This is a genomic window from Kitasatospora albolonga, from assembly GCF_039535905.1.
GTDB lineage: Bacteria > Actinomycetota > Actinomycetes > Streptomycetales > Streptomycetaceae > Kitasatospora > Kitasatospora albolonga.
In genome coordinates this window covers 1-54,563 of sequence record NZ_BAAAYB010000011.1, presented here as the reverse complement: position 1 = coordinate 54,563, position 54,563 = coordinate 1, and the positions used below count along the sequence as shown (strand labels likewise).

The 54,563-nt window shown below is 74.0% G+C and carries 57 protein-coding genes and 3 pseudogenes (1 of these 60 running past the window's edge); 20 read left to right on the top strand and 40 right to left on the bottom strand.

Annotated elements, in window-relative coordinates:
* From ABD946_RS03605 to ABD946_RS03580, 6 genes are all read right to left on the bottom strand, one after another.
* Positions 1-745 carry the 5' portion of an LLM class flavin-dependent oxidoreductase gene (locus ABD946_RS03605; RefSeq protein WP_345279967.1) on the bottom strand. Its footprint begins 329 nt before the window's first position, so the window shows 745 of its 1,074 coding nt (coding positions 1-745); the start codon lies at positions 743-745; its stop codon lies beyond the left edge, outside the window.
* A complete protein-coding gene (locus ABD946_RS03600; protein ID WP_345279965.1) occupies positions 745-1,605 on the bottom strand; it encodes an ABC transporter substrate-binding protein in 861 nt (286 codons plus the stop codon). Before ABD946_RS03600 ends, ABD946_RS03605 begins: the two co-directional genes overlap by 1 nt.
* Positions 1,606-2,355, bottom strand: a complete 750-nt coding sequence (locus ABD946_RS03595; RefSeq protein ID WP_345279963.1) for an ABC transporter ATP-binding protein — start codon at positions 2,353-2,355, stop codon at positions 1,606-1,608. It lies immediately after the preceding gene.
* Positions 2,352-3,074, bottom strand: a complete 723-nt coding sequence (locus ABD946_RS03590) for an ABC transporter permease (protein ID WP_425558508.1) — start codon at positions 3,072-3,074, stop codon at positions 2,352-2,354. Before ABD946_RS03590 ends, ABD946_RS03595 begins: the two co-directional genes overlap by 4 nt.
* A 91-nt stretch (positions 3,075-3,165) precedes the next feature.
* Positions 3,166-4,176: an NrtA/SsuA/CpmA family ABC transporter substrate-binding protein gene (locus ABD946_RS03585; RefSeq protein WP_345279961.1), complete on the bottom strand. Its 1,011-nt coding sequence runs from the start codon at positions 4,174-4,176 to the stop codon at positions 3,166-3,168.
* A 24-nt stretch (positions 4,177-4,200) separates the two neighbouring features.
* Positions 4,201-5,202 carry an ABC transporter substrate-binding protein gene (locus ABD946_RS03580; protein WP_345279960.1) on the bottom strand — a complete coding sequence of 334 codons (1,002 nt, stop codon included), beginning with the start codon at positions 5,200-5,202 and terminating at the stop codon, positions 4,201-4,203.
* 319 nt (positions 5,203-5,521) lie between these two features.
* Between ABD946_RS03580 and ABD946_RS03575 the strand changes: the two genes are divergently transcribed.
* Together ABD946_RS03575 and ABD946_RS03570 are read left to right on the top strand one after the other, a co-directional pair.
* Positions 5,522-6,304: an IclR family transcriptional regulator gene (locus tag ABD946_RS03575; RefSeq protein ID WP_345279958.1), complete on the top strand. Its 783-nt coding sequence runs from the start codon at positions 5,522-5,524 to the stop codon at positions 6,302-6,304.
* A 131-nt stretch (positions 6,305-6,435) separates the two neighbouring features.
* Positions 6,436-6,876 carry a hypothetical protein gene (locus tag ABD946_RS03570; protein ID WP_345279957.1) on the top strand — a complete coding sequence of 147 codons (441 nt, stop codon included), beginning with the start codon at positions 6,436-6,438 and terminating at the stop codon, positions 6,874-6,876.
* On the opposite strand, the gene ABD946_RS03565 is transcribed toward ABD946_RS03570, so the two are convergent.
* Both ABD946_RS03565 and ABD946_RS03560 read right to left on the bottom strand, forming a co-directional pair.
* Entirely contained in the window at positions 6,857-7,231 is a 375-nt protein-coding gene (locus tag ABD946_RS03565; protein ID WP_345279956.1) for a hypothetical protein, read from the bottom strand. The genes ABD946_RS03570 and ABD946_RS03565 overlap by 20 nt on opposite strands.
* 32 nt (positions 7,232-7,263) lie before the next feature.
* Positions 7,264-7,812 carry a hypothetical protein gene (locus ABD946_RS03560; protein ID WP_345279955.1) on the bottom strand — a complete coding sequence of 183 codons (549 nt, stop codon included), beginning with the start codon at positions 7,810-7,812 and terminating at the stop codon, positions 7,264-7,266.
* Positions 7,813-7,961: 149 nt separating this feature from the next.
* On the opposite strand from ABD946_RS03560, the gene ABD946_RS03555 reads away from it, so the two are divergent.
* A complete protein-coding gene (locus ABD946_RS03555; protein WP_345279954.1) occupies positions 7,962-8,216 on the top strand; it encodes a hypothetical protein in 255 nt (84 codons plus the stop codon).
* Here the strand turns inward: ABD946_RS03555 and ABD946_RS03550 are convergent.
* The gene (locus ABD946_RS03550) at positions 8,201-9,055 is read right to left on the bottom strand and encodes a LysR family transcriptional regulator (RefSeq protein WP_345279952.1); all 855 of its coding nucleotides are present in this window, start codon (positions 9,053-9,055) and stop codon (positions 8,201-8,203) included. The two genes, ABD946_RS03555 and ABD946_RS03550, sit on opposite strands and share 16 nt — an antisense overlap.
* Before the next feature lie 81 nt (positions 9,056-9,136).
* On the opposite strand from ABD946_RS03550, the gene ABD946_RS03545 reads away from it, so the two are divergent.
* Positions 9,137-10,033: an MBL fold metallo-hydrolase gene (locus ABD946_RS03545; protein ID WP_345279950.1), complete on the top strand. Its 897-nt coding sequence runs from the start codon at positions 9,137-9,139 to the stop codon at positions 10,031-10,033.
* A gap of 83 nt (positions 10,034-10,116) precedes the next feature.
* Here ABD946_RS03545 and ABD946_RS03540 read toward each other — a convergent pair whose 3' ends face one another.
* The 3 genes from ABD946_RS03540 to ABD946_RS03530 all read right to left on the bottom strand — a co-directional run bounded on the left by ABD946_RS03540 (position 10,117) and on the right by ABD946_RS03530 (position 13,313).
* Entirely contained in the window at positions 10,117-10,605 is a 489-nt protein-coding gene (locus ABD946_RS03540; protein WP_345279948.1) for a glutathione peroxidase, read from the bottom strand.
* 104 nt (positions 10,606-10,709) lie between these two features.
* Entirely contained in the window at positions 10,710-12,368 is a 1,659-nt protein-coding gene (locus tag ABD946_RS03535) for a sigma-70 family RNA polymerase sigma factor (protein ID WP_345279946.1), read from the bottom strand.
* Between the two features lie 408 nt (positions 12,369-12,776).
* Positions 12,777-13,313: an RBBP9/YdeN family alpha/beta hydrolase gene (locus ABD946_RS03530; RefSeq protein ID WP_345279944.1), complete on the bottom strand. Its 537-nt coding sequence runs from the start codon at positions 13,311-13,313 to the stop codon at positions 12,777-12,779.
* A gap of 134 nt (positions 13,314-13,447) precedes the next feature.
* Between ABD946_RS03530 and ABD946_RS03525 the strand changes: the two genes are divergently transcribed.
* On the top strand, positions 13,448-14,659 hold the full coding sequence (locus ABD946_RS03525) for an outer membrane protein assembly factor BamB family protein (protein WP_345279942.1): 1,212 nt from the start codon (positions 13,448-13,450) through the stop codon (positions 14,657-14,659).
* Positions 14,660-14,780: 121 nt separating this feature from the next.
* Positions 14,781-15,221 (top strand): DUF2690 domain-containing protein, encoded by a 441-nt coding sequence (locus ABD946_RS03520; RefSeq protein WP_345279940.1) that lies wholly within the window; start codon positions 14,781-14,783, stop codon positions 15,219-15,221.
* Between the two features lie 22 nt (positions 15,222-15,243).
* Here the strand turns inward: ABD946_RS03520 and ABD946_RS03515 are convergent, their stop codons facing one another.
* Together ABD946_RS03515 and ABD946_RS03510 are read right to left on the bottom strand one after the other, a co-directional pair.
* Positions 15,244-15,702, bottom strand: coding sequence for a (2Fe-2S)-binding protein (locus tag ABD946_RS03515; RefSeq protein ID WP_345279938.1), 459 nt, complete (start codon positions 15,700-15,702; stop codon positions 15,244-15,246).
* A gap of 32 nt (positions 15,703-15,734) precedes the next feature.
* On the bottom strand, positions 15,735-17,864 hold the full coding sequence (locus ABD946_RS03510) for a xanthine dehydrogenase family protein molybdopterin-binding subunit (RefSeq protein WP_345279936.1): 2,130 nt from the start codon (positions 17,862-17,864) through the stop codon (positions 15,735-15,737).
* A 297-nt stretch (positions 17,865-18,161) separates the two neighbouring features.
* Between ABD946_RS03510 and ABD946_RS03505 the strand changes: the two genes are divergently transcribed.
* The gene (locus ABD946_RS03505) at positions 18,162-18,323 is read left to right on the top strand and encodes a hypothetical protein (RefSeq protein WP_345279934.1); all 162 of its coding nucleotides are present in this window, start codon (positions 18,162-18,164) and stop codon (positions 18,321-18,323) included.
* Positions 18,323-18,616, top strand: coding sequence for a hypothetical protein (locus ABD946_RS03500; protein WP_345279932.1), 294 nt, complete (start codon positions 18,323-18,325; stop codon positions 18,614-18,616). The genes ABD946_RS03505 and ABD946_RS03500 overlap by 1 nt, the downstream gene beginning before the upstream one ends.
* A 180-nt stretch (positions 18,617-18,796) precedes the next feature.
* Here the strand turns inward: ABD946_RS03500 and ABD946_RS03495 are convergent, their stop codons facing one another.
* Complete coding sequence (locus tag ABD946_RS03495) at positions 18,797-19,447, bottom strand: response regulator transcription factor (RefSeq protein WP_345279930.1); 651 nt, start codon at positions 19,445-19,447, stop codon at positions 18,797-18,799.
* Positions 19,448-19,490: 43 nt separating this feature from the next.
* On the bottom strand, positions 19,491-21,146 hold the full coding sequence (locus ABD946_RS03490; protein ID WP_345279928.1) for a sensor histidine kinase: 1,656 nt from the start codon (positions 21,144-21,146) through the stop codon (positions 19,491-19,493).
* A 381-nt stretch (positions 21,147-21,527) separates the two neighbouring features.
* On the opposite strand from ABD946_RS03490, the gene ABD946_RS03485 reads away from it, so the two are divergent.
* Positions 21,528-22,457, top strand: a complete 930-nt coding sequence (locus ABD946_RS03485; RefSeq protein WP_345279926.1) for a polysaccharide deacetylase family protein — start codon at positions 21,528-21,530, stop codon at positions 22,455-22,457.
* Between the two features lie 463 nt (positions 22,458-22,920).
* Here ABD946_RS03485 and ABD946_RS03475 read toward each other — a convergent pair.
* The 4 genes and pseudogenes from ABD946_RS03475 to ABD946_RS03460 all read right to left on the bottom strand — a co-directional run.
* Positions 22,921-23,661 (bottom strand): annotated as a pseudogene (locus ABD946_RS03475) (2-dehydropantoate 2-reductase); the annotation flags it as partial.
* An 82-nt stretch (positions 23,662-23,743) separates the two neighbouring features.
* On the bottom strand, positions 23,744-23,869 hold the full coding sequence (locus ABD946_RS03470) for a hypothetical protein (RefSeq protein ID WP_345279925.1): 126 nt from the start codon (positions 23,867-23,869) through the stop codon (positions 23,744-23,746).
* A gap of 102 nt (positions 23,870-23,971) precedes the next feature.
* On the bottom strand, positions 23,972-24,739 hold the full coding sequence (locus ABD946_RS03465) for a hypothetical protein (protein WP_345279923.1): 768 nt from the start codon (positions 24,737-24,739) through the stop codon (positions 23,972-23,974).
* A gap of 171 nt (positions 24,740-24,910) precedes the next feature.
* Positions 24,911-25,597 carry an AAA family ATPase gene (locus tag ABD946_RS03460; RefSeq protein WP_380150023.1) on the bottom strand — a complete coding sequence of 229 codons (687 nt, stop codon included), beginning with the start codon at positions 25,595-25,597 and terminating at the stop codon, positions 24,911-24,913.
* A gap of 272 nt (positions 25,598-25,869) precedes the next feature.
* Between ABD946_RS03460 and ABD946_RS03455 the strand changes: the two genes are divergently transcribed.
* From ABD946_RS03455 to ABD946_RS03445, 3 genes are all read left to right on the top strand, one after another.
* Positions 25,870-26,730 (top strand): ATP-grasp domain-containing protein, encoded by an 861-nt coding sequence (locus ABD946_RS03455; protein ID WP_345279922.1) that lies wholly within the window; start codon positions 25,870-25,872, stop codon positions 26,728-26,730.
* Entirely contained in the window at positions 26,727-27,503 is a 777-nt protein-coding gene (locus ABD946_RS03450; protein ID WP_345279921.1) for an ATP-grasp domain-containing protein, read from the top strand. The genes ABD946_RS03455 and ABD946_RS03450 overlap by 4 nt, the downstream gene beginning before the upstream one ends.
* A gap of 140 nt (positions 27,504-27,643) precedes the next feature.
* A complete protein-coding gene (locus ABD946_RS03445) occupies positions 27,644-31,933 on the top strand; it encodes an nSTAND1 domain-containing NTPase (RefSeq protein WP_345279919.1) in 4,290 nt (1,429 codons plus the stop codon).
* A 19-nt stretch (positions 31,934-31,952) separates the two neighbouring features.
* Here the strand turns inward: ABD946_RS03445 and ABD946_RS03440 are convergent, their stop codons facing one another.
* From ABD946_RS03440 to ABD946_RS03425, 4 genes are all read right to left on the bottom strand, one after another.
* Complete coding sequence (locus tag ABD946_RS03440) at positions 31,953-32,378, bottom strand: TIGR03618 family F420-dependent PPOX class oxidoreductase (RefSeq protein WP_345279917.1); 426 nt, start codon at positions 32,376-32,378, stop codon at positions 31,953-31,955.
* Between the two features lie 57 nt (positions 32,379-32,435).
* Positions 32,436-32,675 carry a ferredoxin gene (locus tag ABD946_RS03435; RefSeq protein WP_345279915.1) on the bottom strand — a complete coding sequence of 80 codons (240 nt, stop codon included), beginning with the start codon at positions 32,673-32,675 and terminating at the stop codon, positions 32,436-32,438.
* On the bottom strand, positions 32,672-33,865 hold the full coding sequence (locus tag ABD946_RS03430) for a cytochrome P450 (protein WP_345279913.1): 1,194 nt from the start codon (positions 33,863-33,865) through the stop codon (positions 32,672-32,674). The genes ABD946_RS03435 and ABD946_RS03430 overlap by 4 nt, the downstream gene beginning before the upstream one ends.
* A 206-nt stretch (positions 33,866-34,071) precedes the next feature.
* Positions 34,072-35,508: a DUF2252 domain-containing protein gene (locus tag ABD946_RS03425; protein WP_380150022.1), complete on the bottom strand. Its 1,437-nt coding sequence runs from the start codon at positions 35,506-35,508 to the stop codon at positions 34,072-34,074.
* A gap of 140 nt (positions 35,509-35,648) precedes the next feature.
* Here ABD946_RS03425 and ABD946_RS03420 point away from each other — a divergent pair, with 140 nt between their 5' ends.
* Complete coding sequence (locus ABD946_RS03420) at positions 35,649-36,050, top strand: pyridoxamine 5'-phosphate oxidase family protein (protein WP_345279909.1); 402 nt, start codon at positions 35,649-35,651, stop codon at positions 36,048-36,050.
* A gap of 123 nt (positions 36,051-36,173) precedes the next feature.
* Entirely contained in the window at positions 36,174-36,347 is a 174-nt protein-coding gene (locus ABD946_RS03415) for a hypothetical protein (RefSeq protein WP_345279907.1), read from the top strand.
* On the opposite strand, the gene ABD946_RS03410 is transcribed toward ABD946_RS03415, so the two are convergent.
* From ABD946_RS03410 to ABD946_RS03350, 13 genes are all read right to left on the bottom strand, one after another.
* Positions 36,281-37,843, bottom strand: a complete 1,563-nt coding sequence (locus ABD946_RS03410) for a M4 family metallopeptidase (RefSeq protein WP_345279905.1) — start codon at positions 37,841-37,843, stop codon at positions 36,281-36,283. The genes ABD946_RS03415 and ABD946_RS03410 overlap by 67 nt on opposite strands.
* Positions 37,844-38,036: 193 nt before the next feature.
* Positions 38,037-38,840: a DUF3050 domain-containing protein gene (locus ABD946_RS03405; protein WP_345279903.1), complete on the bottom strand. Its 804-nt coding sequence runs from the start codon at positions 38,838-38,840 to the stop codon at positions 38,037-38,039.
* Between the two features lie 46 nt (positions 38,841-38,886).
* On the bottom strand, positions 38,887-39,855 hold the full coding sequence (locus tag ABD946_RS03400; protein WP_345279901.1) for an alpha-ketoacid dehydrogenase subunit beta: 969 nt from the start codon (positions 39,853-39,855) through the stop codon (positions 38,887-38,889).
* Complete coding sequence (locus ABD946_RS03395; protein WP_345279899.1) at positions 39,852-40,832, bottom strand: thiamine pyrophosphate-dependent dehydrogenase E1 component subunit alpha; 981 nt, start codon at positions 40,830-40,832, stop codon at positions 39,852-39,854. Before ABD946_RS03395 ends, ABD946_RS03400 begins: the two co-directional genes overlap by 4 nt.
* A complete protein-coding gene (locus ABD946_RS03390; RefSeq protein ID WP_345279897.1) occupies positions 40,829-41,749 on the bottom strand; it encodes a phytanoyl-CoA dioxygenase family protein in 921 nt (306 codons plus the stop codon). The genes ABD946_RS03395 and ABD946_RS03390 overlap by 4 nt, the downstream gene beginning before the upstream one ends.
* 15 nt (positions 41,750-41,764) lie before the next feature.
* On the bottom strand, positions 41,765-42,742 hold the full coding sequence (gene hppD, locus ABD946_RS03385; RefSeq protein ID WP_345279895.1) for a 4-hydroxyphenylpyruvate dioxygenase: 978 nt from the start codon (positions 42,740-42,742) through the stop codon (positions 41,765-41,767).
* Positions 42,739-44,013, bottom strand: a complete 1,275-nt coding sequence (locus ABD946_RS03380) for a beta-ketoacyl-[acyl-carrier-protein] synthase family protein (protein ID WP_345279893.1) — start codon at positions 44,011-44,013, stop codon at positions 42,739-42,741. The genes hppD and ABD946_RS03380 overlap by 4 nt, the downstream gene beginning before the upstream one ends.
* Entirely contained in the window at positions 44,010-45,650 is a 1,641-nt protein-coding gene (locus tag ABD946_RS03375; protein WP_345279891.1) for a class I adenylate-forming enzyme family protein, read from the bottom strand. Before ABD946_RS03375 ends, ABD946_RS03380 begins: the two co-directional genes overlap by 4 nt.
* Before the next feature lie 102 nt (positions 45,651-45,752).
* The gene (locus ABD946_RS03370) at positions 45,753-46,232 is read right to left on the bottom strand and encodes a beta-ketoacyl synthase chain length factor (protein WP_345279890.1); all 480 of its coding nucleotides are present in this window, start codon (positions 46,230-46,232) and stop codon (positions 45,753-45,755) included.
* Positions 46,229-47,299 carry a beta-ketoacyl-[acyl-carrier-protein] synthase family protein gene (locus ABD946_RS03365; RefSeq protein ID WP_345279888.1) on the bottom strand — a complete coding sequence of 357 codons (1,071 nt, stop codon included), beginning with the start codon at positions 47,297-47,299 and terminating at the stop codon, positions 46,229-46,231. Before ABD946_RS03365 ends, ABD946_RS03370 begins: the two co-directional genes overlap by 4 nt.
* A 2-nt stretch (positions 47,300-47,301) precedes the next feature.
* Positions 47,302-47,544 (bottom strand): acyl carrier protein, encoded by a 243-nt coding sequence (locus tag ABD946_RS03360; RefSeq protein WP_345279886.1) that lies wholly within the window; start codon positions 47,542-47,544, stop codon positions 47,302-47,304.
* On the bottom strand, positions 47,541-47,804 hold the full coding sequence (locus tag ABD946_RS03355; protein WP_345279884.1) for an acyl carrier protein: 264 nt from the start codon (positions 47,802-47,804) through the stop codon (positions 47,541-47,543). The genes ABD946_RS03360 and ABD946_RS03355 overlap by 4 nt, the downstream gene beginning before the upstream one ends.
* A gap of 119 nt (positions 47,805-47,923) precedes the next feature.
* A complete protein-coding gene (locus ABD946_RS03350; protein ID WP_345279882.1) occupies positions 47,924-49,222 on the bottom strand; it encodes a class I adenylate-forming enzyme family protein in 1,299 nt (432 codons plus the stop codon).
* 490 nt (positions 49,223-49,712) lie between these two features.
* Here ABD946_RS03350 and ABD946_RS03345 point away from each other — a divergent pair, with 490 nt between their 5' ends.
* The 5 genes and pseudogenes from ABD946_RS03345 (at position 49,713) to ABD946_RS03325 (ending at position 52,874) form a co-directional block, all read left to right on the top strand.
* Entirely contained in the window at positions 49,713-50,528 is an 816-nt protein-coding gene (locus ABD946_RS03345) for a class I SAM-dependent methyltransferase (protein ID WP_345279880.1), read from the top strand.
* An 81-nt stretch (positions 50,529-50,609) separates the two neighbouring features.
* Positions 50,610-51,542, top strand: a complete 933-nt coding sequence (locus ABD946_RS03340; RefSeq protein ID WP_345279878.1) for an alpha/beta hydrolase — start codon at positions 50,610-50,612, stop codon at positions 51,540-51,542.
* 183 nt (positions 51,543-51,725) lie between these two features.
* A pseudogene (locus tag ABD946_RS03335) lies at positions 51,726-52,004 on the top strand (aminotransferase class I/II-fold pyridoxal phosphate-dependent enzyme); the annotation flags it as partial.
* A gap of 130 nt (positions 52,005-52,134) precedes the next feature.
* On the top strand, positions 52,135-52,449 hold the full coding sequence (locus ABD946_RS03330; RefSeq protein ID WP_345279876.1) for a hypothetical protein: 315 nt from the start codon (positions 52,135-52,137) through the stop codon (positions 52,447-52,449).
* 5 nt (positions 52,450-52,454) lie between these two features.
* A complete protein-coding gene (locus ABD946_RS03325; protein ID WP_345279874.1) occupies positions 52,455-52,874 on the top strand; it encodes an aminotransferase class I/II-fold pyridoxal phosphate-dependent enzyme in 420 nt (139 codons plus the stop codon).
* Here the strand turns inward: ABD946_RS03325 and ABD946_RS03320 are convergent.
* From ABD946_RS03320 to ABD946_RS42405, 3 genes and pseudogenes are all read right to left on the bottom strand, one after another.
* On the bottom strand, positions 52,801-53,334 hold the full coding sequence (locus ABD946_RS03320) for an ABC transporter permease (protein ID WP_345279983.1): 534 nt from the start codon (positions 53,332-53,334) through the stop codon (positions 52,801-52,803). The genes ABD946_RS03325 and ABD946_RS03320 overlap by 74 nt on opposite strands.
* Positions 53,335-53,407: 73 nt before the next feature.
* Positions 53,408-53,620: pseudogene (locus ABD946_RS03315) on the bottom strand (ABC transporter permease); the annotation flags it as partial.
* A gap of 122 nt (positions 53,621-53,742) precedes the next feature.
* Positions 53,743-53,988: an ATP-binding protein DrrA1-3 family domain-containing protein gene (locus ABD946_RS42405; RefSeq protein ID WP_425558507.1), complete on the bottom strand. Its 246-nt coding sequence runs from the start codon at positions 53,986-53,988 to the stop codon at positions 53,743-53,745.
* 389 nt (positions 53,989-54,377) lie between these two features.
* Between ABD946_RS42405 and ABD946_RS42400 the strand changes: the two genes are divergently transcribed.
* Positions 54,378-54,563 (top strand): hypothetical protein (locus ABD946_RS42400; protein ID WP_425558506.1); only part of this gene is annotated, 186 nt, incomplete at its 3' end.

The window sequence follows — 54,563 nt, the reverse complement described above, 5'->3', positions numbered from 1 at the left end:
GGTGGTCGGCCGCGGCCCAGGCCTGCTCCTCGGTGTCCCGGACGATCAGGTGCAGGCGCAGGCCGAGCCGCAGCGTCCGGCCGTGGGCGGCGGCCCGCGCGCGGACCAGGTCGAGCTTCTGCCGGAGCTGCTCCAGGGGCTCGCCCCAGGTGAGGTAGACGTCGACGTGTTCGGCGGCCATCTCGATGCCGGGGGCGGAGGAGCCGCCGAACCAGAGCGGAGTGTGACGGCCGCCCTGGACGGGTGCGAGTTCGCGCAGCGAGCTGCCCGCGCCCGGCAGGTCGTAGAACCTGCCCTTGTGGTCGAAGACCTCACCGGCCGTCAGCCGCTTGACGATCGACCAGTACTCGGCGCTCAGCAGGTAGCGCTCGTCGTGCTCCAGGTGCAGACCGGACTGCCGGAGCTGCTCGGTGGAGCCGTTCACCACGTTGAAGCGGAGCCGGTCGGGGCCGAACAGCTGACTGAAGCTCAGTGCCATCTTGGCCAGCAGGGTCGGCGAGATCAGCCCGGGGTGCACGGCCAGCAGCGGCTTGAAGCTCGGGCGGGTCACGGCGGCCAGCGCACTGGCCAGCGGCCAGACGTCGTAGAGGTCGGTGGCGAACAGCGCGCCGTCGTAGCCCAGGCGGTCCGCGGCGACGCCGAGCTGCTGGAGGTAGGCCAGGTCGACGGAGCGGCGGCCCTCGGGCTCCCAGGGGAAGGCGCCTTCGCGCGGGATGACGTACCAGAGGATTTCGGGGGTGGGCATCAGCGGGCTCCGAGGACGGCGTCGGCGACGGTGATCGGGGTGGGCAGGAAACCGGCCGCGGTCAGGATGTCGGCGGCCTCCTGCTGCTCGGCCAGGAAGGCGGCGGAGACCGGCTCCAGGGTCCAGGGCAGGGCGGCGAGCGCCTCGCGCCAGTCGGCCGTGCTGCCGCCCTGGTCGGCGGCGGCGATCGCGGCTGCTTCGTCCAGGTGGCTCGCGGCCCAGGCGTCGGCCTCCGCGAGGGCGGTCACGATCACCGAGACCAGCTCGGGGCGGGTGGCCGCGAAGTCCCGGCGGGTGAAGAAGACGGACCGGTCGGTGATCACGTCCCCGGCCTCGGCGAGGGTGCGGACCGTACCGGCCCGCCGGGCGGCGGCCAGCTCCGCGCCCTGGGCCACCCAGGCGTCGATCCGGCCGGCCAGCAGGTCCTCGTACGAGTCGGCGTCGGAGCGCCGGGCGGTGATGTCGGTCCCGTAGCCGAGCCCGGCGCCGGCCAGCGCCTTGGCGGTGAAGTGGGTCTGCCAGGAGCCGATGGCCAACGCGACGGTCCGGCCGCCGAGTTCGGCGACGGTGCGGATCGGGCTGTCGGCCGCGACCAGCAGTGCGCCGTGGCCGGGGCGGGGTGCGGAGACGGCGGCGTACACCAGGTCGTGCCCGGCGGCCTGGGCGGAGAGCGGCGGGGTGGAGCCGGTGCCGCCGAAGTCGATGGTGCCGTCGGCCAGCGCGGCGGCGGTGTCCAGGCCCCCGACCTGGTGCCAGGCCACGGTCTCGCCGAGCGGGACGAGGGCGGCCTCCAGCAGGCCGAGGCGGGACAGGTGGTAGAGGGACGGGTTCGCGTTGTGCACGCCGATGTTGACGGTCATTCAGTGCGCTCCAGAGGCAGACGGGGTGACGAGGGGGGTGTGCACGCCGAGGTCGGCGAGCAGGCGGCGGCGGAGCTCGGCGAAGGCCGGGTCGGCGGGGTCGCGCGGGTGGTCGAACGGGATCCGCTCGTCGGTGACCAGCTTCCCGTCGCGCAGCACGGCCACCCGGTCGGCCAGCCGGACGGCCTCCTCGACGTCGTGGGTGACCAGCAGCACGGCCGGGCGGTGGGCCCGGCAGAGTTCGCCGACCAGGTCCTGCATCCGCAGCCGGGTCAGCGCGTCCAGCGCGGCGAACGGTTCGTCGAGCAGCAGCAGTTCGGGCTCCCGGACCAGGGCCCGGGCCAGCGCGACCCGCTGGGCCTCGCCGCCGGAGAGCGTCGCGGGCCAGGCCTCGGCGTGACGCTCCAGCCCGACCTCGGTCAGCGCGCGCAGGGCGGTCTCCCGGCCGGCCGCGCCCCGGGGCAGGCCGACCAGGACATTGGCCAGCACCTTCTTGGAGGGAACCAGCCGGGGCTCCTGGAAGACGATGGTGCGGGCCTCGGGCACCAGCACCGTGCCCGCGTCGTGGCGGTCCAGCGCGCCGAGGATCCGCAGCAGCGTGGTCTTGCCGGTGCCGCTGGCGCCGAGCAGCGCCAGGAACTCGCCGCGGGCCAGGTCCAGGTCCAGGCCGTCCAGCACGTGCCGGTCGCCGAAGGTCCGGCGCAGGCCGCGCAGGTGGACGGCGGTGCCGTCGGGAACGGTCGTGGTCATCGCTGTGCTCCTTGGGTGCGCCACGGCATGAGCAGGCGCTCCAGCAGGCGGACGAGCCCGTCCGCGATCAGCCCGATCAGGGCGTAGACCAGGATGCAGACGGTCAGGACGTCGGTGCGCGAGTACTCCTGCGCGGTGGACATCAAGTAACCGATCCCGGCAGTGGAGTTGATCTCCTCGGCGGCGATCAGCGCGATCACGCTGAGCGTCATGGAGAGCCGCAGGCCGGAGAGCAGCGCGGGCAGGGCGCCCGGCAGCACCACCTCGCGGACCAGGGCGGCCCGGCCCATCCCGAAGCTGCGCATCGCCTCGATCAGCTTGCGGTCGGTGTTGCGCACCCCGCCCGAGGCGGAGACGTACATCGGGAAGCTGGTGGCGACCGCGATCAGCACCACCCGGGCGGTCTCGCCGATGCCGAACCAGACCATGAACAGCGGGACCAGCGAGAGGAACGGGATCGTGCGCAGCAACTGGACGGTGGAGTCGACGAGTTCCTCGCCGATCCGGGAGAAGCCGGTCAGCACGCCGAGCGCGAGGCCGGTGCTCGCGCCGATCAGCAGACCGGTGCCGGCCCGGCCCAGGGACACGGTGAGCGCGTCGCCCAGCTGACCGGAGGACCAGAGCTCGCCCAGTGCCTGGAGCACGGCGCCGGGAGAGGCCAGCAGGTCGTCGGTGAGCAGACCGGTGGCCGAGGCGGCGTACCAGGCGAGCAGGACCACCAGGGGGCCGAGGGCGCGCAGGGCGAGGGCGGTGCCGGGCCGGCGCGGGCGGGCGGGGTGCGGGGGCGGGGGGTGACCAGCAGGCCGTTGCTCATCCGGCGCTCCCGGGAAGGGTGGTGACGTCGATCAGGTACGGCTTGACGTCGAAGAAGCCCTTGATGATCTGCTGGTCGGCGAAGAACTGCGCCACCGTGTGGAAGCGGTTCAGATCGGCCTCGGTGATCGGCTCGGCGACGCCCCGGGCCTTGTCGAACGGGATCTGGATCTCCCGCTGGGCGGCACTGACCGCCTCCGGCCCGGAGGCGGTCTTCACGTTCAGGTAGGCGCCCGGGTCGGCCTGCAGCTTGAGGCCGGACGCGTGCAGGTACTCGTACAGCGCCTTGACCACGGCGGGGTGGGCGTCGGCGAACTTGGTGCGCACCGTCCAGACCGCGTAGTTCTCCGAGCCGACCTGGCCTCCGTTGACCAGGAAACGGGCGTTGCGGTCGGCGAGTTGCGGGACGGAGTAGGTGCCCCAGGTGGACCAGGCGTGCACCTGGCCGGAGTTGAAGACCGGGGCGGCCTGGTTGGGCTGGAGGTAGACCCGCTCGACCTGGTCGGCCGGGATGTCGTTCTGCTTCAGCGCCTTCAGCAGCAGGTACTCGCTGGTGCCGCCGTGCCAGACCGCGACCTTCTTGCCGACCAGGTCCTTCACGGTGGTGATGCCGGAGTCGTTCTTGACCAGGATGCCCTCGCCGAGTGCGTCGGGGGCGACGGCGGCGAACAGCTTGAAGCCCGGGGAGGCGGCCAGTGCGGCGGTGGCGGAGGTGATCGAGCCCTGGGCGAAGTCCAGCGCACCGGCGTCGAGTTGCTGAGCGGCGGGGGCGAAGGCCCCGGCGGTGCCGGTCCAGACGACCTTGGCGTTCACCTCGGCCAGCGCCGCGTCCAGCGAGCCGTCCTTCTTGGCCAGCGCGAGCAGACCGGAGTTGCCGTCCTCGGGGATCCGGACCTCGATCAGGGCGGCCTTGTCGCCGGTCGCACCACCGCTGGTGGAGCTGCAGGCGGCCAGGCCGAGCAGGGCGGCGGTGAGGAGCGCGGCGGACGGGAGCCAGCGGGAGTTCATGAAGGTTCGCATTCTGGTAGCGGGTCAGTTGCCGTGGCGGGGGAGGGAGGAGCGGCGGGAGTCGAGCAGGGCGCGGGCCCGCGCCAGGGGGGCCGGGTCGACCCAGCTCCGGACGTCCACCGGGGCGGGCAGGAAGCCTTGGGCGGAGAGGAAGCGCTCCTGCTGCGCCAGCAGGTCCAACCGCTCGTCGGACAGGTCGATCTGCAGTGAGTGGCCGATCTCGGGGCGGTAGGCGCCGGCCACTCCGGAGGCCCCCGCGCCGGTCTCGGCGCTCAGGATACGGGCCAGTTCGGCCGGCCGGTCACGGGCCCACTCGGCGGACTCGATCAGGACGGCGAGGAAGCGGGCGACCAGGTCCGGGCGCTGTTCCAGCAGGCGTTGGTGCACGGTGATCGGGCGCGGGGTGCCGTTGTTGACCCGGTGCCGGCGGTCCGGCAGGGCGTCCAGGTCGATCGCCACCACGGCCCCGAAGCGCTCGGCCGCCTCGACCGCCAGCGCACCCTTCACGTAGACGGCGTCCACCCGGCCCTCCCGCAGGGCGGTCAGCTCGCCCTCCCACTGGCCGACCGGGGAGCCCGGAACCTCGGTCAACTCGGCGTCGGCCAGGGTGAGTCCGGCCGAGGCCAGCGCACCGGCGAAGCCGGCCAGTGCCATCGCCCGCCAGAAGTCGATCCCGACCGGATGCACGGGGACGGCCAGCCGCAGCCCGCGCAGCGCGGCCGGCCCGCTGAGGTCGCGACCGGCCCGGACCAGCACCGACTGCCGCTCCTCGATCCAGGTCAGCCCGATCAGCCTGGTCTGCTCGCCTCCCGAACGGGCCCACAGGGCAGGCACGTTGCCGCCCTCGCGGAACAGCCCGTCCAGGGCGTGGGTGAAGTGGTGGTCGGCGGCCTCGGCGGCGGAGGCCTCCTGCAGCGACCGGACGGTGATGCCGTCCGGGGCGAACTCCTCGGCCAGTCGGCCTCGGTCGGCGGCGATGCCGGTGGCGGTCGGCACCGGGCAGCGGGTGAACCAGAGTCGGTCCATGGACGGAACTCCCAGAGTGTGGTGACGCGTTGGCGCACGGGGTTCTCACCACGCGGCAAGGCGGAGGGGCGGAGCGGTCGCGGGAGGGTCAGCGACAACAGCGGGAGAGGGCCGGGCGCAGCGGTCGAGCGATGGTCATCGTGCTGCTCCTTTCCGGTCCCGGCGGCCTGGTGACTGGAGGTTGGCACGGAGCGGGCGGCCGGGGCAAGGCTGCCACATGGTGGGAACCCATCTGTTGGCAGAGCCGTCAGGTGGTGCAACTCGCGTTCACACTGCGGCAATGGTTGCCAGATGGTGGCAGCGTTCGCATGCTGGGGACATGACGACGACGGACGCCCCCGCCGGGGCCCAGGCGGTCACCCGCGCGCTGGGACTGCTGCACTGCTTCCGGGACAACACGGGCGAACTCAGCGCCTCCGACCTGGCCCGGCAGATGGAGCTCTCCGTCTCCACCGCGCACCGGCTGGCCCGCACCCTGGTCGCGGCCGGGTTCCTGGAGCAGAGCGACCGCACCTCCCGCTACCGGCTCGGCCCGGCCGTCGCCGAGCTCGGCCAGCTCTCCCTGCACCAACGCGGACTGCACCGCGCCACACCGGAGTTGGCGGCCCTCTCGACCGCCACCGGCGCCGCGGCCGACCTGGCGATCCGGAGCGGCGACCACGCGGTGATCCTGGTCGGCGCCTCCATCCAGCCCAGCACCGGTCTCGGGCTGCGGCGTCCGCTGCACTCCACCGCGCTCGGCAAGGTCCTGCTGGCCTGGGCCGGCCCGGGCGAGGACGACCTCACCGCACTCCCGCCGCTGACCGCGCAGACCGACCGCACCATCGTCGACCGGGCCGCGCTGGCCGCGGAACTCGACCTGGTCCGGTCGGTCGGCTACGCCGTGAACGACGGTGAATCCGCCTACGGCGTCCGGACCTTGGGCGTCCCGGTCCTGGACTCGACGGGCCGGGCGCGGTTCGCCCTGGCGCTGCGGTCCACGCCGGACGTGCTCACCGATGCCCGGCTGCCCTCCTTCCTGGCGCGGGTGCGGGCCTGCGCGGAGGCGCTGGAGGTCCTGCTGCTGCCGCCGGACCGGCGCAGGGTGCGCGTCTTCGACTGACGGCGTCGCCGAGGTCCGCTCGGGTGTCAACGCGGCATGAACACCTCGTGACGGCGGCGAGCCTGGCGCCGGCGCCACCAGGTGTCGTCCGGGGTGCGGCGGGGGCGGTGCGGTGTGGTTCGGTGACGGTCATGTTCAGCATCACCGTGTCACAGGAGCTCACCCCCGCCGAGGTGCGTGCCGTGTTCGAGGCGGCGGTCCTGCCGGGGCTGCGGATCGTGGTCGAACCGGACGACGGCGGACCGCCGGACCTCACCGGAGACGCCTGGGTGGGCCTGGTGGCCAACGAGGACCCCGCGTGGCCGCTCTCCCTGGACGTGCTGGCCGGGGACGACTGCGGGCTCGGCGCCCACCCCGACCTGCGGATCGCGTCACGTCTGGCGGAGCGGCACGGCGTGGACGTGCTGTGCGGCACCGACACCGCCTTCGTCGACGTCGACCCCCAGGACCCGTACTACCGCCTGGCGTTGGTCGGCGGCCACTGGTACCTGGCCAGCACGGCCGACACCCGGCTGGAGCTCCGCGCCCCGGTGCCGGCCCTCGACCGCGGCCCTACGGGGCCTTGCGGGTGATCCTCCGGCCGGCCTCGGTCTCGACCAGGGTCAGCGCACCGATCCAGTCGCCGTCGTCCGGGTACTCCCAGCTCGCCTCGTCCTGCAGGACCGTCTCCAGGTGATCGCGCGGCACCAGATCTCCGTGCCCGTAACCCATGCGGCCGTCTGGCGAGACCCACGGCACGATCCGTCGGACCTCGACCCATCCGCGGTCGACGAGGGCGAGCAGGACCGCGGCGATCTCGCCGACCGGCCGGTCTTGGTCGGCCTCGTCGAAATCACCCCGGGCTCCCGGGAGGATGTCGATCTCGAAGGCATTGATCATGAAGGCCTGCTCGATGCAGGGCAGGTCGTCCCACGGGTCCTCGCTCATGCGGTGATCATCGCAGATGCCGAGGATGCGGGTCAGCCGCCGTAGAGGGCGCGGCAGATGCGGGCCTGTTCGGAGCCGGGGGGCCACTGGCCGAGCTGTTCGGCCTGGGAGCAGATGCCGAGGGCGGCGAGCAGGGGCGGGCTGGGGGACGGTTTGGCGGAGGCGGGGGGCTTGGGGGAGGCGGAGGGCTTGGGGGAGCGGGGCTGACGGGGTTTCGGGGGTGGGGTGGAGCGGGTGGAGGAGGGGCTCGGGGTCGGGGACGGGAGAGGGGTGAGGGCGGGGAGCGATGGTGGGGGCGGCAGCGGGATCGGGGTGGGGGAGGTGACCGGGCTCGGTTCGGGGGAGTTGAGGACGGCGGCGGTGGGGGCCTGGTCGGAGGAGCAGGCCCCCGGGAGGAGGGCCAGCAGACTGACGACGCCGACCGCGCCGGCGGCCCAGGCGGCGCGGCGGCGGTTCCGGTGCGCCGGAGGGGGCGGGGGTACGGGGAACGGGGTGACCGGGGGTTGCCACGGGTGGGTGGGCGGAGGTGGGGGCTGGCGCTCCCACTCGTACTGCCACGGGGCCTGCCACTGCTCGTTCACCGCTGCACCTCCACCGCTGCGCCTCCCTGACGGTCCGCCAGATGGCGGCAACCGTGGTGCTCAACGACGGAGCGGGCCGGGCGGTGCGCTCCGCCGTACGGCGGTGGCCGGGGATGCGGTGCGGGTGGGCGCGGTCGATGGTGGGTGGTATGAGCGCACACGAGACCCCCACCGTCCTCGTCGAGGTGGCCGAGTTCCGCACCGACAGCCGCTACCGCCTGGTGCACTTCCGGGGGACGGGCTGGGAGCCGCTCGCCCCGGAGGAGTTCGAGCCGAGGGCGCTCCAGCTCTTCCCCGAGCTCGACCCCGCACGACCCGATCCGGGTGCACTGGGCGGACCGCCCGTGGGAGTGGCCCGCCTGGCACCCCGGCGAGGCCTGACGTCGGATCACCCGTTCCGGTAGGCGGTGGCCGCGATCCGGAGCAGGGAGCGGAGCAGTGGGTTCGGGTCGTCCTCGTTCCAGGCGACCACCACCGGGCTGGGCTCGACCTCGGGGAGCGGGACTGCGGTGAGGCCGGGCGGCAGGGCGTGGCCGAGCGGGGTCAGGCCGACCGTGCCGTTCCAGAGCACGGCCTGGCGGCACTCCTGCACGGCCCGGACCACCGGCCCGGACCGGGGCTCGCCGCCGCTCCAGTAGGCGGCCCACTGGGCGTCGGTGCCCTCCGGGAAGCGGAACCACGTGCGCCCGGCCAGCTCGGCCAGGGTGAGGTGGTCGCGGTGGGCGAGGGGGTCGTCGCTGCGGAGCACCGCGCCGACCGGGTCGGTGCGCAGTTGACGGACGGTCAGGCCGGTGGTGTCGAAGGGGCCGCGGGTGAGGGCGAGGTCGACCCGGCCGGTGCGCAGGCCGCAGGTGGGGTCGGTGAGGTCGGCCTCGCGGATCCGGATCTCGACGGCCGGGTGCCGTGCGCGGAAGGCGTCGGCGAGGCGGACGGCGCCCGGGTCGGTGCCGTCGCCGAGGAGTCCGACCGTGACCACGGCGGGGGCGGCCGCCGCGGCGACCCGGGTGCGGGCGAGCTCCGCCCGGTCCAGCACCTCGCGCGCCTCGGTCAGGAGGACCGCGCCCGCCGGTGTCGGGCTGACGCCCCGTGGGGAACGGTCCAGGAGGACGGCGCCGAGCTCGGCCTCCAGCTGTCGGACCGCCCGGCTGAGCGCGGGCTGGCTGAGGTGCAGCCGGGCGGCGGCCCGGCCGACGTGGCGTTCCTCGGCGACGGCGACGAAGTAGCGCAGGGTCCGCAGCTCCATGCTGCGACGATACCCGTGGGGCATCGGCCCGTGCGGAACGGGTCTTGGACGGCGGCGCCGCCCCGGCGGTGGAATCGGGGCATGGATCACGAACCGCTCCCCGACCCGGCCGTGCCGGTGGCCGACGCCCGCGAGATCGCCCCGGACCTGCTGGTGGTCCCGGACGGCGGCGTGCCGCTGGTCCCCAACATCGGCGTCATCGGCGGCACCGAAGCCGTCCTGGTGGTCGACACCGGCCTCGGCCCCGCCAACGCCGAACAGGTGCTGGCCCTCGCCGCCGAGGTGGCCGGGGGCCGCCGCCTCTACCTGACCACCACCCACTTCCACCCCGAACACGCCTTCGGCGCCTCGGTGTTCGCGGGCAGCGCCACCTACCTGGTGAACCGGACCCAGGCCGAGGAACTGCGCACCCGGGGGCCGGGGTACCTGGAGATGTTCCGGGGCCTGGGCGAGACGGTCGCCCGCCGCCTGGACGGCGTGGTGCTGCCGACGCCGGACCAGGTGTACGGGGACGACGGCCACGAGCTCGACCTCGGCGGGCGCAGCGTGCGGCTGCGCCCCACCGGCCGGGGGCACACGCGGGGCGATCAGGTGGTGGAGGTGCCGGACGCGGGCGTGCTGTTCACCGGGGACCTGGCCGAGAACGGGCAGTTCGCGATCTTCCCCTGGTTCCCGCCGCACGACACCGAGGTCTCGGGGGTCGGCTGGCTGGCGGTGCTGGAGCGGCTGGCCGCCGCCGGGCACCGGACGGTGGTCCCTGGGCACGGCGCGGTCGCCGGGCCGGAGCTGCTCGCCGAGGTCCGCGACTACCTGCGGGAACTGCGCGACGAGACCTGGCGGCGGTGCCGGGCCGGGCGGGGCGAGGCCGAGACGGTGGCCGAGGTGCGGGCCCTGCTGATCGGGCGTCACCCGGAGTGGACCGGGAGGGAGTGGATCGGGCCGGGCGTCGGCTGCCTGTGCGCGGAGCTGCCCGGCTGACGGGCACCGGCGGGCGGGCGGAGATACGCCGACGGCCTCCCGGGCGGGGGTGCGGGGAGGCCGTCGGGTGCGGTGAGGGCGGGTCAGGCGGGGAGCTGCGCCTCGATGGCGGTGGTGACCTCGGCGGACTCGGGCTCGGTGCGGGGGCGGATGCGGGCCGTCACGGCGCCGTCGGGGGAGATCACGAACTTCTCGAAGTTCCACTGGATCTCGCCGGCGATGCCCTCGGCGTCCGGGGTCTTGGTGAGCTCGGCGAAGAGGGGGTGCTGGTCCTCGCCGTTGACGTCGATCTTCTCGAAGAGCGGGAAGGAGACGCCGTAGGTGGTCGAGCAGAAGGTCTGGATCTCCTCGGCGGTGCCGGGCTCCTGGCCGAGGAACTGGTTGCAGGGGAAGCCGAGGACGGTGAAGCCCCGGTCGGCGTACCGCTGCTGGAGGCGCTCCAGGCCGGCGTACTGCGGGGTGAGGCCGCACTTGGAGGCGACGTTCACCAGCAGCAGGGCCTTGCCCTTGTGGTCGGCGAGGGAGGTCGGGGTGCCGTCGAGGGAGCGGAGCGGGATGTCGTAGAGGCTCACGGGGATCGGTCCTTCGGGTCGGGGGCGGCGGGGTGGCGGCCGGGAACGGGCTCAGCCGGTGAACCGGTCGTCGGCACACGGTATTCCGGGCCGGCGGGGGAGGGTCAGGCGGGGGCGCCGAAGACCTGGGTCCACCACGGGCCGCCGGAGCCGGTGTGGATGCCCACACCCATCTCGGTGAAGGAGCAGTTGAGGATGTTGGCGCGGTGGCCGGAGCTGTTCATCCAGGAGGACATCACGGAGTCGGCGTCCTTCTGGCCCTTGGCGATGTTCTCGCCCCAGGTGCTCCACTCGTAGCCGGCCGCCTCGATGCGGGGCTGCGGGCCCTTGCCGTCGGGGTTGGTGTGGCTGAAGAAGTTCCGCGCGGCCATGTCGTCGGAGTGGCCCTGGGCGGCTGCCTGGAGCTTGCCGTTGGCCTTGAGGGGGCCGCAGTTGTTCTTGGCACGCTCGGTGTTGACCAGGTCGAGCACCCGCTGCTCGGAGGAGGTGGCGCGGGTGGCCGTGGTGGGGGCGGCGGAGGCGGTCCGGCTCGGCGAGGTCGACGGTGACGGCGAGGGGGCCGGGCTGGACGGCTTCGGGGCCGAGGGCGAGGGGGACGGCGTGGGGCTCGCCGAGGTGGGTGCGGCCGAGCTCTGGGCCGGCGAGGGGGCCTGGGCGTCGGTGGAGGCCGACGGGGAGGGGAGGACGGGAGCGGAGGTGGCGTCGATGCGGGGGGCGGAGGCCTGGGCCGGGGCGGGCGGCTCCTGGTCGGCGCCGACCACGCCGACGGCGGCGACCGTGACCACGGCGGTGCCGATCACGGTGGTCAGCACGCGGCGGCGGGTGCGGGGCTTGGCCCGGCGGCCGTGGCGCCCGGCCGTGGTGCCCTGGCCGCCCCGGCCGGAGGCCGCGCGGCGCAGCTCCGCCCGGCCCGGGCGCGCGGCGGACAGCACGGTGGTGGCCGAGGTGCCGTCGGAGGGGAGGAGGGAGTGGCCCGCGAGGAGGGTGGCGGGGTCGACCGAGGGCGGCACGGGCACCAGGGCGAGGCCGGCCAGCAGGCCCTCGGCCGGGAAGAGGCCCTCCCACTGCCGGGAGCAGTACGCGCACTCCCGGGCGTGCCGGGCTATCCGCTTGCGCCAGAGCGCGGACGGGTCGCCGTCCCAGGTGGCGGTCAGTTCGGCCAGGGGCGGGCAGGCGGGCTGGGCGGCCAGCGCGCGGACCACGACCCGGGCGGTCTCCAGCTGGCCCTTCATCCGCTGCACCCGGACCGCCGCGTGCGCGGCGGGCAGCTCCATCGCGGCGGCCAGTTCGGTGCGGCTGAGCTCCCCGGCGGCCTCCAGCCACCAGAGGGAGAGCAGCTCGCGGTCGCCCTCGTCGAGCCAGCGGGTGGCCTCGGCGACCTCTCGGCGCTGCCCGGACAGGCCGAGCCGGACGATGGTGAGGTCGACGAAGTCGGCGCCCGGATCGGCCGAGTCCCAGGAGGGGTCGATCGGCAGCTGGCCCTGCTGGAGCACCTGGTGGCGGCGGCGTATCTGGTTCATGGCGATGGCCACCAGCCAGGACCGGAAACTGCTCGGCTCCCGGAGGGCGGGGAGCTGGTCGACGGCGCGGAGCATGGTCTCCTGCACGACGTCGTCGGTGTCGGGGTGGCCGCCGAGGGCGCGGCCGACGATGTTGTAGACGAGTGGCAGGTGGGTGCCGATGAGCTCGTCCGTGGCCCGCTGGTCACCCGCCTGTGCCTGAAGCACCGTCTGACCGGTCTGTTCGGCGTGCTGCCTGTCCATCCGCCTGGTTCACCTTCTCCGTCGGCCCGTCCGTACTGCCCTGTCGTGATGGGAGATCGGGGGGCCGCGCTCCGATAACGGAAATCGCCCGGGGACCTGTGGGACCCCTGTGCTTCCGGGGAGCGTAGTGGACGCCGGAAGGCCCTTCGGCAGGGGGCCGGGCCAACGCGCAGGTCACGGCCGTGGCCGCGAACACCCGCGCTGTGAAAGGAGGATGAGGACCTGGTGCCGGTTGTGGGTGCGGGGTGTCCGAGGGGCGGCGCCGTGGTGATCGTGTGTCACGGCTCACACGGGGAGAAGTGTGGTGCGGGTCACCGTCGGGGGCTCCCGGCGGCTGCGAACGCCCGGGTGGTCGGCGGGGGCCGGGCCGGCCGGACCGGGCCCGGGTCCCCACCGTCCGAGCGGACGTCAGGCCGTGAGGCCGTCCAGCAGGGCGCGGCCGAACGGCCAGTCGCCGAGGCCGGAGGAGGCGTTGAGGTGGCCGTGGTCGCCGGCCTCGACCAGGCGCGAGCCCCAGGCCTCGGCGTACCGGCGGGCCTGCTCCGCGGTGCACCAGGGGTCGTCACCGCTGGCGACCAGGGTGCTCGGGAAGGGCAGCGGGCGCAGCGGCACCGGGCGGAAGTTGACCAGCTCGGGGACCTCGGCGGTGTCGATGTCCGGCGGGGCGACCAGCAACGCGCCGACCACCTTGCCGTCCGGGTTGGCGGCCCAGTGGGCCACGGTGGTGCAGCCGAGGCTGTGGGCGACCAGCACCACGGGGCCCTCGGCCTCCCGTACCGCGCGGTCGAGGGTGGCGACCCAGTCGCCGACCTTCGGCTGGTCCCAGTCGGCCTGCTGGACGCGCCGGAACCGGGCCGGGTCGGTGCGCTCCCAGACGCTCTGCCAGTGGTCGTGGTCGGAGTTCTGGAAGCCGGGCAGGACGAGGTACGTGGGCTCGGGGCTCATGGTGCGGGCGGGCCTCTCTGTGGAACGGTGCCGGACGCGAGACGAGCATCGTCGGCCGTCCCCTCGGTCCGACCCTATCGGGTGCGGGTTATCCTCCAGGTCTGGACCGGTCGCGGACGGACGAGGGGGCTGCGGTGACCGCTGGCGAGCAGGTCGGCTCGATCGTCTTCGACGAGCCCGAGGGGGACGGATCCGGCGTCGGGGCCGAGGAGTTGGCGGCGGAGCCGCGGTCCTCCCGCCCGTCGCGGCGTCAACTGCTGTTCGGTGGAGCCGGGTTGGCGGCCGCCGGAGCGGCCGCCTGGTGGTGGGGCCGTGCCGGGGACGAGCCGGAGCGGTCGTCGGCGGTCGAGGGGCCTGTGCCGATCTGGACCTTCCGCGCCCCCGAGGCGCAGGCCCCGGAGCGGGTGACCGGGCGGACGGTGCTCCCGATGGTGGCCACCGGCGAGGAGCTCTTCCTGCTGACCGCGGAGACCGGTGCGGTGGCGAAGCGCATGGCGATGCCCGGAGGCCCGGACGACACCCTGCTGGCGGCCGGCGACCTGCTGTACCAGACCAGGATCGGCCGGTTCTCCGCGCACGGCTACGGCATCTCCCTGGAGGTGGCCAACCCGCCTGCACTGAACCCGAGTTGGGAACTCCTCGCGGTCGAGGGGGAGTTCCTGTACGGGCGGACCCGTGACCTGTCCGACGAGAAGCTGTTCGCCCTCTCGACGACCTCGGGCGCGATGGTGTGGAGCCGGCCGGGCACCGGCGAGGACGGCGGCTTCCTGATGGACTTCCAGTCGGTCGCCGGTACCCGGACCCTGCTCGCGCGCAGCACCCGGGACGAAGTGGTGGCCCTGAACGGCTTCACCGGGGAGCGGCTCTGGTCGGCCCCGGCCGACCAGGGGCTGACCTGGCGGGAGGCCGGTTTCGAGCACGCCTACGTGGCCCACCGTGCCACCGGGATACGGTCGTTGTCGGTGCGGGACGGAAGCGTCGAGTGGATCGTGGAGGAGCAGGGCGACACCCGGCTGCTGCGGCCGTACGCCACCGGAGGTGAGGTCTACCTGCTGCGCGACAACGGCGTGGTGAGCCGCAACGAGCTGACGGACGGCCGGGAGCTCTGGTCCTGCCAACTCCCGTTCCGGCTCGACGCGCGCTGCCGGCCGGTCGCGGTGGCCGGCTCGCTCTTCGTACCGGGCCCCGTGGGCGGCGGGGTGTGCGCGCTGAACGAGCGCACCGGCGAGGTCCGGTGGACCTTCCGGGACGTCGAACCGGGCGTCCAGTACTGGCGGGTGGCCACCGACGGCCGGCACCTCTTCATCGGGCACGACAAGGTGCTGTACGGGCTGGCCCCGGCCTGACGGGCCGCCCGGCCTGACCGGCCGTCACCCGAACTGCTGAAACGCCAGGTGGCGGGGCATGCGGGCACCACCCCAACGGGTAGTCCGGATACGGACCTTCACCCCGTGAACGGAGCACCACGTGTCCAAAGCCACCGCCCCCTCGCGCCTGCTCGCCGTCCTGACGGCCTCGCTCGCGCTGCTCGCCACCGGCATCGCCGTCGCCCCCGCCCAGCCCGCCGCCGCGGCCGCCTGCACCGGCGCGGGCTGCAACGGCAAGGACCCGGACACCACCGGCTGCGCCTCGGACGGCAAGCTGCTGGAGACCAAGGCGCTCGACGGGTCCGTGAAGGTGCAGCTGTTCGGCAGCGCCGCGTGCAAGGCCAAGTGGGCCCGCAGCGTGGACGCGCCGAACGGCGGTGAGGTGCTGGTGGCCAACCGCGACTACTCGGTGAAGTACACCAAGAAGACCGACGGTGCCCGGAAGTACGTCTGGACCGCGATGGTCAACGGGAACAACCCCGCGCGGGCCTGTCTCGGCCCGCAGAACAGCGATGCGCTCACCTGCACCGGCCTGCACTGACGGGAGGCGTCCCGACCCGCCGTCAGGGCATCTTGGCGGCGGCCTTCTTCACCGCCTCGCGGATGCGGGCGTAGGTGCCGCAGCGGCAGACGTTCTCGATCCGGTCGATGTCGGCGTCGCTGGGGCACTTGTTGGTCCTCAGCAGGGCGGCCGCGGTCATGATCTGGCCGGGCTGGCAGAAACCGCACTGGGCGACGTCGCACTCCAGCCAGGCCTCCTGCACCGGGTGCAGCCGGTCGCCGTCGGCCAGGCCCTCGATGGTGGTGACGGTGTGTCCGGCGCAGTCGGCCACCGGCACCACGCAGGGCTGCACCTCGGCGCCGTCCAGGTGGCTGGTGCAGGCCCGGCAGACGCCGACCCCGCAGCCGTACTTGGGGCCGGTGACGCCGAGCTTGTCGCGCAGCACCCAGAGCAGCGGCATGTCGGCGGGTGCCTCGACCGTCACCGGACTGCCGTTGAGGACGAACTGGTAGCTGGGCACGTGGAGGTCCTTGAGGAGTGCGGAGAAGGGGTTCAGAAGGCGATCGGGAAGCTGCGCGGGCTGGTGCCGGTCGCGCGGGCGTAGGCGTTGGCCACGGCGGCGGCCGCGGCCGGGAAGCCCAGTTCGCCGGCACCGCCGGGCGGGCCGCTCGGCGGCAGGAAGTGTGCCTCGAAGGCGAGCGGGCTGTGGCGCTGCCTGGCGTACTTGAAGTCGGCGTAACTGCCTTCCCGGATGGCCCCGTCGTCCAGGTGGACACCGGCCCGCAGGGTGACCGAGATGCCGTCGGTGACGGCGCCCAGCAGCTGGGCCTCAAGGCCGCGCGGGTTGATCACCCGGCCGACGTCGGCGGCCATCACGGCCTTGGTGACCCGGGGGTTGGCCCGGTCGGAGGCGTCCAGCTCGATCAGGCAGGCGACCGCCGAGCGGTGCTCGGCGTGGTAGGCGACGCCCTGGGCGCAGCCGGGCGGCATCGGGCGGCCCCAACTCCCGGCCTGGGCCACCTTGTCGAGCACCGCGCGGCCGGTGGCACTGGTCAGCCGGGAGCGGCGGAAGGCCACCGGGTCCCGGCCCAGGGTGCGGGCCAGCTCGTCCAGCATCACCTCGTCGGCGACCCGGACCATGCCGGAGTAGACGGAGCGCCAGCTGCCGGTGGGGATCTCCAACGGCAGCTCGGAGAGCAGTTGGGTGGAGACCCCGAGGTCGTAGGGGACCTCCTGGGTGAGGTCGAAGAAGGTCTGCGAGAAGAGCGCGTCGCCGACCGGCAGGCTGGCTCCGGCGGCGGTGAGCAGCTCGCCCAGGCCGTGCCCGAAGTCGGTCCGCACGGTGGCCACCCGGTGCTCGTAGGTGAGCACCTGGCCGAGCGCGTGGGTGGCCCGCACCCGGTGGTGGCTGGCGGGGCGGACCCGGCCGTGGCGGATGTCGTCGTTGCGGGTCCACATCAGCTTGACGGGCCGTCCCGCCGCCTTGGAGACCTTGGCCGCCTCCAGCGCCGCGTCGTGGAACAGCCGTCGCCCGAAGGAGCCGCCGGCCCGCACCACGTGGACCGTCACCGCCGGGACGGGCAGGCCGAGTTCGACCGCGATCTGCTCCTGGGCGGCGATCGGGGACTGCGCGGCGAACCAGATCTCGGCCCGGTCCGGGCGGACGTCCGCGACGGCGGTGAGCACCTCCATCGGCGCGTGGCTGACGAAGGCGAAGTCGAACTCGGCGTCCAGACTGAGGGTCAGCAGCGGGGGGACCAGGAAGGGCTTGTTGACGGCCCGCAGCCCGGCCCGGACCTGGGCGTCGGAGACCCCCGCGAGCGGGCCCGGACGCCAGTCCACCCGCAGCGCGGCCTTGGCCTTGAGGGCCTGGTCGAAGGTCTCGGCGAGGACGGCGACGCCGGTGGGGATCCGCACCACGTCCAGCACCCCGGGCATCGCGCGGGCGGCGGTGTCGTCCAGCGAGCGGACGGTGCCGCCGATGGTCGGCGGGCGGTGCACGACGGTCGGCACGGCGCCCGGCACGTCGAGGTCGCCGGCGTACTTGGCCCGGCCGGTGACGATGTCCCGGGCGTCGATCCGGCCGGTCGGGGTGCCGACCAGCCGCTGCTGCCCCTCCGCCTTGGGCGCGGTGGAGACGGCCGGGACGACCACCGCGGCGGCGGCGAGGGCGAGTTCGCCGTAGCCGGCCGAGCGGCCGTCCGGTGCGGTGACCCGGCCGTCGGCGGTGCGCAGGGTGCCGGCCGGCAGCTGCCAGCGGTTCGCCGCCGCCGTGACCAGGCGGGCCCGGGCGGCCGCGGCGGCGGCGCGAACCGGCTCGTAGAGGGAGCGCACCGAGTTGGACGCGCCGGTGAGTTGGGCGAAGAGCAGCTCGGGACGGGCGGGCGAGAGCGGCACCTCGACGTCGGCGAGGCGGGCGTCGAGCTCCTCGGCGACCAGCATCGCCATCGCGGTGGTGAGGCCCTGGCCGACCTCCAGGCGCGGGAGTTGGAGCACCACCTTGCCCGCCTCGGTCACCTCCAGCACCAGCAGGTGCGCGGTCGGCAGCCCGGCCAGGATCAGCACGTCCCCGAGGTCGGCCAGCGCGGGCAGGCCGGGGATGCCGCCGACCTGCACCAGCGCCTCGGCCGGCTCGGCGTCCAGCGCCAGCTGGGCGCCGACCGCGAGGGCGGGGGCGGCCACCAGGTAGGTGAGGAAACGGCGGCGGCTGGTCGGCCGGGGGGCGGTGGTGTCCCGCTCCTGCGCTGCGCTGCTGATCGGAGGTGCCTTTCCCGGAGGTGGAACGTGTTCTCGGAAGGGCCGCAGCATAGGGACGACGGCGGGAACCGGTCAACATGCGCATGGCGGGGGACGGGGCGGGGAAGGTCGTGGTGGAGTGGAATATGACAGCGGATCAGTCCGCCGGTCCGTGGAGCGGCAGCGATCAAGTCCGGGACACGGTACGGTCGGTACGTTCCGTGCACGGGAGGTGACGGTAAGGTGGCCGAGGCGCAGCTCTGCCCCGCCTGCGGGGGTGGCCGGGTGACCGAGAAGATCGAGCACACGGTGGAGACCGACGGCCGGGGCGACCAGGTCGCGCGCGAGCACCGGTACCTCTCGCCCTGTGGCCGGTGCGGTGGTACCGGGGAGGTGTGGGGCTGATGCGGCTGGTCTTCGTCTGCCAGGAGTGCGGGGTGCACTACCTGCCGCCGGAGGACCTGCGGTACGGGGACGGCAGTGCGGCGAGCCCGCTCTGGTGCGGCCCCTGCCAGGGTCGGATGGCCGAACTCGGCGTCGGCGAGCCCGCCTTGGCGGCGGCGTTCGCCCTGCGCGCCGCGCGGGCGGCCGCCCTGGCGTCAACGGCGACCTCGGAGGACGAGGGCGCGCGGCGTACGCGCGCGCGCCGTCCGGCCCGGGCGGGCTCCGGGCCGGGGACGCGGACGCGGCTGCGCTGAGCTGGCAGCGGAGTCGGGTCACACCAGGGGCGCGGGGAACTGCGCGAGTACGGAAGGCGGACCACCGCCAGATCGGGGCACGCGAGCCAGTTGCACGTCCTGCCGTTCCCCGGCGCGCAGTTCCCCGCGCCCCTGGTGTGACCACTTCCGCGGGCTACGTTCGCCCTGCTGCCCCGCGCGTCAGCCCTGGGCGTCGCGGGCGAGGAGGGCGGCCTGGACGCGGTTGTCGCAGTGGAGCTTGGCCAGGATCCGGCTGACGTAGGTCTTCACCGTGGCCTCGCTCATGTGGAGGCGGGCTCCGGCGTCGGCGTTGGAGAGGCCTTCGCCGAGCAGGTCGAGGACCTCGCGCTCGCGCGGGCCGAGGGTGGCGAGCCGGGCCCGGGCCGTGGTGGCGCGCGCGTCGGCGGCCGGGGCGGCGGCCAGGCTGTCGACGATGTGGCGGGTGGCGGCGGGGGAGAGGAAGGCGTGCCCGACGGCGGCCGCCCGGACGGCCTGGATCAGCTCGGCAGGGGCGGTGTCCTTGAGCAGGAACCCGGCACCGCCGGAGGTGACGGCCCGTAGGACGTTCTCGCGCTCGCCGAAGGTGGTCAGGATCAGGGCCCGGGCGGAGGGCGCGTAGCGGGGCAGCTCGGCGAGCGCGCCGAGCCCGTCCAGCACCGGCATCCGGATGTCCAGCAGCAGCACGTCCACCGCGTGCGCGCGGGCGAGCTCCAGCGCGGCACGGCCGTCGCCCGCCTCGGCCACCACCTCGATGTCGTCCTCGCTGGCCAGGATCATCCTGATCCCGGCGCGGATCAGCGGTTCGTCGTCGGCGACGAGGACTCGGATCACGGTGCTGCTCTTCCCTCCCGGAGCGCGGCGACGATCACCGCACTCATCCGTCCGCACGGTACTGCACCTTCTCCACCAGCACGCCGTCGCGGAAGCAGAGCCGGGAGACCTCGCTGGTGGAGATCCCGTCGGGCTGGTCCTCGGAGAGGAACCAGGAGCAGTCGGCCCCGGCCGGGACCGGCGGGCCCTGGCGCTGGAAGCCCTCGGTGAGGAAGCCGCTGCCGCGCGGGAGCTGCCGGCGGACCTCGGCCTCCGGTTGGCCGATCCGGAAGGAGGCGTAGGTGTCCTGCGGGAGGGTGGTGTTGTTCAGGGAGTCGACGAACTTGACGCCGCCCCAGACCAGCAGCCCCACCAGGACCAGCAGAACCGCGCCGGCCGCCACCGCGCAGCCGAGCGCCGGGCGGCGGCGCTTGAGCGGGGCGGCCCCGGCGGGCAGGGTCAGGCCGAGATCGGCCTCCAGGTCCTCCCCGGCCGGGCGGCCCGTGCCGTCGTACGGGAGCACGCCGGCCAGGCGGTAGCCGCCGTCCGGGGTCGGGCCGGTGTGCAGCATGCCGCCGAGCAGCCGGGCCCGTTCGCGCAGGCCGGTGAGGCCCTGGCCGCCGCTGACCGGGGCGTGGGCGGGGCCACCGGGAGCGGTGGGCGGGCAGGGGGAGTTGACCACCTCGACCAGCAGGGCGTCCGGCTCGAAGCGCAGGGCGACGGTGATCGGGGCGCCGGGCGCGTGCTTGTGGGCGTTGGTCAGGCCCTCCTGGACGATCCGGAACGCGGCGTGGCCGGTGGCGGTGGTGGCGCTGCGCGGGCCCTCGTGGTGGGCGAGGGTCACCTCGGCCCCGGCGGCCCGGGAGCTCTCCACCAGCCGGGGGATCTCGGCCAGGCCGCCGGTCAGCTCCTCCTGCGCCTGGTCGTCCTCGCGGAGCAGGCCGATCACGCCGCGCAGCTCCCGCATCGCGTCCACGGCGGCCTGCCGCAGCACGCCGACCGCCTCGCGCTGACGGTCGGTCAGCGTGCGGTCGACCTCCAGGGCGCCGGTGTGCACCGAGATCAGGGCCAGCTGGTGGCCGAGGCTGTCGTGCATGTCCTGGGCGATCCGGTGCCGCTCGCGCAGCCGGGCCTGACGGGCGATCATGACCCGCTCGCGGAGCAGCTGGGCGTTGCGCTCCTCCAGCGCGGTGAGCAGCGCGCGGCGCTGCTCCCGGTAGCGGCCGAAGACGGCGGGCAGCACGGCGAGTACCAGGAAGGCGCCGACGGTGACCCCGAGCAGGGCGGGAAGCGGCAGCTTGTCCCGGTCGGCGACCAGGTCGTAGACCAGCATCGCGAGGAAGGCCACCACCGAGGCGACCACCGCGTCCCGGGCCCGGGTGACGCGCTTGCCGAGCGACCAGCCGGCCGCGATCAAGGTCGGCAGCCAGGCGGCGACCGGCCCACAGCCGACCGAGGCCAGCACCAGGACGGTGCGGGGCATGCCGCGCCGCAGGAGGAAGAGCAGGGCCGCGCCGGTGGCGGCCAGCGCGGTGCGCAGCGGCGGGCCGGAGGCCGCCAGGTCGAGCAGGCCGGCCAGCGCTCCGGAGAGCACCGCCCCCGTGGTCTCCCGGGTGACGGTGCGTCGGTTCCAGGGGCCGGGCAGGACCACCCGCACCAGCCTTGCCCGCAGTGCTGCGGCCCGGCCTCCGCCGGAGTCTTCAGTGTTGCGCTCGCTCACCCACGCGAGGCTAGACGACGGGGCGGGTCCGGTGGCAGTCGCCGATGGTCGCGGCGCGGGTGCGACGAAAGTCGCGGGCGGGAGGGAGTGGGGAGGGCGGCCCGCGACCGGAGGGGGTGCGGGCCGCCCGGCACCGGCCGGGGCCCAGGGCTGAGGAAGTCGGGGCGGCCGGTGCCTTCGTCCGACGACGCTACGCCCCGGAGCGGGGGAGCGGACAGACTCACCGGTGCACGGGCGGGGCCGGTGGGATGTCACGAGTGCACGGTGGGGTGCCGGTGCCGGTGCCGGTGCCGGTGCCGGTGTGGGTGGCGGCGAGGCATTCGGTGGACCTGGTGGCGTGGCGAGGTGGCGGCGGGCCGCGCGTGCGGAAGATGTACTGGTATGGCTTTCGGATCAGCTCACCCACGGGCCCGCCTCCTGGCGGGCCTCTGTCTGGCCGTCACCGCCGCCGGCTGCGGCTCGCTGCCCACCGCGCCGGGGCGCGACACGGCCCCGCCGCCGGCCGTCGCGGCCCGCCCCGCCGAGCTGCCCGGCCGGGCCGAGCAGCAGGAGCGCCACGAGGTGGCCGTGCCCCGGGCCGTCCCGCTGCGCGGACCCGAACTGGCCGAGCTGGCCCGGGCCTGGGGGCTGGACGCGCCGCCGCTGCCCGCGCCCGCGCCGCCCGCCGTGAAGCCGGTGCTGCGCGAGGACGGCCCGCACGTCCGCCTGCAGGGGGACGGGCTGCCGCCGCTGGTGCGCCGGGTGCCGACCACGGACAAGGTGGTCTTCCTGACCATCGACGACGGACGGGAGAAGGACCGCCGCTTCAACCGGATGATGCGTGAACTCGGCGTCCCGTTCAGCGCGTTCGTCTCCGGCTACCTGGCCCGTGAGGACTACGGGTACTTCCGCGAGCTGAACGAGCAGGGAGTCCGGGTTAACAACCACACGCTCAACCACAAAGACCTGCGCCGGCTCGGGTACCAGCGCCAGCACGAGGAGATCTGCGGCCAAGAGGACGAGCTGGTAAGGGAGGTGGGCCCGCGCCCGGCTCTCTTCCGGCCCCCGTACGGGGAGTTCACCGCCGACACGCTGCGGGCGGCCGCCTCCTGCGGCGTCACGGCGATGCCGCTCTGGAACGAGGAGGCCTTCCCCGACCGGATGGAGTACCGCCACCTCGACCAGCGGCTCCACCCGGGCGACATCATCCTCACCCACTTCCGCGGCCCCGAGGAGTGGAAGGGCTCGATGACCGACCTGGCCCGCCTGGTGATCCGCACCGCCACCGAACAGGGCTTCGCCCTGGCCCGGCTGGACGACTACCTGGGCTGACCCTGCAAAGGGTCAGAGGTCCTCGCCGCCGGGGGCCGCGCCCCTCGTCGCCGTCGACCTTCTTCCCCATGGACATCACGAAGCCCATGATCACCGAGATGAGTGCGACGGCCCCGGTGAAGGCACGCCCCATGACCGGCAGCGCATCGCCGGAGAACAGCACGCTGAGGAACACCAGGGTGCCCACCACGATCATCGCGATGCCGGCCCCGCGGTCGTCGTCCATCCGTACCTCCCGCCGGATCTCTACCCCGTTCGGGACGCACCATCCGCCTGGATGCCTCAGTCGCAACGGAGTTGATGGACCCTCAGGTGGAGGGTCGCCACGTCGAGCAGGGGGGTCGGGACGCCGAGGGTGCGGGCGCGGGCGGTGAGGTCGCCGAGGAGGTGCTCGACCTCGGTGGGGGAGGCCGGCGGCGAGGTCGCGGGCCAGGGAGGCGGTGAGCGGGGAGCCGGGGGTGGTGACCATGGTTCGGGTGAAGGCGAGTTCGGGGGCGGGGACGGGGAATCCGGCGGACTCGGCGACGGCGGCGCACTCGGCGAGGACGGCCTCGGCGAAGGCGGTGCCGCCCGGTGCGGCGTTGACCTCGCCGACGGTGCCGCGCATCAGGGCGGTGACGGTGGCGAGGGTGGTGATGAAGACCCACTTGTGCCACATCGCGGCCACCGCGTCCGGGGTGGGATCGGTGGGGATGCCCGCCGTGGTGAGGGCGTCGCGGATGGCGGTGACGCGCCCGGAGAGCCGGCCGTCCTGCTCGCCGACGGTGAGGTCGACGGGCGGGGCGAGTTGGACGATCTCGCCCTCGGGGCCGAGAGTGGTGACCACCTTGGCCACGCCGCCGAGCACGGCGGGCGGGCCGAAGCGGGCGTTCAGCGCGTCGAGGTGGGCCAGGCCGTTGAGCAGCGGGACGATCGCGGTCCCGGGGCCGACGGCCGGGGCGAGGTCGTCCAGGGCGGTCTGGAGCGCGGTGGCCTTCACCGAGAGCAGGACCAGCTGGTAGCCGTCCTCCTTGAGCTCGCCGGCGGTGACCAACTGCGGCTCGGGCAGGTGGAGTTCGGTCAGGCCGGTGATCCGCAGGCCGTGCTCGCGCAGCCGGGCGGCGCGGGCGGGCCGGACCAGGAAGGTCACGTCGTGCCCGGCCCGGGCGAGCCGGGCACCGAAGAATCCGCCGGTGGCACCGGCGCCGACGACCAGGGTCTTCATCAGGTACTGCCCTTCCTGTCCTGGGGAATCCGCCAGGGACAGCGAACGGCGCGGTCCGGTGATTCCCGGTGGCCGGGAAGGGTCAGTGCATGGTGCCGCTGGTGCTGCCGAGGGCCCAGACCAGGAGGGCGACCAGGCCGGCCGACAGCACGAGGAGGGCCAGGCAGCCGGACAGGCCGCCGAGTCGGAGGTTCCGCTTCTCGCTCACGGGCCCATCCCAGCGGGGTGGTCAACGAACAGTCAAGAGTGATGGTGGAGTTGGGACGGGAAGTGTGAGGTCGGGTTCAGCAGCCGGTGGCGGCGGTCGGGCTCAGCGGTCGGGGGCGGCGGCGCGGCGGAGGGCGGCCTCGGCGTGGTCGAGGTGGGCGGTGAGCTCGGCGCGCAGCGTGGGCAGCAGGGCGAGGGCGGCCGTGGCCGCCTCGGGGGAGGGGGAGCGGTCGGTGTGCACGGCGGTGACGGCGGCGCGCAGCGGCATGGGGGCGAGGGTGGTCTCCCAGGCGGTGCGGTGCTCGCCGGTGGCGTAGCGCGAGGTGAGGTACTCCAGCGGGTCCAGGCCCAGGCCGTCGGTCTCGCCGGGGCGGGCGGGCTCGTGGGAGGGGAGCAGCCAGGCGACGCCGTCGCGGGCGATGAGTTCGAAGGCGCGGTGCTCGTCGGGGACGGCCCAGCGGCCGGTGCCGGTCGCGCCGGTGGTGGCGGCGGTGAGGAGGCGGTCGAGCATGGCCTCCTCGCGGGGGCCGGTGGTGCGCTCCGGGTAGGGGCGGTCACCGATCATCTGCTCCAGGTGGTAGCGCTGGCCCCAGCTGCCCACCCAGCGGCGCAGCGAGCCGGACCTGGTCTCCCGGATCGCGGCAAGCACCACCGCGCGCGGCGTCAGGTCCCGTCGGAGCAGCACCTGCTGGTGGTCGGCGCCCTCGTGCCGCAGCGCGGCGCGGACCTCGGCCATCGAGGGGCCGTCGTACCAGCGGAGCGTCCAACTGCGCCGCTCCGGGTCGTACAGCGGCTCGACCGGTGTCCGGTGCTCCGCGCCGAGGCGCTCGGCGAGCCGGCGCAGACGTGCCTCGCGCGCGGTGTCACTCATGGCAGTGTCCGTCATGACCGCACCCTAGCCAGCGGCGCCGCGCCCCACCGGCGACCCGCCGCCGGGCTCACCCGTCCTGCCGCACCTCGTCCTGCCGCACCCCGCCCACCGGTGCAGTCGGGACAGTACGGGCGCGGAGTTGACGGACGGTGAGCCGGAACGGGTGCCGTTTCAGCCGGTGAAGGTGATCCGCTCCAGGTCGAGCGCGCCCGGGCGGGAGAGGACGACGGTGCTGGCGCAGCCGGGCAGCGGGCCGCCGGAGAGCGCGGCGTGCAGGCGGCCGGTGGCCCGGCGGTGGCGGGTGAAGGCGTAGGCGGAGACCCGGCGGCCCCGGGCGAGCTGGCCCTGCCGGGCCTGCTGGGGGGTGGAGTCGAGCACCAGCAGGTGCAGCCTGCGGCCCTGGGCGGCCGCGGTGCGGGAGAGCCAGGCGCGGACCCAGGGGAGGGTGCCGCAGTCGTGCACCACCAGCGGGCCGCCCGCCAGCAGGGCACGCCGCAGCCGGAGGTAGTGGTGGGCCCGGACCAGGGGACGGTAGAGCGCGTAGGGGAGGGCGGCGGGGAGCCGGGCGGCCCAGTGCTCGCGGCTGTGCTGGGAGTCGATCACGGGGGCCGTGGAACAGCGGCCCATCAGCGTGGACTTGCCGCTTCCGGGCAGGCCGGAGACCACCAGCAGGTCACCCGCGGGGTAGGCCAGGGTGCCGGGGACGGGCAGGGCGCGCAGGTCGTGCAGGTCGCGCGGGCGCAGGGTGGGGCGGGCCGCGGTGTGCCCGCAGCCTCCCCGGTGCTGCGTCGGTACTCGGTGCCCGGCCGGCCGGGCCTCCTCGGGCCTGACGTGGTCCGGGGTTACGGTGTCGCGCACTGCCCCTCCTCAACGGCCCTCCCCTCGCCCCGGCCGGCGGGCCGGTGCCCGGGTGGGCCTTTTCCCAAGAAAGGGTAATGGGAGAGGCGGACAGCCGTCCCTGACCTGCCCGTTCCGCGGCGGGCTCGGGACGAAGCCGTGACATCGGCCGTCGGACTGTGGCAGGTCTGTGGCCGATTCCTTACGGGGCGAATGATCTTGTGGTGCCCGATTCATGGCAAGCTGGGCGGTCTCTGACGACGAGACGGCTGGCGGGTAGGGGGCGAAGGCGGATGAGGATCTGCTTCCTGGTGGAGGAGCTGTACCGGAACGACGGCATCCCCCGGGACGTGGTCCGGCAGCTCGCGGACTGGGGGCACCGGGTGGACGTGCTGCGGCCCAGCGGCTCGCTGCTGGCCCTGGACGGGCTGGTGCGGGCGGGCAGCCACGACGTGTGGGTGCTGAAGACGGTCTCCGGCGGGCCGGGGCTCGGCCTGCTGGAGGCGGCCTCGGCGGCCGGCCTGACCACGGTGAACGACGCCCGCGCGATCCGGGTGGTGCGGGACAAGGTGTCGGCCGCCATCCGGGCCGCCGGGCAGGGCCTTCCGGTGCCGCCCACCTGGGCGGCGGCCCGGCCGTCCGACCTGGCCGGTATCCCCGGGGACTACTACCCGCTGGTGGTGAAGCCCGCCGAGGGCAGCCGGGGCCGGGCCGTCCGCCGGGTCGACTCGATCGACCAACTCGCCTCGCTGGAGGCGGAGTTCGCGGGAGAGGGGATGCTGATCGCGCAGCCCTGGGTGCGCAACTCCGGGATCGACCTCAAGGTCTACAGCGCGGACGGCGAGCTCTTCGCCACCGAGCGGACCTCCCCGCTGGTGGCGGGGGAGCGGACGGAGCGGGCGGTGCCGCTGGGCCGCGAGGTCGCCGACATCGTGCACCGGATCGGCGAGCTCTACGGGCTGGACCTGTTCGGCGTGGACGTGGTCTTCGGGCCCGACGGGCCGGTGGTGGTGGACGTCAACGACTTCCCGAGCTTCCGTCAGGTGCCGGACGCGGTGCCGCGGGTGGCGCGGGCGGTGCTCAACCTGGCCCGGCGCGGCTCCTCCGTGCCCGCACCGCGGTCGGTGGTCCCGGTGGCGGGGGCGGTCTGGTGAGGGTCGGGGTGATCTGCCGCGACCCGGGCCATCCGCTGCTGGTCGGTGCGGCGCGGGAGCTCGGTGCGGCCGGGCACCGGGTGGAGTGGGGCGAGCCGGACCCGGCCGACCCGGCCGACGTCTACCTGCTCAAGGCCCGTACCCCGGCGGCGCTCGGGCTGGCCCGGGCGCTGGAGCTGCGCGGCGCCGTGGTGGTGAACTCCCCCGGGGCGACCGGGAACTGCCAGGACCGCGCGTGGATGGCGGCCACCGTCCTGGCGGCCGGGCTGCCGTTCGTGGCGACCTCGGCCGGGCCCCAGGGCTTCCCGGCGGTGGTGAAGAGCCGCCACAGCCGGAAGGACGACCTGGTCGCCGGGGTCCGGGACGCGGCGGAGCTGGCGGAACTGACGGCCCGTTGGCCGGGGGAGCCGTTGGTGTACCAGCCGTTCCTGCCCGGGGACGGCTGGGACCACAAGCTCTGGGTGGTCGGCGAGCAGGTCTTCGGCGAACTGCGCCGCTCCGAACTCGCCGACGGGGACCGGCGGTCCGTCGACCACCGGCCGCGCTACCCGGAGTTGGCGCTGCGCTGCGGCGATGCCTTCGGCCTGACGGTGTACGGCGTCGACGTCCTCGAGGTGGCCGGCGAACCGGTCATCGTGGACGTCAACGCCTTCCCGGGCATCCGCGGCCAGGCCGGCGCCCCGCGGGCACTGGCGGAGCTGGTCGGAGCGGCGGGCCCGGCGGGCGGCTCCGTAGGCGGCTTCGGAAGTGGCTTCGGCGGCGTCCGGCCCTGATGGCGCCCCGTCAGGTGCCCGATCGATCCGCCGTGCCACAACCCCCCTCCGGTGACTGGATGGTTCGTACCGGGGAAGTCTTGTACGGGCCGTGCGCGGAACAGGCGACGGCGTGGCGGGGCGATTCCGAGGGGGAGACCATGGCGTTCCACGGAGAGCTGCCCGTCGGGGCGCCCGGACCGCACGCCCTGAACGCGGCGGTGCTGCGGATCCGGGACCTGCGGGGAGAGGCGGTGGGCCTGGGATTCCTGGTCTCCCCGCACCTGGCCCTGACGTGCGCGCACGTGGTGTCGGCGGTGCTCGGTACGCCGGACGACCAGGAGCCGGCGCCCGGCGCAGGGCTGCACGTCGACCTGCCGTTGTCGGCCGCCCCGGGACCGGACCGCCCGGCCGCGACCGCGAGCGTCGAAGCATGGCTGCCGCCGCTGGAGTCGGGCGGGGGCGACGTGGCCGTCCTGCGGCTGGACGCCGCACTGCCCGGGGCCGCCCCCGTGCGGCTGGTCGAGGACGACACGGTGTGGGGCCACCCCGTGCGGGCCTTCGGCTTCCCGGCCGGGCGCCCCGGTGGGGTGTGGCACGCGGGAGTCCTGCGGGCCGGGCAGAGCCAGGGGCTCGTGCAGGTCGACCTGACGGGCGAGGGGTATCCCGTCTCCCGGGGCTTCAGCGGGACTCCGGTGTGGGACGAACACCTCGGCGGAGTCGTCGGGATGATGGCGGTCGCCGAACCGGGGAAGCCGTCGGCCAGCTACCTGATCCCCGCCTCCCGGCTCCTGGCCTCGTCGCCCGGCCTGCGCGAGCTGGCACTGCCGCCGTCGCCGTTCCGCAGCCTGACGGCGTTCCAGGAGGCCGACGCCGCACTCTTCCACGGCCGACAGGAGGAGAGCGACGAGCTGGCGCGGGCCCTGGACCGCGACCAGTGGGTGACCCTGGTGGGCGGCTCCGGAGCCGGCAAGTCCTCCCTCGCGCTGGCCGGGGTCGTGCCGCGCCTCCGGGCGGAGGGCGCGGCGGCCGTGGTGGTCCGTCCGACGGCCGGGAGCAGTCCGCTGGCGGTCCTGGCGGCGGCGCTGCTGCCGCTGCTCGAGCCCGAACTGTCGGAGACGCAACGCCTGCTGCGGCTGGCCGAGTTGACGACCGTCCTGCGACAGGGGGGCCTGCCCGACCTGGTCCCCCGGCTGCTGGACGTGCAGGGCCGCCACCGGCTGGTGGTCGTGGTCGACCAGTTCGAGGAACTGCTCGCGCTGGCGCCGCGGGCGGCGGACGAGCTGGCCACCGTCCTCTTCACCGATGCCCTCCCGCCCACGGTCCGGGTCCTGACGACCCTTCGGGCGGACTTCCTGGAGGCCGCACTCGCCCATCCCGTTCTCGGGCCGGCCCTCAGCCGTCGGGTCCAGGCACTCGGACCGCTGAGTGCCGCGCGCCTGCGGGAGGTGGTGACCACTCCGGTCGACGCCGTTCCCGGTGTGCGGTACGAACCCGCCCTGGTCGACCGGATCCTCGCGGACGCCGGAGCCGAGCCGGGCACCCTTCCGCTGCTGGGGTTCACCCTGGACCTGCTCTGGCAGCGCCAGCGCGGCGGTCTGCTGAGCCACCAGGCGTACCGGGACCTCGGCGGAGTCACCGGCGCGCTGAGCGAGTACGCGGGGAAGGCCTGGGACGCCCACGTTCCGGAGGAGGATCTCGCCGCCGCGCGGAGGCTGTTCACCCAGCTCGTCCGGGTGCCGCTCGGCTCTCCGGCCGTGACCCGCCGCCCGGCCCTGCGCGGCGACCTGGGGGAGCGGGAGTGGCGGATCGCCCAACGCCTCGCGGGCACGCGACTGTTGGTGACGAGCCTCGACGTCGAAGGCGCCGAGACGGTCGAGCTCGCACACGAGGCCCTGATCACCGGCTGGGAGCGGTTGGCCGCATGGGCGGCGGAGGACCGGTCCTTCCTGGAGTGGCGCGAGACGCTGCGCCACGACATGGACCGTTGGGAACACGGCGGGCGATCGCCGGAGTTGTTGCCGACCACCGCGGCCCTGGAGACGGCCGGGGCGTGGCTGGCCGAGCACGAGGGTGACCTGACTCCGGCCGAACGCTCCTACCTGGCCACTGGGTCGGCGCACCGGCGCTCCCGGCGTCGTCGCGCGCGTGTGCTGCGGTCGGCGATTGCCTGCGTCGTGGTTGCGGTGGTCACCTTCGCCACGCTGTTCGCCTACGCGCGCCGACAGAGCGAGGAGCGCGACGCGCTCGCCACCTCGCGTGCCCTCACCCAGGCGTCCCAGGACGACACGTCCCTCGATCCTGCCCGTTCGGTGATGCTGGCCCTCGCGGCGTACCGGACCGCGCCGACCCAGGAGGCCCGCAGCCAGCTGCTGCGGACCTATCTGGCGCACTCCGAGAAGCAGCGCATGCTCTCCGGACTGCTGGGAACCGTCCAGGACTTCCAGACCAGCCGTGACGGGAACGTGGTGCTGGCCGTCTCGCGGCTCGGCAGGGCGACACTCTTCGTCCACGCGCTCACCGGAGACGTCCGCATCACCCAAGTCCCCTCCGTCGGCCAGGTGTTCTATCCGCTGGTCTCGGCCGACGGGAAACGGGCCGGCTACGTCCAGGAGGACGGGAAGGCCGCCTGGTTCCCCGTCGACCAGGACGCGAGCCGGCCGATGGGCGCCCTGCACAGGCTGCCGTCGGTACCGGGGATGTCCACCAAGGCGAACCACTACGTCCGCCCCTCGATGTCGCTCGACGGCCGGGTGATCGTCAGCAGGGTCAAGGACGAGCTGATTTGGTGGGACCTGGACCGCGACGCCATCGACCGCTCGACCCCCGCACCCGCGGACCGCGAGCAGGAGTCCTACAGCATCCAGATCGGCCCGGACAACCGGAGCCTGCTGGAGGTCCGCAACGGGCAGGGGACCAGGAACAACCAGTCCCTGCTCGCCTGGGACCCGACGAATGGCACGGCACGGACGGTCATCAGCGGGATGGACGCGATCACGCTCTCCGGTGACCGGACCGCGGCCGTGGTCTGCCACCGGCCCCAGCCCGCGCAAGCCGTGCTCCACCTCGTCCGGGTCTCCGACGGCGGGCAGGTCGGAGAGTCCCGCAGTGACCAGGACGACGGGACCGCTCCCTGCTCCAGCGGGGTCGTCACCGAGACCGGCACCACCGCCGGGATCGTGCACGGCAACGACCTCATCATGGTGGACCTCCTCCAGGGCAAGGAAATCTCACGGACTCCCATGGGGCGGAGCTTCTCCTGGGTCCGGCTGGTCTCCGCGAACGGACGACTGTTCCACGTCACCGATGAGGACTCCTACATCACCTTCGCCGACCTGTCGGACGGCGGCGTGCTCAACGTCGGCCAACAGGCGCTCACCAACGACGGGATGCGGACCGTCAGCATCCTCGCCGACGGATCCGCGATACAGCTGCGACCCGCGATCGGGGACAACAGCGTCCTGCTCGCCGAGGCCAAGCGCCGCGAGCCCTACTGGGAGCCGTCGGAGCAGACCGACCTGATGAAGTTCGACCGGACCGGGGCCCTGCTCGCCACCAGGGAGGGGCGGAACGTGATCGTGGTCCGCGATGCCTCGACCCTCGGCCAGGTGTCCGTCATCACGGCGGCCGAACCTCCCGCCCGGGCCCAGGACAAGCTGACGACCCTGGTCTGGGGTGTCGATCCGTCGGAAAAGTGGGACTTCAGCTACCACTTCGTCGGCACGAAGGTGACCACGATCTCGGGGACGCTGGTGCAGCAGTGGGACCCACGGACCGGCCGGGAACTCGTGCGCCTCGACGTGAAGAGCCTGCTACCCGGCGGAGGCCCTGAAGGGACGCCGGACATCGGGATCGGCCTCTACGACGAGAAGAAGGTGACCCTGGTCGTCTGGGGCGATCCCGAGGTCCGCATCGTCGACATCACCACCGGTACGGTCACCGAGACCGTGAAGACCACCGACGACGTCCTCGGCGTGCAGTTCGAACCCAGTGGCCGCTACTTGGGGTTGCTGCGCCGGGGGGCGATCGTCGAGCTGTGGCAGCGCCACCCCCTCCGTAGGGAGCTCGGACCGCTGCGCAGCATCACCGAGGGGTATCCGAGGAACGCGACCATCACGCGGTTCATCGACGACGAGGGCCGTTTCATGGTCGCGTCCAACAACTCCATACGGATCTACCGGGTGGGCAAGCAAGTACCCGAGGAGTCCTATGAGTTCGGCCCCAGGTCCGACTCCTTCCTCCGTCCCTACTACAGCTTCCCGGCCCTCTCGAGGGACGCCGGCACCGTGATCTACATCGGCCCGAAGGGGCACGTCGGCTCGCTCCGGCTCGACCCGGCGCTGTGGCAACGAGACCTGTGCAGGATCATCGGGAACCGCCAGTTCACCGACGAAGAACGCGCCAGCCTTCCGGCGCGGGTCCCGACCGAGCCCCTCTGCGCCGACCACTGACCGCGCCGGGCCGCTGCGGCTAGGGCCGGGCGCGGAAGGGTTCCACCCCGACGATGTGACGGACCTTCACGGGGCGGACGACGACGGCCACCCGGTGTTCGCCGGGGACCAGCCACTCGTAGCGCTCGGTGCCGAGGTACTTGCGGGCGAGGCGGTCCATCCGCTCGACGGCCTCGGGGCCCTCGACGAAGCGGCTCACCACCCCGCTGATCTGCACCCGGTCGTACGGGTCGGCAGGGTCCGCGTGGGAGAGGTAGACGCGCGGGTCGCGGCGGAGGTTCTCCTCCTTGACGCGGCCCACCGAGGAGTTGAACACGAGCTCGGCATCACCCTCCAGGTCCACCCACATCGGGCTCACCTGGGGCGATCCGTCGGCGTTGACGGTGCCGACGTACCAGAAGTTGGGGGCCAGCAGCCGGGCGCGGACGGCGTCTTCGAACGGCATGGTGCTCTCCAGGGCGGGGCCGCCCGCGCCGCCGGGCGGGACGGGCGGCCCCGGTGCTCAGTAGGACGGGGCGATCTGTTCGCCGGTGTCGGTGCGGTGGATGGTGAGGGCCTCGACGGGGCAGAGTTCGGCGGCCTCGGTGAGGAGGTCGAGGTCGCTGGGGGTGGTGCGCAGGGGGTGGGCGCGGCCGTCGGGGGTGAGGGTGAGGTCGTCGGGGGCGGTGGCGGCGCAGGCGCCGGTGCCGACGCAGCGGGTGCGGTCCACCCGGGTCTCGAGCGGGCCGGGGGCGGCGGTCACCAGGTGACCGGGAGGGTGTTGGGGCTGCGGGTGAGCAGGCCGGTGCGCCAGTCGATGGACTCGGCGGGGACGGCCAGCGAGAGCTCGGGGAAGCGGGCGGCGAGGCGGTTGAGGCCGTCCTCCAGCTCCATCCGGGCCAGCCAGGCGCCGAGGCAGTGGTGCGGGCCGGCACCGAAGGTGAGGCTCGGGGTGCCGAGGGGGGCGAAGAGGTCGCGCAACCCGCCTTCGGGGACGGGGGAGTAGACCTCGGGGTCGTTGTTGGCCGCGCCGGTGTCGGCGGCCACGATGGCCCCGGCCGGGATGGTCACGCCGCCGATCTCCAGCTCCTCGGTGGCCCGGCGGAGCAGCCCGGGGAAGGCCTCCCGGTCGCCCAGCGGGATGGTGCGCAGCACCTGCTCGGCCGCCGCGCCCGCGGCCTCCTTGCTCTCGGCGATCCGGGCCCAGGCGGCACGGTCCTCGCCGAGCAGGTAGACCAGCGCGTTGCCCAGCGTGGTCATGGTGGTCTCGTGGCCGGCCACCACCAGGCCGAGCACCAGCATGATGACCTGCTCGTCGGTGACGCCCTCGGTCTCGTCGGCGGCCTGCACCAGGCTGCTGACCAGGTCCTCGCCCGGGTTCTTGCGCCGGTCGACCACCAACTGGTGGCAGAAGCCCGCGAATTCGCCCATGGCGGTACCGATCTCCTCGGCCGTGTAGGCGGAGGTGGAGAGCGCGTGGTCGCTCCAGTGCCCGAGGCGGCTCATGTCCAGGCCGTCCAGGCCCATCAGCCGGCTGATCACCGCGACCGGCAGCGGGCGGGTGAAGGCGCCGATGACGTCCACCGGCCCTTCCTGGGCGGCGAGTTCGTCGAGCAGCTCCTCGATGACGGAGGAGACCCAGGGCCGCCAGCGCTCGATCGCCCGGGGCGTGAAGGCGCGCTGCACGGTGCGGCGCAGCCGCTGGTGCTCGGGGCCGTCCAGGTTGATCAGGGTGTCGGGCACGTCGAGGATGTTCGGCGTCAGGGTGACCGGCGGGGCGTCCTCGGCGTAGAGGGTGGCGCGGCCGAGACGGGGGTCGGTGAGTGCCTGGCGGACGTCCGCGTGCCGGGTGCAGAGCCAGACGGGGGTGCCGGTCGGCAGGGCGGCCTGGCGCGGCGGCCCCGGTTCGAGCTGGCGCAGGCAGTGCAGCGGGATGAGGGGGGCAGTGGTCATGGGGGGTGTACTCCCTGATACGGAGCGGGTCCGGGCCACCACTGACCGTAGGCCCCGCAGACCTTGTCAGGTAGGGGGCGAACCGGCCAAGCGCGCGCCGGGTTCAAGCCACCGTTCGAGCCGCCGCCCGAGCAACCGGGGCGCACCCTCGAACGGATGCGCCCCGGCGGTGAGCAGCAGGGGAGGAGAGGAGAGGGGACGGGTCGTCAGACTCCGGACTCGGCCGGGAGACGGCCGGAGCGGACGGCGGCCACCAGCTCCTGGTGGTCGGCCTCGGTCCGGTCGGCGTACGCCACCGCGAAGGCGGCCACCGCCTCGTCCAGCGCCTCGCTCTTGCCGCAGTAGCCCGAGGCCACCGCGGCGTCCAGGGTGTGCGCGTGCGCCCGGGCCAGCAGCGCGCCGGTCAGCCGGCCGTAGTCGTCCAGCTGGGCGGGCTGCAGCGCCGCCGGGTCCACGCTGCCCTTGCGGTTGCGGAACTGCCGCACCTGGTACGGGAGTCCGTCCACCGTGGTCCAGCCGATCAGCACGTCGGTGACCACCTGCATGCGCTTCTGGCCGAGCACCACCCGCTGGCCCTCGTGCGCCACGGGCGTGCTCACCGGGTAGCCGGCGCGGGCGAGTTGGGGCAGCAGCACGGAGGGGCGGGCCTCCTTCACCTGGAGCACCAGCGGCTCCGAGCGCTGGTCCAGCAGCAGCACCACGTAGGAGCGGGTGCCGACGCTGCCGGTGCCCACCACCCGGAAGGCCACGTCCTGCACGCTGTAGCGGGACAGCAGGGGGTGCAGCTCCACCGGGACGCTCTCGCGGTAGGCGGTGAGCGAGGCGGCCACCGCCTCGGCGGTGGAGTCCTGGACCGCCCGGAGCACCGGCGGCGCCGGGACGAAGCGCGAACGCCCGTCCGGCTCCTGGACGGTGGACTTCGAGGCGAAGCGCGCGCTGGTGTTGCGCAGCGCCTTCTCCGCCACCCCCTCGATGATCACCCGCAGGTCCTGCGCCTCGGCGAAGGTCACCAGGTGCTCGTCGGCCACCGCGTTCCAGGCGTCTATGGCCGGCAGCCCCGCCAGCAGGCGCATGGTGCGCCGGTAGGAGCCGGCGGCGTCGAAGGCGGCCCGGCGGCACGCGTCCTCGTCCGCGCCGGCCTGACGGCCCGCCAGCACCAGGCTGGCGGCCAGCCGCTTGAGGTCCCACTCCCAGGGGCCGGGCACCGTCTCGTCGAAGTCGTTGATGTCCATCACCAACCGGCCCCTGGCGTCGCCGTACAGGCCGAAGTTGGCCGCGTGCGCGTCGCCGCACAGCTGGGCGGTCAGACCGCTGGTCGGGGTGGTGACCAGGTCGGCCGCCATCAGCCCGGCGGAGCCGCGCAGGAAGGCGAACGGCGAGGCGGCCATCCGGCCGACCCGGATCGGCACCAGCGACTCCAGCCGGCCGGCGTTGGCCGACTCCACCGACTCCACCACCGAGGGCCGGTCCACCGGCGGCTCGAACCAGGCGTGCGCCTCGCGGGGCGTCTTCGCCCGCAGGTCCTTGCCGCGCCGCTTCGCCCCGCCCTGCGGCGGCCAGGCCGCGAACCCCTCGACCGCGAACTCCCGCACCGTGTCTCCTCCCCGTGGCGCTCCCGCGCCCGGCTCCCCGTGGCGCCGCACGGCGCCCGTGCCGCCCGCACCACGCGGGCGACGGAGCTGACGCTACCGCGCCGCGGGCCCGGGAAGCAGCTCTGAGCTGCCACGGAGCTGCCACAGGGGTGTCACGGCCTTGCCGCGTCCGGCCCCGTAGCATGCGGAGCATGTCTCACGATCTCGACGCGCTCGGCGACTCCTTCCTCTCCTTCTGGACCGAGCGGCACCTGGCCACCTTCACCACGCTGCGCCCCGACGGCACCCCGCACGTCGCACCGGTGGGCGTCACCTACGACCCGGCGACCCGCACGGCCCGGGTGATCAGCAGCGGTTCCAGCCGCAAGGTGCGCAACGTGCTGGCCGCCGGGCCCGAGGGCCTGCGGGTGGCGGTCTGCCAGGTGGACGGCGCGCGCTGGTGCACGCTGGAGGGCCGGGCCGTGGTGCGGGACGAGCCCGGGGCGGTGGCGGAGGCGGTGGCCCGCTACACCGCCCGCTACCGGGCGCCGCGGGAGAACCCGGCCCGGGTGGCGATCGAGATCGCGGTCGACCGGGTGCTCGGACGGTTCTGACGACCCGGCGCACGGGTTCGATCGGTTCCGGTTCGAACGGCGTGTCGTTTATCGGCTGTTGAGCCGTTCGGGAGAGCATCGCAGGGTCGAACGAACGAACCCTCAGGATTGCGGACCGATACCTTGAACGAGCAGGACACCGCCAACTTCCAGCGTCTGCTGGACCGCCTCACCGAGCACTTCGGCCCGGACCGTGAGCCGGTCCGGGCCGATCGGGTGCCGAGGCAGGGTCAGTTGACCGCGACCGCCGACCAGGCGGCGGCCACGGCCGCGTACTCGGTGCTGCCGGCCCCGTAGAGGTCGGTGGCGGCCTTGAGGGTGGCGGTGCGGGCGCCCGCGTAGTTGGTGCTGGAGGTCATGTAGGTGCTCAGGGCCCGGTACCAGACCTTGCCGAGCTTGTCCCGGCCGATGCCGTTGACGGTCGAGCCGTTGCAGGTCGGGCTGTCGTAGGAGACGCCGTTGACCACGCGCGCGCCGCTGCCCTCGGCGAGCAGGAAGGCGAAGTGGTTGGCCACGCCCGAGGAGTAGTGCACGTCCAGGTTGCCGACCGAGGAGCTCCAGCAGTCGGCCGACTTGGTGTCCTTGGAGGGCTTGTCCATGAAGCGCAGCGCGGCCTTGCCGAAGCCGGGCTTCACGATCTCCTCGCCGATCAGGTAGTCACCCGGGTCGTTGGGGTTGGCGGCGTAGAACTCCACCAGCGTGCCCATGATGTCGGAGGTGGCCTCGTTGAGGCCGCCCGACTCGCCGGAGTAGACCAGCTTGGCGGTGCGCGAGGTGACGCCGTGGGACATCTCGTGCCCGGCGACGTCCAGCGCGACCAGCGGGCCGAAGACGTTGCCGTCCCCGTCGCCGTAGGTCATGCAGAAGCAGCTGTCGTCCCAGAAGGCGTTGTTGTAGTTGCTGCCGTAGTGCACCCGGTTGTAGGCGCCCTTGCCGTCGCCGGCGATGCCGTTGCGGCTGTGGACGTTCTTGTAGTAGTCCCAGGTCACGTTGGTGCCGTACTGGGCGTCCACCGCGGCCGAGGCCCGGTCGGTGGTGGTGCCGTTGCCCCAGTGGTTGTCCGCGTCGGTGAACAGCGTCGCGGGCGCCCGGCTGAAACAGATGGAGCCGAAGCAGAGGTCGGTCTTGTTGGCCGCGTCGCCGGTGTAGGTGTTGCCCCGGGTCGGGTCCTTGAGCTGGTTGGTCGAGCCGGAGACGGTGGTCTCCAGCGGGACGGTGCCGCCGTAGAGGGACTGGCCGTCGCCGGAGGCGGTCTCGATCGCGTCCCAGGCGTCGATCTGCGCGCCGGTGCGGGCGTCCAGCAGGACGGTCCGGGAGACCGGGTTGCCCAGCGAGTCCTGGCCGGTGGCGGTGGTCTGCCAGGCGAGGCGGGGCGCCCCGTGCAGTGCGTCGATCACCAACTGCGGCTTGGCCTGGGCCCGTTGGACGGACTTGCCGTCGGCGCCGGCGGCGCGGGAGAGCTCCTGGACGGCCTGGGCGCCGGCACGCTCGCCGGAGACCTTCGGCGTGGTGGAGGCGACCGCGACCGGGCCGTCGGCCGCGCGGTCGGTGCCGCGCGGGGCGCCGCCCGGCGCCAGGTGCTCGATCAGGTCGCCGCCCAGCACCGGGAGTCCGGCGTAGGTGCGGTCGTAGCGGACGTGCCGGCTGCCGTCCTGGTCGGTGACCACGTCGCGGACGGTGCGGGCCCCGTTGCGGTCCGGGGCGGCGGCGGGCGCGGGCGCGGCGGCGGCCACCGTCCCCGCTGCCAGGGCGACCACGGTGGCGACGGCGGCGGTGCGCGTGCGGAAGTGCATGATGCTCCTCGGAGGGGCGGGGGCAGATGCGGCTTCGGCGGCGACCGGCGGTGCGGGGACACGGGCGGTACGAGGGCGCGCTGAACGTGTGAGGGCGAGAGGGGCGGACGCTGCCGGGACAGCTTTTGTACATGTACCCGTCAGTATCTGTCCAGAGTGCGGACGCGTCCGCCCCTCACCGTCCGTCAGGTCGTCAGACCGTCAGCGGCACCGCCGGGAAGGCCTCCTGAATGCCGGTCCAGAGCCGGACCCGGGCCGCCAGCGCCTGACGGACCGTCTCGGCGCAGGCGTCCCACTTGGCCTGGTCGTCGCCGTTGAGGTCGATCAGCATCTGCATCGCCATCGGGGTGTGCTGCTCGCCGTCCACCTCGATGTGGCGGGCCAGGTAGTCCTTGAAGGTGGTCAGCTTGCCGTCCGGGTCCTCGATCCTGATGACCTGCTCGAACATCTCCGGGATCAGGTCCTCGCGGCCGAAGGCGAAGGCGGCGGCCCGGCAGTGCACCGGCGCGTTCTCGATGATCTCCCAGGTGGTGGAGGTGAAGTCGACCGCGGCCCCGGGCACGCCGGCCAGCTTCAGCGCCTCCGGCACGGCGGTGCCCCGGCCCAGCTCGGCCAGGAAGGCCTCCACCGCGGTGGTGTCGGCGCCGGCCTGGACCATGCCCCCGAGGTAGAGCTCGAAGTGGCTGATGAAGCCCTCGCCCAGCTCGTCGCTCTCCTCCACCAGCACGATCTCGTTGATCAGGCGGCGGCTGGCGGTCGGGCCGGCGGGCACCCACGGGACGTCCACGCTGGTCAGCTCGCGCTGCAGGCTCTTCAGCAGGGACATGAAGTCCCAGACCGCGAAGACGTGGCGCTCCAGGAAGGCGGTGACCCGCTCGTGGCTGTTCAGCTCACCGTAGATGGTGTGGCCGACGACCTCGCGGCGCAGCGGGTCGATCGCCGCCTGCAGGCTGGTCAGACCGGGGTGCGAACGGTCCCAGTGGTAACGGTTGGACATGACTGCTCCTCAGGAAGTGGAAACGGGAGGGGGACAGTGATTGCGGTCAGTGCTTGGCCACGGTCCTCACGGCGTGGCGCAGTTGGTCCCGGCCCGGTTGCAGGGCGCGGTCCAAGTCTCGGGCGAACGGCAGGACGGTGCCGTCCGGGCGGGTGACGCGTCGGGGCGGGGCCACCAGGCGGAACTGCTCGGCCGCGGTGGCCAGCACCTCGCCGCCGATGCCGCAGCTGCGGTTGGAGTCGTCGACCACCACCAGGCGGCCGGTGCGCTCCAGCGAGGCGCCGAGCGCGTCCCAGTCGAAGGGGTACAGGGTGCGGGGGTCGAAGACCTCCACCGAGATCCCCTCCTCGGCCAACTCCTCGGCCACCGCCAGGGCTTCGTGCACCAGGTGGCCGACCGCCACCACCGTGACGTCGGTGCCCTCGCGGTGGATCCGGGCCCGGCCGAGCGGGATCGCCGGCAGCGGCGCCGTCACGTCGTCCCGGACGGCCAGCGCGGCGGCCGGGGCGAAGACCACCACCGGGTCCGGATCGGCGACGGCCGAGCGGAGCAGGCCGTAGGCGTCGGTCGGGGTGGCCGGCACCACGGTCTTCACGCCCATGTGGGCGAACAGGCTGTACGGGTGGTCCGAGTGCTGCCCGGCCCAGCCGTCCCGGGAGCCGGAGCCCGGCACCAGGCAGGTCAGCGGCACGGAGGCCTGGCCACCCGTCATCAGGGAGAACTTGTGCGCCTGGTTGGTCAGTTGCTCGAAGACCAGGAAGAGCAGCGCGGGGATCTGGAACTCCACCACCGGCCGCAGCCCGGCCAGTGCCGCGCCCACCGCCATGCCGGTGAAGCCCTGCTCGGAGAGCGGGGTGTCCACCACCCGCTCGGCACCGAAGCGCTTCTGCAGCCCGAGCGTCGGCCCGGCCAGCCCGGCGCCGATGTCCTCGCCGAGCAGCACCACCGATGGGTCCTCGGCCATCGCGTCGCCGAGCGCCCGGTTGAGCGCCTTGGTGTAGGAGAGCCAGCTCATCCCAGCGCCCCCGCCCGGGGCCGAAGGCCGCTCGCGTACAGGTGGTCGGCCGCGCCGGAGACCTCCGGCGCGGGGGAGTTCAGGGCGAACTCCCTTGCTGCCGAGAGGACTTCGGTGACCTCGCGGTCCAGGTCGGCGGTGTCCCCGACCAGCGCGGCGGCCTGCTGGAGCGGGTCCCGCAGCCGCCAGCCGTCCAGCTCCTGCTCGGTGCGGTAGGTCGGCCTGAGCCGGCGCTCCATGGTGTGGTGGCCCTCGAAGCGGTAGGTCACGCACTCCAGGAAGACCGGGCCCTCGCCGGAGCGGGCGTGCTCGACCGCCTCCAGCGCGGCCTCCCGGACCGCCTCGGTGTCCATGCCGTCCACCGACACCGCCCTGATGCCGAAGGCCTCGGCCCGGCCCAGCGCGCTGCCGGCCACCGCCACCGAGGCGGGCAGGGTGGTGGCGTAGCCGTTGTTCTCGCAGACGAAGACCACCGGCACCTGCCACATCGCGGCCAGGTTGAAGGCCTCCAGCACCACGCCCTGGTTGAGCGCGCCGTCGCCGAAGAAGCTGGCCACCACCCGCGGCTGCCCGGCCAGCCGGGCGGCCCAGGCCGCGCCGACCGCGATCGGGGCGCCCGCACCGACGATGCCGTTGGCGCCCAGGATGCCCAGCGAGAGGTCGGCGGCGTGCATCGAGCCGCCTCGTCCCTGGTTCAACCCCGTGGAACGGCCCGTGAGTTCGGCCAGCAGCCGGGCCGGGTCGGCGCCCTTGGCCAGCACGTGGCCGTGGCCCCGGTGGGTGGAGGTGAGCTGGTCGCCCGGGGCCAGCGCCGAGCAGACCCCGACCGCCACCGCCTCCTGGCCGATGTACGGGTGGGTGCCGCCGACGATGTCGCCGCTGCGGACCAGCTCCAGCGCCAGCTCCTCGAAGCCGCGGATCAGCCGGACCATCCGGTAGCGGTCCCGGACCGTGTCCAGGCCGTGGGGGGAGGTCATACCGCGCCCTGCCAGACGACCGGGCAGAAGTCCGGGTCGGCGTAGTCGGGGCGCCCGTCCGGGGTGCGGCGCACCAGCACGTCGTGGTTGTAGACCACCGGCGTGCCGTCGGCCTTCGCCCACGGGCGGTACTCGTTGGCGCCGTCCTGGAGGTGCAGCGAGACGGCCCGGCGCGGGGTGGCGGCCAGGTTCGGACCGCTGCCGTGGTAGGTCCGGCAGTGGTGGAAGGAGACGTGCCCGCGCGGGATCTCGACCGGGACCTTGACCACCTCGACGCCGTTGAACGCGGCGTTGGCGGCGAGCAGGTCGTCCAGCTCGGAGTTGTCGCGCTCGGCGAAGTGCCGGCTGGAGTCCTCGCCGGCGGGCAGCTCCCGCCAGCGGTGGCTGCCGTCCACCATGGTGATGGTGCCGTTCTCCACCCCGCAGTCGTGGAAGGGGATGAAGGCGGTCAGCATCCGGTCCGAGGTGCTGGTCTGCCAGTAGTGCTTGTCGAAGTGCCAGGGCACCAGGTTGCTCGGCTCGCCGGCCACCGGGGGCTTGTAGATCAGGGTGCCCTGGAAGACCCGGATCTCCTCGGTGCGGGCCAGCAGCGCCGCCACCGCGCCGAGCAGCGGCTTGCGCAGGATGCGCCCGGCCGCCTCGCTCTCGTAGTGGATGTAGTCGTTGTGCCGCTGGACGGGGCCGTCCGAGGGCTGCCAGGAGGCGAGCCGGGGCGGGCGGACCGGCAGGGTGCGGTCCCGGTGGCCCTCGTAGTACTTGTCGGTGGCGTCCTGGAGGAGGTCCAGCTCCTCGTCGGTGAACAGCTTCTTCGACAGGTACCAGCCGTGCTCGGCGTAGTGGTCCAGCTCCTGCCGGGTGGGGAGCAGGGCGCGCTCCGCCTCGGTCAGGCTGAACTCGTTCGCGATGGCGTCGGTCATGGGTTCCGGCTCCTCTCAGTTGGCCGCGGTGGTGGCGTGCTGGCGTTCGACGGCCTCGTAGAGGGCCTTGATGTTGGCGGAGCCGAAGGTCTCGGCACCCTGACGCTCGATCAGCTCCAGGAAGAAGGTGCGCCGCTCGTGCACCGAGCGGGTGAAGATCTGGAACAGCTGGCCGCCGTGGTCCTGGTCCACCAGCACCGCCAGCTCGCGCAGCGTCTCCACCGGCACGCTGGTCGGGCCGACCCGGGACGGCAGCAGCTCGTAGTAGGCGTCCGGGGTGGACAGGAAGTTCACCCCGCGCGCGGTGAACTCCCGCACCGCGGTGGCGATGTCGGCGGTGTGGAAGGCCAGGTGCTGGACGCCCGCGCCCTCGTGGTTGCGCAGGAAGGTGTCGATCTGGCCGGGCTCGCGGGCCGCGTCCGGCTCGATCAGGGTGAAGGTCACCCGGCCCGAGGGGCTCTGCACCACGCTGGAGTCCATCGCCTGGCGGCCGACCTCGATGTACTCCTCGTAGATCCGGCGGAAGCCCAGCGCCTCCTCGCAGAACCGCACCGCCGCGCCCAGCTCGCCGGCCGGCACGCACAGCGCCGCGTGGTCCAGGAAGCCCAGCAGGCCGTGCTGGTCGGCTGGTTGGTCGCTCTCCGGGACGAAGCGCAGGGCCACGTCGCCGAAGCCCGCGACCAGCCCGGGGGCGAGCGGACGGGCCCCGCCGCGCAGCGCCCGGTCCAGTGCGGCGGCCGGGTCGGCACAGGCCAGCGCGAAGACCGCGACCCCGTCGCCGTGCCGCTCCACGTACTGGGCGATCGGGTGGTCCGGCTGCTCGGCCGAGGCCAGCAGGAAGCGGATGGTGCCCTGGGTCAGCCAGATCCGGCGCACCCCCGGCTCGGCCGGGGCCGGGGTGACGGTGAAGTCGAAGGCGGTGGCCAGGTCGGCGGCGAAGCGGTCGGCGTCCGCGCAGTGGAACTCGACGTGGGCGATGCTCTGGACGGTCAACGGATCTCTCCAGGCTGGTGAGGCGCGCCGGTGGTGGACGGCTGGCCGAAGATCAGGCTGAGGTTGTGCCCGCCGAAGGCGAAGGAGTTGGAGAGCGCGGCCCGCACCGGGGTGTGGCGCGCCTGCCGGACGTGGTCCAGCGCGCAGGCCGGGTCCGGGTCCTCCAGGTTGACGGTGGGCGGCAGTTGGCCCCGCTGCACGGCGAGCACCGAGACGATCGCCTCCACCGCCCCGGCCGCGCCCAGCAGGTGGCCGGTGGCGCCCTTGGTGGAGCTGACGGCGGGCCCGTCCTCGCCGAACACGGCGTTCAGCGCCGAGGATTCGGCCGTGTCACCGAGCTTGGTGCCGGTGCCGTGGGCGTTCACGTAGCCGATGTCGGACGGGGCCAGGCCGGCGCTGCGCAGCGCGGCCCGCATCGAGTCGGCCGCCCCGGCGCCGTCCGGGCGGGGCATGGTCGGGTGGTGGGCGTCGGTGCTGCCGCCCCAGCCGAGCAGCTCGGCCCGGACGGTGGCGCCCCGTGCGGCCGCGTGCTCGGCCCGCTCCAGCACCAGCACCCCGGCGCCCTCGCCCAGCACGAAGCCGTTGCGGCGCCGGTCGAACGGGCGGCTGGCCTGCGCCGGGTCATCCCAACCCTGCGCCAGGGCGCGGGCGTTGGTGAAGGCGGCGGCGATGGTCGGGTGCAGCGAGGACTCGGTGCCGCCGCAGACCACCACGTCGGCCTCGCCGGCCCGAATCAGCCGCAGGCCCTCGGCGATCGCCTGGGCACCGGCCGCGCAGGCCGTGACCGGGGCCGAACTGTAGCCCCGCATCCCGTACTTGATGGCGATCCGGGCGGCCGCCATGTTGGAGAGCATGCCCGGCAGCAGGTACGGGCTGACGGCCGGGCGGCCGCGCTCCAGGCGGCGGTGCGACTGCTGCTCGAAGGTCTCCAGACCGCCGCCGCCGGTGCCGATCACCACGGCGACCCGCTCCGGATCCACGTCCCGGCCGACCACCAGGCCGGCCTCCGCGAGGGCGTCGTCGGCGGCGGCCAGGGCCAGCAGTACGAAGCGGTCCACGCAGCGGGTCTCGGTGGGCGGCAGCACCTCGGTGCCGTCGACGTGCGGGGCGATCCCGGCGAACGGCAGCCAGCCGTGCGCGGCGTGGCCCTCCGGCACCGAAGTGATCCCGGACCGGCCGGAGGTGAGCGCCTCGAACACCTCCTCCGCCTTGCGGCCGAGCGGGGTGACCAGGCCCACACCGGTGACGGCGGCGCCGAGCTGCGCGCTCACTCCGGGTTCCCGGCGAGGGCGGCGGCCGCGGACTCGGCGAGGTGCCGCTCGCGCAGCAGGATCTTGCGGACCTTGCCGGTCGGGCCGAGCGGGATGCGCTCGTCCGGCACCACCAGCACCCGGCGCACGGTGGCGGCCGTCCACTCGTCCAGCGCGGCCGTCACCTCCTTGCTGCGGTCGGCCAGTTGGTCGGCCTGCGGGGCCAGCTGGAGCAGCACGTCGGTGACCACGGCGCCGTTCTCACGGACCGCGACCACGGTGCAGTCCAGCACGTCCGGGCAGGCCGCCAGCACCCGCTCCTCGCTCATCGCGGTGAGCAGCCGGTGGCCGTTGCCGAGGTCCACCGAGTCCACCGCGCGGTCCACGTGGTAGTAGTAGCCCTCCTCGTCCCGGTACATCAGGTCGCCGGTGAGGAAGTAGCCGCGTACCCGGGTGCGGTAGGTGGTGACCGAGTCGTTCCAGTAACCGAGCGCCAGGGTGGGGGACTTGGTGCCCAGCTCGCCGATCTCGTGCGGGCCGAGCTCGGAGCCGTCGGGGGCCAGCACCGCGCAGTCCACGAAGGCGTGCGGGCGGCCGACGCAGCGGCCGTAGCGGTCGCTGCCCTGGCTGTGGCTGATGAAGAAGTGCGAGTGGCCCATCTCGGTGGAGCCCAGGCCGTCCACGAAGACCGAGCCGGGGGTGCGGACGCGGCCCTCGCGGGAGACGGACTCGCGCGAGCCGACCGCGATCAGGCGGCGGATGTGCGCCTCGTGCGCGCAGTCCCCGGTGTTCCACCACAGCGCCACCGACTGGAGCTGACGCTCGCTCAGGTCGTGCCGGGCCAGGTCGGCCCAGGTGGCGGCGAAGCCGATCACACCGCCCGGCTGCCAGCGCTCGATGGCGTCCAGCACCCCGGCGCCGGTCTGGCTGGAGAGCACCGCGAGCTGGGCGTGCTGGCTCATCACCAGGTTGGAGATGATCAGGGTGGCCGCGTGCGGGGCGGGCAGCGCGGAGAGCATCCGCTCGGAGCCCTGCGGGCGGGGCAGCGCGAGCCGGTAGCGGATCGCCGCGTAGAGGCTGTCGTGCGAGTGGACCACGGCCTTGGGCAGGCCGGTGGTGCCGGAGGAGTGGGTGATCGCCACCGGGTCGCCGCCCCAGTGCCGGTACGGCTCGGGCGCCTTGGCCGGGTCGCCGAGGCCCAGGGTGGCCACGTCCGGCAGCAGCGGGGCGCCGGGGTCGTAGCCGGCCAGCCGCTCGCGGTGCTCGGCGTCGGTCAGGATGCCGGTGGCGCGCAGGCGGTGGATGTAGAGCGCGGCCTTCTCGCCGTCCAGGTTGGGGTTGAGCAGGGCCGGGATGGCGCCGAGGCGGGCGGCGGCCAGGAAGGTCAGCACGTGGTCGGCGGCGGCGGTCGACCAGACCACCACCGGATCGCGGCGGCCGATCCCCAGCTCGTGCAGGGCGGCGGCCCGGGAGCGGACCGCCAGGTCCAGCTCGCGCAGGGTGAAGGGCTGCCAGGCGGCGTGGTCGTCCACCGGGGTGTCGAAGGTGAGCAGCGGCTCGTCGAGACCCTCGCCGAGGGCGATCCGGGTGGTGAGCACGTTCCCGGCGCCGAGGGCCGGATCGGCGGCCAGCCGGGCACGGATGCTGCGAATGCTCACGGGTAGGGGTTCCCTTCTGGAGGCCGCACCGGGGCGCACGGGGAGAGCACGGGGCGCGGCGCCGCCCGCTCGGGCGGCGTCGGATGGGGGTCGGGAGGTGGGTCAGGGGGCGAGCAGGACGGCCACCGCGCGGCCGGGGTCGCTCGGGTGCGCCTGTTCGGCGGCGATCACCAGGACTTCGTCGGCGTCGCCGTCGAGCAGCAGCAGGTCGGCCAACTCGTAGGCGTCCTGCGGTACTTCACCGGGTGTGGCGCTCGACGGGCTGACCGCCATCACCGGGCCGGTGAGGCCCCAGCGGGCGGCCAGGTGGCCGAGCACCGCGTTGGGGTTGGACTGGAAGAAGAGCAGCGGGGGTACCCGTCGCTCTCCCGCCGCCGCGCGGGCGATCGCCTCGGCGGTGCCCAGGTCCCCGCTGTGGCTGACGAGGAGCAGGGCGGTCAGGGGTGCCGCTCGGTGCTGCTGGAGGCAGCGGTCGGCGGCGGCCACCACCAGGGGGTTGAACGGGGAGTCGGCGAAGCCGGGCAGACGGGGGAGTGCCTCGTCCTGCGGCTCGGGCCAGCGCCCCTCGGCGAGCTGCTTCACGCGGCGGCCACCAGGAGTGCGGTGTTGGCGCCGCCGAAGGCGGAGTTGAGGGTGAGCGCGTGGGCGGGCGCCGCCCGCGGGGTGTCCTCGGTGACCAGGTCCAGCGCGCACTCCGGGTCGGGCCCGAGCAGGCCCGCGTTGACCGGGAGCACGCCTGCCCGCAACGCGCCGATGGTGACGGCGAGTTCGAGCAGCGCGGAGGCCTCCAGCGCGTGGCCGTGCACCGACTTGCTGGAGCTGACGGGCGGCCCGCCGGTGCCGAAGACGCTCTCCAGCGCCCGGGCCTCGGCCTGGTCCGCCAGCGGCGAGCCGGTGGCGTTGGCGTTGACGTAGCCGACCTGGTCGGGCGTCAGCCCGGCCCGGCCGAGCGCGGACCGCACGGCCCGGGCCAGGCCCGAACCGTCCGGCGCCGGACGGCAGACGTGGTACGCGTCGCCCGCCCGGCCCCAGCCCGCGATCCGGGCCAGCACCTCGGCGCCGCGGTGCTCCGCCGCGGCGGCCGACTCCAGCACCACCGCGACCACGCCGTCGCCGAGCAGCAGTCCGCTGCGCCCGGCGCTGAACGGCCGCGCCACGCCGTCGCGGGCCAGGGCCCGGCCGGCGTCGAAGACCGCGAAGGTGTCCGGCTCGACCAGGTACCCGGCCGCGACCAGGACCCGTTCGGCTCGGCCGGAGGAGATCAGTGCGGCGGCGTCCGCCACCGCCGAGCCGGCGGCCGTGCAGGCCCCGGTGTAGACCCGGCCGTCGCCCCAGCGCTCGTGCACCGGACGGCAGGCCTCGGCCGTCACGGGGTCGCCGTGACGGGCCAGCAGCAGCGGGCCGGCCTCGTCGGGGTCGACGCCCGCCTGGGTGACGGCCTCGTGCAGGACGGCCGGGAGCGCTTCGCCGAGGACGGGGGTTCCCGGCGCCAGCGCGGCCCGGCGGGCCTGGCGGTGCGTCACGTCGAAGCGACCGACGGGTCCGAAGGCCGACAGGCCCCGGGTGGCGGCGGCGACCAGCGGGTCGAGACCGGACCCGAAGGCGGAGCGGACACCGATGCCGGTGACCGCCACGTCGGTGGTGGTCACGGTCACGCGCCCGTCGCCGGTACGACGGCCGTCCGCAGCAGCTCCACCGCGTCGGTCACCGTGCGGACCTGGTCCAGTGCCTCGTCGGAGTAGCTCAGCTCACCGTGGCGCTGCTCGAACTCGGCTAGCAACCACGTGAGTTCGAGCGATCCGAGCTCCTCCTCCACCGCCTCGGGGGCGCGCCGGCCGAACTCGGCCAGCACGGCCAGCACCTCCGCCCGGCCGGGCGGCGGCGCGGCACTCACGCCGGGGTGCCGGCGGTGGCGAGGCGCTTGGCCACGTCGGCGGTGAACTCGTCGAGGGTCATCAGCGCGGTGCCCTCCATGTCGTCCAGCTCGAAGCGGACGCCGTACTCCTCCTCGACCTGGACGGCCAGGTCGGCCAGCGCGAGGGACTCCAGGTCCAGGCCGGCCGGGCCCAGGTCGGTGTCGCCGGTGACCTCGGAGACGTCGTAGTTCATCGCGGTGAGGGTGGCGAGCACGAACTCGCGGATGGTGTCCTGCATCGGGGGGCTCCGTAACGGGTCGGAGGGACGGGGGGATTCGCAGACGGGGAGAACTCACAGGAAGTGCCCAGGCTCTGCCCAGCCACTGCCCAGCCTCGGCGGGAAGGGCGGTGACGGGGTCAGAGCGCTGCGGCGGCGGCGCGCAGCCCCGCGGGGTCGCGCAGCAGCTTGCCGGTGGCGGTGCGGGGAAGGGCCGGCAGCAGCGCCAGCCTGCGCGGGCGCTTGTATCCGGCGAGCCTCTGCTCCAGGCCCGCGCGGATCTGTTCGGCCCCGGCCCCCTCGGAGGGGACCAGGTAGGCCTCGACCGCGCCGTGCTCGAACACCACGACCGCCTCCCGGACTTCGGGCAGTGCGGCCAGCGTGTGCTCGACCTCGGTGAGGTCGACCTTGAGCCCGCCGATCGAGACCTGGGAGTCGCGGCGGCCGTGCACGGTGAGCAGGCCGCTCGTCGTGTCGTACGCCGCGGCGTCCCGGGTGTGCAGCCAGCCGTCGGACCAGCGGCTCGGATCGGTGAGCCCGAGATAGGGGGAGTCGGGGCGGCGGATGTGCAGTTCGCCGCCTTCGGTGCGCAGCTCCAGTCCGGGGACCGGGCGGACGGCGGGCGCCAGGGTGCCGTCCAGGTCGGTGGCGATGACGCCGAGTTCGGTCATCCCGTACATGGTGCCGAGCGGTACGCCGTACCGGTCGCGGACCGCCCCGGCCACTCCGGGCCGGGTCAGCTCGCCCGCGACCACGATCGCGGTCAGGTGCGGCAGCGGCCGGGGTGCGCGCACTCCGGCCAGCAGCTCGGCGTGGAACGGGACACCGATCACGGTGGTCGGCAGGTCCTCCTCCGCGACGGCGGCCAGGATGCCGGCCGCCGTCATCCGCTCGGGGACGGTGAGTTGGACCCGGGCGTGCAGGGCGTGCAGCAGCCCTCCGACCAGGCCCAGCACGTGGACCACGGAGGAGAGCAGCACGGTGCGGCCGCCCGCGGCCGGGAAGCCCGGCAGCGCGCGGTAGACGGCGAGTTCGCGCAGCAGGTCGCCGGCGGTCCGGGCGATCACCTTGGAGGGCCCGGTCGAGCCGGAGCTCAACTGGACCAGCGCGTGCGGTGACCGCGCGGGCAGGCCGTCCGGTCGCGTGGTGACGACCGGCTCGACCTCGCTGAACCCGCGCAGTCCCGCCGGCGGCGGCCGGTCCGCCTCGACCAGCACCTGGGGAGCCAGGCGCTCCAGCGCCGCCGCCGTCTCGTGGTCCGTCAGCCGGTGGTCCAGCAGGGCCACTTGGGCGCCCAGCTGCCAGGCGGCGAGCAGGGCGGCGACGTACCCGAGCGAGGGCGGCAGCCGCAGGGCCACCGTGCCGCCGTCCGTGAGCCCGGCGGCGGCGAGGCTTGCCCGCCGCGCGTCCACCAGGGAACGCAGGGCGGAGCGGGTCACCGGCCTTTCGAACCGGAGACAGACTTCTTGACCGGGACCGGCCAAAAGGAAGTGATCGACCCAGCCTTCCGGGGCTTCGGAATGCGGGGGCGCATCGGTGGGGAAACCGGGCAACGCCACTCCATGAATCGGGGCGACAGAGATTGGCAGCGGTTCACTTTCGGCGGATGGAATTCCGCGTTCCCAGACCCTGGCACAGGACGATTGACCGGGTCAAGGTCTATACCAATGCCGCTTGCGGCCCCTACGCTGCCGAGCCTGGAGCGGGCCCGCGGGCGGGCGTGCCGCGAGGGCGGTGCGGTGGCGGGCCTGCGGGCCCCGCCTGACGCCGCAGGACCGCCATGGCCTGCGCGACTCCGGCCGCACGGCCTCGGGTCGGGGCGGCAGGTCTGCCTTCCGGGCCCCGGCGGGGCCCGCCGAACGGGCAGCCCCCACGGCACCCCGGCTCCGCCGGATCGGCCCTTCAGGTCGGACGTGCACGGATTGACTTGTGCACGCTGACGCCATGTCGAGAACAGGAAAGGCGCGAAGCACCGTGAACAGATTTGCCGGATGGGACTGGGAGAATCCCGAGACGCTCGCCGTGACCCTGGACGAATTCAGTGCCGGGGTCGCGGTCTGCGAGAAACTGGAGGCTATGCCGGAGGGAATCCCGCGCACCCGCGCGGAATTCCAGGCGCTGGGTCTCACCGGAATCGAATTCGCCGCATTCCGCACCGACCATCCGAACGGCCTCGGCAGTGACCTCACCCCGCTGCGCAGCGCCGTCGCGGTCAGCGAACCCGGCACCCTCTACCGGGTCGACGGCGACCGCTGCTTCACCCAGCTCGACGTCTCCCGCCCCCTTCCGTTCGAGGACGGCGCGGTCGACTGGATCTACGCCGAGCACCTCATCGAGCACATCCCGCTGAACGTCGCGCTGGGCTGGCTGAAGGAGTGCCACCGGGTGCTCGCCCCCGGCGGGCTGATCAGGATCACCACCCCTGACCTGGCCAAGTACCTGGTCGGCTACGTCCAGGAGGACGGCTTCCTGACCCGGCACCGGCGCCGGCTGAGCAAGCTCGGCTTCGGCCCGCCGATGCCCGAGCGCAAGGCCTTCCTGATCAACCAGATCTTCGCCTACTACGGACACCGGTGGATCTACGACCAGGCCGAGCTGACCTACGTGCTCACCGAGGCGGGTTTCGACGAGGAGGCGGTCCGCTTGTGCTCGTACCGTGTGGGGCTGCACACGGAAATCGCCGATCTCGACACCGCCTTCCGCAGCGACGAGACCATCTATGTCGAGGCGCGGCGGCGGAGTTGACGGAGAAGCGGTGAAGCCGTTGACGAATCTCCGCTCACTCCCCATCAGTTCCCTTTTCCCGAAGGAAGGTTGGGCGAGGCGATGCCACTCGACCCGCAAGTCCTGGCCCTGCGGGCCCGCCGTGCCGAAGCCGGCACCCCCCCTCTCTACACGCTCGACCTGGCCACCGCCCGGGCCGCCGACCTGGCCGCGATCCAGGCCGCCGGCGGCGACCCCGAGCCCGTCCACCAGGTCAGCGAGCTGACCGTCCCCGGGCCCGGCGGCCCGCTCACCCTGCGGGTCTACCGCCCGAGCGACGCGCCCGGACTGCCCGCCCTGCTCTACCTCTTCGGCGGTGGCTGGACCCTCGGCTCGCTGGAGACCAGCGACGCGATCTGCCGCCGGCTGGCCAACGCGGCCGGCTGCGTCACCGTCGGCGTCGGCTACCGTAGGGCCCCCGAGCACCCCTTCCCCGCCGCCGTGCGGGACTGCCACGCCGCCGCGGTCTGGCTGGCCGCGCACGCCGCCGAGCTCGGCCTGGACGGCGCGCGGATCGCCGTCGGCGGGGACAGCGCGGGCGGCAACCTGGCCGCCGCCGTCACCCTGCTGGCCCGCCGCGAGGGCGGCCCGGAGCTCCGCCACCAGCTGCTGGTCTACCCGAACACCGACCGCCGGGCCGACACCGCCTCGCTGCGCGAGAACGACGACCCGCTGCTGTTCAACCGCCGCTCGGTCGCCTGGTACTGGGGCCACTACCTGGCGGACCAGGCCGACGGCGACGACCCGCTGGCCTCCCCGCTGCGGGCCGACGACCTGTCAGGACTGCCGCCCGCCACGGTGATCACCGCCGAGTACGACCCGCTGCGCGACGAGGGCGAGGCCTACGCCGAGGCCCTGCGCGCAGCCGGGGTGGAGGTCGAACTCCGCCGCTACGACGGCATGCCGCACGGCTTCTTCGCCATGGCCGGCGCCCTGGACGACGGCCGCGCGGCCCAGGAGTACGCGGCCGCCCGCCTGCGGGAGGCCCTCACATGAGCCCGCTGCCCCCGCTCGCCCTGACCGAGCTGCACGGCTCGCTCGCCGACCCGCTGCTGGACGCGATGACCTTCCTCAACGAGGTCACCGAGCGCTACCCCGACGCCCTCTCCTTCGCCCCCGGCCGCCCGCACGAAGGGCTTCTTCGAGACCGAACAGGTCGCGAAGTACCTCGACGTCTACCTGGACCACCTGCGCGGCCGCGGCCTGACGGAGGACCAGGTCCGCACCGCGCTGTTCCAGTACGGCCCCACCAAGGGCGTCATCGCCGACCTGATCGCCCGCACCCTCGCCAACGACGAGGGCCTGACCGTCGACCCGGCCTCGGTGGTGGTCACCGTCGGCGCGCAGGAGGGCATGCTGCTGGTGCTGCGCGCGCTCTGCGCCACACCGGACGACGTGCTGCTGGTCAGCTCGCCCTGCTACGTCGGCGTGACCGGCGCGGCCCGGCTGCTGGACGTGGCCACCGTCCCCGTGCCGGAGAGCGACCCGGCCGCGCTGGCCGCCACCGTCCGCCGCCTGCGGGCCGAGGGCAGGCGTCCCCGGGCGCTCTACGTCGTCCCCGGACTTCGCCAACCCCTCGGGCACCAGCATGCCGACCGAGGCCCGGACCGCACTGCTGGAGGTCGCGGCCGCGGAGGACCTGCTCGTCATCGAGGACAACCCCTACGGCTTCTTCGCCCGCGAGCCCGGAGACCGGCCCACCCTGAAGGCCCTCGACCGGCACGGCCGGGTGGTCTACCTGGGCTCCTTCGCCAAGACCTGCTTCCCCGGGCGCCCGCCTCGGCTACGTCCTCGCCGACCAGCCGGTCACCGCACCGGACGGCTCCACAGCCTGCTCGCCGACCAGCGGTCACCGCACCGGACGGCTCCACCAGCCTGCTCGCCGACCAGCTGGCCAAGCTGAAGAGCATGACCACCGTGAACACCCCGGCGCTCAGCCAGGCGGTGATCGGCGGCATGCTGCTCACGCACGACTGCCGGCTGCGCGCCGCCAACGCGCCCGCCACCGCCCACTACGCGGCCAACCTCACCGTGCTGCTGGGGGAGTTGGAGCGCCACTTCCCGGCCGCCGAACGGGCCCGGCTGGGCGTGCGGTGGAACGAGCCGGAGGGCGGCTTCTTCGCCGTGCTCGACGTGCCGTTCACCGCCGACGAGGCGGCCATGGAGCGCTGCGCGCGGGAGCACGGCGTGCTCTGGACGCCGATGGCCCCGTTCTACCCGGCGGGCGGCGGCGAGCGCCGGCTGCGGCTCTCCGTCAGCGCCCTGAGCGAGGCTCAGATCGTCGAGGGCGTGGCCCGGCTGGCCGACTTCGTCCGGGCCCGGGCGTAGGCACGCCGAAGGGGGCCGGGTCCCAGGACCCGGCCCCCTTCGGCGTCAGGAGCGCTACCGCACCCGGGAGGAGAACAGCCGGGCCGACCACCACACCGCGGCGGCCGTCATCACCACGACCACCGCCAGGCCCTGCCAGACCACACTGTCCCCGAGGTGGCCGGAGAACAGGGACCGCATGCCCCTCCACCGCCCAGTAGAAGGGGTTCCACTTGGCGGCGGTCTGCAGCCACACCGGCGCCAGCGCCAGCGGAAGCAGGGTCCCGGAGAGCAGGGCGATCGGGCTGGGACGAGGGTGTTGACCACCGGGTGCCATCGCCGCGTCGTTGGGCAGCACCAGGGCGATGCCGTAGGAGATGGCCGAGGTCATCAGCGCCAGCAGGCCCAGCAGCAGGTAGGCCAGCAACAGGTTGAGCGGGCCGACGCGGAGGCCGAACGGCAGGGCGAGCAGGGTGATCACCACCGCCTGGGACGAGCAGCGCCGCGACCTCGCGCAGTGCCCGGCCGAGCAGCAGGGCGAGCCGGCTGACCGGGGTCACCCGGGAGCGTTCGACGACGCCGGCCTTGAGCTCGCCGAGCAGGCTGAAGCCGGTGTACAGGCCGCCGAAGATGCAGAGCACGGCCAACAGGCCCGGCACGTAGATCTGGTAGGCCTCGGCGTAGGTGGTGGCGCCCATCGGTTCGAGCGCCCGCTTGAGCAGCGGGGCGAAGAGCAGCAGGTAGAAGAGCGGCTGGACCAGTCCGACGACCAGCCAGACCGGGGTGCGCCACATCAGCAGCACCTGACGCTGGAACACCAGCCAGGTGTCACGCGCGAGTTTCATCGGGGAACGGCTCCAGAGGGGTGCGGACCGCGGTGGGCGGCGGTTCAGGTGAGCGAGCGGCCGGTGCGGGCCAGGAAGACGTCGTCCAGGCTGGGGCGCTGGAGCTGGACGGTGGCCGGGGTGAGGCCGGCCTCGGCCAGGGCGGGCAGCAGCTGGGGGATGGCGGTGGCGCCGTCCCGGACGTACAGGCGCAGGCCGCCCTCGGCGGGCGTCTCGGTGCGGTGCAGGTACGGGGCGTCGGCGAGCGCCTTGGCGGCGTCCTCGACGTCCAGCCCGCTGAGCACCACCACGTCCCCGGAGACCTCCTGCTTGAGCTCCTCCGGGGGTGCCCTCGGCGACGATGCCGCCGTGGTCGATGATGCCGATCCGGTCGCAGAGCGCGTCGGCCTCGTCCAGGTAGTGGGTGGTCACCACCACCGTCATGCCCTCGGTGCGCAGCCGCTTGATCTCGGCCCACACCTGGCTCCGGCTGGCCGGGTCGAGCCCGACCGTCGGCTCGTCGAGGAAGAGCACGGCCGGCTGGTGGATGACGCCGAGGGCGATGTCCACCCGGCGGCGCTGGCCGCCCGAGTAGGTCTGGCAGGCGCGGTCCGCGAACTCGCCCGAGCTCGAAGGACTCGACGGCCCCTCGGCCAGCTTCAGGGCCTCGGCCCTTGGAGCTGCCGTACAGCCGGGCCTGGTGCACCAGCTCCTCGCGGCCGGTGACGGTGTCGGCGGTGCCGCCGCCCTGGGCGACGTAGCCGATGCGGCGGCGGACGCCGGCCGGGTCGGCCCGCAGGTCGGCCCCGGCAATGACGGCGGCGCCCGCCCGTCGGGGCGGATCAGGGTGGCCAGCATGCGCAGGGTGGTGGTCTTCCCGGCGCCG

Excerpts from the sequence above, each read along its gene's own strand:
- ABD946_RS03600 (WP_345279965.1), bottom strand. The coding sequence starts at position 1,605 with ATGACCGTCAACATCGGCGTGCACAACGCGAACCCGTCCCTCTACCAC.
- ABD946_RS03595 (WP_345279963.1), bottom strand. The coding sequence starts at position 2,355 with ATGACCACGACCGTTCCCGACGGCACCGCCGTCCACCTGCGCGGCCTG.
- ABD946_RS03585 (WP_345279961.1), bottom strand. The coding sequence starts at position 4,176 with ATGAACTCCCGCTGGCTCCCGTCCGCCGCGCTCCTCACCGCCGCCCTG.
- ABD946_RS03580 (WP_345279960.1), bottom strand. The coding sequence starts at position 5,202 with ATGGACCGACTCTGGTTCACCCGCTGCCCGGTGCCGACCGCCACCGGC.
- ABD946_RS03575 (WP_345279958.1), top strand. The coding sequence starts at position 5,522 with ATGACGACGACGGACGCCCCCGCCGGGGCCCAGGCGGTCACCCGCGCG.
- ABD946_RS03570 (WP_345279957.1), top strand. The coding sequence starts at position 6,436 with ATGTTCAGCATCACCGTGTCACAGGAGCTCACCCCCGCCGAGGTGCGT.
- ABD946_RS03565 (WP_345279956.1), bottom strand. The coding sequence starts at position 7,231 with ATGAGCGAGGACCCGTGGGACGACCTGCCCTGCATCGAGCAGGCCTTC.
- ABD946_RS03555 (WP_345279954.1), top strand. The coding sequence starts at position 7,962 with ATGAGCGCACACGAGACCCCCACCGTCCTCGTCGAGGTGGCCGAGTTC.
- ABD946_RS03550 (WP_345279952.1), bottom strand. The coding sequence starts at position 9,055 with ATGGAGCTGCGGACCCTGCGCTACTTCGTCGCCGTCGCCGAGGAACGC.
- ABD946_RS03545 (WP_345279950.1), top strand. The coding sequence starts at position 9,137 with ATGGATCACGAACCGCTCCCCGACCCGGCCGTGCCGGTGGCCGACGCC.
- ABD946_RS03535 (WP_345279946.1), bottom strand. The coding sequence starts at position 12,368 with ATGGACAGGCAGCACGCCGAACAGACCGGTCAGACGGTGCTTCAGGCA.
- ABD946_RS03530 (WP_345279944.1), bottom strand. The coding sequence starts at position 13,313 with ATGAGCCCCGAGCCCACGTACCTCGTCCTGCCCGGCTTCCAGAACTCC.
- ABD946_RS03500 (WP_345279932.1), top strand. The coding sequence starts at position 18,323 with ATGCGGCTGGTCTTCGTCTGCCAGGAGTGCGGGGTGCACTACCTGCCG.
- ABD946_RS03485 (WP_345279926.1), top strand. The coding sequence starts at position 21,528 with ATGGCTTTCGGATCAGCTCACCCACGGGCCCGCCTCCTGGCGGGCCTC.
- ABD946_RS03465 (WP_345279923.1), bottom strand. The coding sequence starts at position 24,739 with ATGAGTGACACCGCGCGCGAGGCACGTCTGCGCCGGCTCGCCGAGCGC.
- ABD946_RS03455 (WP_345279922.1), top strand. The coding sequence starts at position 25,870 with ATGAGGATCTGCTTCCTGGTGGAGGAGCTGTACCGGAACGACGGCATC.
- ABD946_RS03445 (WP_345279919.1), top strand. The coding sequence starts at position 27,644 with ATGGCGTTCCACGGAGAGCTGCCCGTCGGGGCGCCCGGACCGCACGCC.
- ABD946_RS03440 (WP_345279917.1), bottom strand. The coding sequence starts at position 32,378 with ATGCCGTTCGAAGACGCCGTCCGCGCCCGGCTGCTGGCCCCCAACTTC.
- ABD946_RS03430 (WP_345279913.1), bottom strand. The coding sequence starts at position 33,865 with ATGACCACTGCCCCCCTCATCCCGCTGCACTGCCTGCGCCAGCTCGAA.
- ABD946_RS03420 (WP_345279909.1), top strand. The coding sequence starts at position 35,649 with ATGTCTCACGATCTCGACGCGCTCGGCGACTCCTTCCTCTCCTTCTGG.
- ABD946_RS03410 (WP_345279905.1), bottom strand. The coding sequence starts at position 37,843 with ATGCACTTCCGCACGCGCACCGCCGCCGTCGCCACCGTGGTCGCCCTG.
- ABD946_RS03405 (WP_345279903.1), bottom strand. The coding sequence starts at position 38,840 with ATGTCCAACCGTTACCACTGGGACCGTTCGCACCCCGGTCTGACCAGC.
- ABD946_RS03400 (WP_345279901.1), bottom strand. The coding sequence starts at position 39,855 with ATGAGCTGGCTCTCCTACACCAAGGCGCTCAACCGGGCGCTCGGCGAC.
- ABD946_RS03395 (WP_345279899.1), bottom strand. The coding sequence starts at position 40,832 with ATGACCTCCCCCCACGGCCTGGACACGGTCCGGGACCGCTACCGGATG.
- ABD946_RS03390 (WP_345279897.1), bottom strand. The coding sequence starts at position 41,749 with ATGACCGACGCCATCGCGAACGAGTTCAGCCTGACCGAGGCGGAGCGC.
- ABD946_RS03355 (WP_345279884.1), bottom strand. The coding sequence starts at position 47,804 with ATGCAGGACACCATCCGCGAGTTCGTGCTCGCCACCCTCACCGCGATG.
- ABD946_RS03340 (WP_345279878.1), top strand. The coding sequence starts at position 50,610 with ATGCCACTCGACCCGCAAGTCCTGGCCCTGCGGGCCCGCCGTGCCGAA.
- ABD946_RS03330 (WP_345279876.1), top strand. The coding sequence starts at position 52,135 with ATGCCGACCGAGGCCCGGACCGCACTGCTGGAGGTCGCGGCCGCGGAG.
- ABD946_RS03325 (WP_345279874.1), top strand. The coding sequence starts at position 52,455 with ATGACCACCGTGAACACCCCGGCGCTCAGCCAGGCGGTGATCGGCGGC.